Origin of the sequence: Rhizobium acidisoli (assembly GCF_002531755.2) — a bacterium.
Lineage (GTDB): Bacteria > Pseudomonadota > Alphaproteobacteria > Rhizobiales > Rhizobiaceae > Rhizobium > Rhizobium acidisoli.
In genome coordinates this window covers 3518823-3575860 of record NZ_CP034998.1, presented here as the reverse complement: position 1 = coordinate 3575860, position 57038 = coordinate 3518823, and the positions used below count along the sequence as shown (strand labels likewise).

Here is a 57038-nt window from a genome sequence, read left to right as displayed (position 1 = left end):
ATGCCAAGTCGGCCGTACTGCTGGCCCGTGCGCTTGTCGCGGGCGGTCTGAAGGCGATCGAGATCACCATGCGCACGCCGGCGGCACTCGATGCCGTGCGCGCCGTCGCCGCCGAGGTCGAGGGCGCCGAAGTCGGCGCCGGCACGATCCTGAACGCCGCCCATTGGGAAGCCGCCGTCGAGGCCGGCTCGAAATTCATCGTCAGCCCGGGCACGACGCAGGAACTGCTCGATGCCGCTGCCGATTCCGATGTGCCGCTGCTTCCCGGTGCTGCGACCGCCAGCGAGGTCATGGCTTTGCGCGAAGAAGGCTATCAGGTGCTGAAGTTCTTCCCGGCAGAGCAGGCTGGCGGCGCCGCTCTGCTCAAGGCGCTTTCCTCGCCGCTGGCAGGCACGCTGTTCTGCCCGACTGGCGGCATTTCGCTGAAGAACGCCAATGATTATCTGTCGCTGCCGAACGTCATCTGCGTCGGCGGCTCCTGGGTGGCGCCGAAGGAACTGGTCGCAGCCGGCGACTGGGCGGGGATCACCAGGCTCGCAGCAGAGGCCGCGGCGCTGAAGGCCTGAGTTTGGGGAGGGGATGAGCCTCACGGCACAATTCCCGCTCCTCTGTTTGTATTCGAGCTGTCGCAAACCTATGTAGTCCTCCAGCTAACAGGGAGACGACGAGGAATGTTCGACGCGAAGAAGCTTCTCGACCAGTTCTTGGGTTCGCAGGTTCCGGGCCTTGGCGGCTCGGTCCGCGACAGGGCGGGCGACGCCGTGCAGACGGCCAGGAACAATCCTCTGGCGACAGGTGCGATCGCCGCCGCGCTTCTCGGCACGAAGACCGGCCGGGGTATTGCCGGCAATGCACTGGCGATCGGCGGTCTTGCCGCCATCGCCGGCCTCGGTTACCAGGCCTACAAAAATTACCAGGCAGGGCAGGCGCCGGCAGCCCCTTCGGATGCACCCTCGGCCAACAATCCGGTTCTCCTGCCACCGCCTGTCGAATCCGGCTTCGGGCCGGCCTCGCCGGCCGGCAGCAACGAGTTCGTGCTGGTGCTGATCCGCGCGATGATCGCCGCCGCCAAGGCCGACGGCCATATCGACGATGCCGAACGGGCCCTCATCATGGACAAGGTCAAGGCTGCCGATGTCAGCGGCGAGGCTGCGGCCTTCATCGAGCGCGAACTCGCTTCGCCGACCGATCTCGATGCGCTGGTCGCTGCCGCGACGACGGAGGAACAGCGCGTCGAACTCTACACCGCCTCTCGGCTCACCATCGAGCCGGATTCGCGCGCCGAGCGTGGTTATCTCGATCTGCTTGCCGGCAGGCTCGGCCTTGCCGACCAGCTGGTCGACCATATCGAGGCGACGGTGTCCTCCGCAAAAGTTACCTTGTCCCAGTGATTGGGTCACAGTAACATCCAGGCCGGTTGCCTTTGTCGGGCGGCTGGCCTATCCACTCCACTCCTGGGACAAGGGGAGTGAACATGCGCGATCTAACAAATTTCAAGGGCTGCCCGGCGCCGAAACCGGTGACGCTGAAGGGCCGTTTCGTCACCGTCGAACCCTATCGGCGAGCAGAGCATATCGAGGCGCTGTGGGACGGGCTTGGCGGCATGGGCATCAACCCGCTGCTTCTCTATTTCGCGCAGGACGATTTCTCCGGGATCGAGGATTTCGCCAACTGGCTGGAAAACGTCTACACCAAATCCGGCTGGCTCACCCATATCTTCCGTGACAACGCCACCGGCAAGATTGTCGGGATGGCGAACTACATGCGCGCCGACCCGGCAAACGGCGTCGTCGAGATCGGCGGGGTGGCGCATGGTGCGGAGATGAAGCGTTCGCCGCTTTCGACTGAAGCGCATTACCTGATGGCCAAGCACGTCTTCGAGGAGCTTGGCTACCGCCGCTACGAATGGAAATGCGACAATAAGAACGAGGCGAGCAAGACGACGGCGGCGCGGTACGGCTTCAGCTTCGAAGGGGTCTTCCGCCAGCACATGATCGCCAAGCACCGCAACCGCGATACCGCCTGGTTCTCGATGATCGATGCCGAATGGCCGCTGCTCAACGATGCCTTCGAGGCCTGGCTTTCGCCGGAGAATTTCGATGCCGCCGGCAATCAGATCCGCCGGCTGCAGGAAATTCGCGCCGATCTGGAAAAGGAAAGGCTCGCGTGAGCCCCGAGAGCCGCTCGCAGGCAATCGCCGCCGCCATCATCCTGCTCGGCGCCGGCCTCGTCCTCTATTTCCTGCCGACCATCGTTTTGTGGATCGGCAATTTCTCGCCGGTGCTGGGGATCGCCGTCGGCGTCTGCCTGATCATGGCGTTTTTCGCGGTCTTCTGGCTGCGGGCGCGCTATCAGCGCAGCAAAGGGAAGTAGACCTATCCCTGCAGCGATGCCCCGAGCAGCAGGGCTCCCATCACGATAACCAGCACGGCGCCGAGGATTTCAATGGCGTTGCCGATCCAGACCGAGGCGGTTGAGCCGCGCCCGGAGAGGCGGACGGCGGCACTCTTGGCGGTGACGGCAAGGGTGGCCAGCAGGGAAACGGTGATTGCCGTGCCGAGCGACATGGCGGCAACCGACAGCACGCCGCCGAGATAGAGCCCGTTCAGCAGCGAGAAGGTCATGACCAGCAATGCGCCAGAGCAGGGGCGAAGGCCGACGGCGACGATCGCCGACCAGGCCTCGCGGGCGCTGAACCTGTCGCCGGCAAGCAGGGCGGGATCCGGCACATGAGCATTGCCGCAGGTCTCGCAGGCCATGCCGGGAACAAAGGTATGGCCGGACTCCACAGCCTGCGCCTTGCCGTTGAAGGCATAGACCTGGCGTTCGGCGGCATTGTCCTTCCAGTCGAGCATCATGCTGACCGGACCGGCTGACGTCGCCATCAGCCGCCGGCGCGGCATGTTGCCCACCATCGAGCGCAGTTTGCGGAACAGCAGCCAGCCGCCGAACAGGATGACCATGACGAAGCTTGCGATCTCCATCGCATGGGTCGCCGCCGTCAGGGTGATGCCGGTGCCGCGCAGCACCAGCCAGGCGCCGCCGACCAGCACCACCGCCACCACGCCCTGGATGAAGGCCGAGATGAAGGAAATCACCACGCCGCGCTTCAACTCGATCTCGTTGGCGATCATGTAGGAGGAGATGACCGCCTTGCCGTGACCGGGGCCTGCGGCATGGAAGACGCCATAGGCGAAGGAGAGGCCGATCAGCGAGGCCAACTGCCACGGGTCCTGGCGCATCGCCTTCAAGGCATCCGTCAGCGCCCGGTAGAAGGCCTGCTGCTCGTAATTCACATACAGCAAAAGCGGCGCGAGCGGCCCGCCGGTCGGCTGGAAGCTCGGCTCCGCCGTGCCGATGCCGAGCGGCGATTGCGCATGGGCAAGGCTTGCCGCCGTCAGGAGCGTCATGGCGGCGGCGGAAAGGATGAGGGGCAGGCGTTTCGTCAGCATGTGACCTCCAGCCGGGTGGCGAAGAGTTTGGACATGTTGGTGCCGGTGGGATCGTTGAAGAAGGCGTCGGTCAGCGACTGCTTGTTCTGCGAGATCACCTGGTCGGCATCCGGCCGCACCACCTGATGTTTGCAGGCCTTGAAGCCGTCGCCGACGATTGCCAGTTCGTTGTCGGTGGGAAAGTCGATCGAGGTATAGAGCGTCGGGTCGTAGACGCCGAAGCTGAGCCTGCCTTTCAGCGGCATCTTCTCCACCGGCTTGACCGCGAAGAACATCAGCAGCTGGCCGTCCTTGTAGTCGACGTGAATGATGTCGGGCTTCTGAACGGTGACGTTCTTTCCGTCGATCGTCAGGTTCATGTAGTAATCATAGTCGGCAAGCGACTGCTTCACCGTTTTTCCGACCTCGGCGAGCTCGTTCGGCTCCAGCTTCAGATCGGTGTTCTTGTCGAAATCCATGACGACCGAGGAGGAGAAAACCTCGTCGAAGCGCCAGACATTGCGCAGTTCCTCGACACTGCCATCCTTGCCGGCCACGACTTCGAGGCGGGCCTCCACGAAGATGTGCGGATGGGCAAGGGCGGCGGCCGGCACCAGCGAAACGAGCGCGGCCATCAGTATCGTCGAATATCTCATTTGTTCCGCTGCCCTGTTCGGTGACCCTGACTTCTTGCCAGAAATTGGGACGGAATTGGGACCGGATTCCGCACTGGATTCAAAGAGCCGCGGGTTGGCGCGGGGCGCGATGTCGCAGCCGCAAAAGCGGCGCTACGGATGTTTCTTGAACCAGTTGTTGAGATAATCGACGAAGATCCTCACCTTGGCCGGCAAATAGCGGCGGTGCGGATAGACGGCATAGATGCCGCGGTCGGTCGGGAGATAATCGTTGAACAGCGTCAGCAGCTCGCCGCTCTCGATCGGCTTGCGGGCGATGAAATCAGGGATGAGGGCGATGCCGATGCCGGCAAGCGCCGCGCGCAAAGTCGCATGCGGACTGTTGACCTCCATCGGGCCGGAGACGGCGACGGTGAATGAGGTGTTGTCGGGATTGTGGAAGCGGATGCTCGCCTGGGTGCGCGAATTGGTGTCGACGATGAAGGGGACGTTGGAAATGTCGCTCGGATGGGCAAGATCGGGATGACGTTCGAGAAAATCGGGGGTGACGCAGAGATGGACGCGAAAATCGGAGATTTTGCGGGCGATCATGCCGGAATCTTCGAGTTTGCTGATGCGGATCGCCACGTCGAAGCCTTCCTCGATCAGATCGACAAACCGGTCGTCGGCGGCGATCTCCAGCGAAAGATCCGGGTTCTCCCTGGAGAAATCGATCAGCGATTGGCCGACATCGGCATCGACGAAAGTGCGGGGCACGGATATGCGCAGCCGTCCCTTCAGCTGCGCATTGTTTTCGCGCACGAGGTCGGCAAGGTTGTCGATCTCCTTGAGGATATCCGAGGCGCTACGGTAATAGGTGTGGCCGGCCTCGGTCATGGAGAACTGCCGGGTGGTGCGGTTGAGCAGCAGGGCGCCGAGTTCATCTTCCAATTCGCGCACATATTTGGAGAGCAGCGCCTTGGAGCGGCCGGTGCGCCTGGCTGCGGCGGAAAAGCCTTCGGCCTCGACGACATCGATGAAGGCGCGTATGCGGGTCAAGGTATCCATGGCCATCCCTTAAACTGTTTCGGAATGTTGAACAAATCGGCTCTTCCCGTTCAATTATTTTTTTGACCCGGAGATCAAAAAAACGCTTGATTATGAAGGCGAATATTCTTATTTCCACCTCAGCCCAAAGTCGCACGTGCCCATGGGTGTCCGCCGAACCCTCGAATTGGTGAGGAAATCGGTAAGGTACCTGGAATTAACCCCTCCAGTCGCTATTCCGGCCAACCGGAAAATGCGAGGACGCCTGAAGCAACGACGGTGCGGGCCTTTTTGTTCTCTCCCTGCTTTCCATCAGCGGGGGTTACTGAAGAGGCACACCATCATTGCCGGAAGTGCGGTTGGGATTCTCCCTCCAATCCATGGCAGACAAAGCCGAACTTACACCGCATCGCGGCGTTGGTTCACTATCCGCGCATCGAGCGCTTGCTATGGTTCCGGGGTCTCCACCGGCTGGTTCCAATGCGAGTTCTCGTATGCCCTTTGTCCTCCGGCTGATGCCGGAGCTTTGGAATTGGAAGAGGGAACGATATGACCACCCAGCGCATCCGCGACTTTCTCGCAACCCGACGTCCCGACGGTCCCTGCCTCGTGGTTGACCTCGACGTCATCAGAGACAATTTTCACGCCTTCCGTCACGCAATGCCGGACAGCGCCATCTACTACGCCGTCAAGGCCAACCCGGCCCCGGAAGTGCTGAAGCTGCTTGCAGGCCTCGGCTCCAATTTCGATTGCGCATCCGTTGCCGAAATCGAAATGGCGCTCGAAGCCGGTGCGACCGCCGCCCGCATCTCCTTTGGCAACACGATCAAGAAGGAACGTGACGTTGCCCGCGCGCATGCGCTCGGCGTCAGCCTCTTTGCCGTCGACAGCCACGAGGAAGTCGAGAAGATCTCGCGTGCCGCTCCCGGCGCCCGCGTCTTCTGCCGCGTGCTGACGGATGGCGAAGGCGCCGAATGGCCACTGTCGCGCAAGTTCGGCTGCGTTCCGCAGATGGCCGTCGATGTTCTCGTCTACGCCCACCAGCTCGGCCTGCAGTCCTACGGCGTCTCGTTCCATGTCGGTTCGCAGATGACCAAGGTCGATGCCTGGGATTCGGCGCTTGCCGATGCCAAGCGCGTCTTCGTCTCGCTTGCCAAGCAGGGTATCCACCTGCAGATGGTCAACATGGGCGGCGGCTTCCCGACCAAGTATCTGCGCGACGTTCCGTCCGCAGAAGCTTACGGCAAGTCGATCTACCAGGCGCTGCGCACGCATTTCGGCAACCAGATCCCGCAGACGATCATCGAGCCGGGCCGCGGCATGGTCGGCAATGCCGGCGTCATCAAGGCGGAAGTCGTGCTGATCTCGAAGAAGTCGGACAATGACGATGCGCGCTGGGTATTCCTCGACATCGGCAAGTTCGGCGGTCTCGCCGAAACGATGGACGAAGCCATCCGCTATCCGATCCGCACGGAGCACGACGGCGACGAGATGGAGCCCTGCGTCATTGCCGGCCCGACCTGCGATTCGGCCGACGTGCTCTACGAGAAGAACCTCTATCCGCTGCCGATCTCCCTTTCGATCGGCGACGAGGTGCTGATCGAAGGCACCGGCGCCTATACGACGACCTATTCGGCGGTCGCTTTCAACGGTTTCGAGCCGCTGAAAGCCTACGTCATCTGAGGTCGTTTCCGCCGGCCCCGTAACCAGCCGGGGCGGCAATTTCACAATTTTCCTTCATCGCCGCTGATAACGGTATTGGGTACGGGAGGCCAAGATGGCCGCTGTTCTTGATTCTGTCCGCGCATTCTTTGCGCCCACCACTTTCGCCATCGACGCCGAAAATCCGTCGGACGTCGTTGCCCGTGAAAACCTGCTCGACCGGGTCATGGGCGCAGGCCGCCGCAAGAAGTCGTCGGAGAAGATCCGCCGCAACCGTGTTCCGGCCGAGGGGCTGGCGCTCGTCGCGCGTGATCGCGACGGTCATGTCATCGGCTCGGTGCGGCTCTGGAACATCGAGGCCGGCGTCAATGACGAGGGCACACCGATCGATGCGCTGCTGCTTGGCCCGCTCGCCGTTGCGCCGCATCACGGCGGCAAGGGCATCGGCTCGGCGCTGATGCGCGCGGCGATCCTCGAAGCCAAGAAACGCGGGCATGGCGCCGTCCTGCTCGTCGGCGACGCCGCCTATTACGAGCGTTTCGGCTTTTTTGCCGAAAAGGCTCGCCATCTTGTCATGCCGGGCCCGTTCGAACGCTCGCGCCTTCTGGCGCTCGAGCTCACGGAAGGCTGGCTTGACGGCGCGGCCGGCATGATCGTCCCCTCGGGACGCATGCTGGCCGGCGCGCCGCTTCGCCGCGCAGCCTAGCAATCGGCCGGCCGGGGTTGAACGTCCTTACCCCGGCCGGCAATATCCGCGCCGCTTGACCATGGAGGCAGGCGGGCCTGTCGTGGTTGCGGCGCGGATTGTTTTTTCGGGTACCGCGTGGGCTCACCGGGATGCCCTACGCATTGAGCAACACAATCGCGTGAAATGTACCGCCGGCCGCAAACATGCCGGGCTGATATCCTATCTTGCGCTGCATGATCCGCGTTCTCGCCCTTCTGGTCCTCTTCAGTTTGCCGCTTGCCGCGACGATGCCGGCCGCTGCCCAGAGCACGGCCCGTACCTTCACCGGGCTTGATCCCCTTCTCGACCAGGCGGCTGATGACCCGGCGTTGTGGCCTCTCAAGGTGGTGATCGTCGCGCGCGGCGGACGGGTGCTCGCCGAACGCGGCTTCCACGGCCATTCGCCGTCGGGATCGACCAATATCAAATCCGCTTCGAAGTCGGTCATTTCGGCGCTGGTCGGCATTGCCATCGACAAGGGCCTGCTGGTGGGCCCCGATCAGAAGATCGCGCCGATCCTGAAGGCCGATCTCCCCGCGACGCCGGATCCGCGCATCAACGATATCACCATCGGTCATCTTCTCTCGATGCAGGCCGGGCTCAATCGCATGTCGGGGCCGAATTACGGCCGCTGGGTCTCCTCGCGCAACTGGGTGCGTTTTGCGCTCTCCCAGCCTTTCGTCGATCAGCCCGGCGGCGAGATGCTCTATTCCACCGCATCCACGCATCTGCTGTCGGCCATTCTCACGAAGGTGAGCCGGCGGTCGACGCTGGCGTTGGCACATGAATGGCTTGGGCCGGTCGACGGTTTCCGGATCGGCGCATGGGAGCGCGATCCGCAGGGCATCTATCTCGGCGGCAATCAGATGGCGATGAGCGCCCGGTCCCTGCTTGCTTTCGGCGAACTCTACCGCAATGGAGGGCGCACTCGGGACGGCGAGCAGGTGGTACCGGCCGACTGGATTTCCCTGTCGTGGCAGCACCGCACCAACTCGCATTTCTCCGGCGACGAATATGGCTATGGCTGGTTCACCCGGCAGATCGGCGGTGAACAGGTGCATTTCGCCTGGGGTTATGGCGGGCAGATGCTCTATATCGTGCCGTCGCTGGATCTGACTGTCGTCATGACCTCGGAGGAAGGCGGTCCCTCGGCCCGCGGATACCGGGACCTGTTGCACGCCCTGCTGGCCGATATCATCGGCACGGTGCGGGCCGCATGAACAACCGCTGATCGTTAAACTTCTACCGAAGCCCCCAATCAAACCGCAAAACGCCTCCTGTACGTTCCTCGAGAATTTCGGGAAGACGTCATGCTGCTGGATCTCAGGACGATCTATTTCATTGTTGCCGTGAGCTGCTTTGTGCTTGGTATTCTCCAGCTCGCAGCCTATGCGACCGGCCGCTTCGAGAGATGGCCGCTCTGGTGGGGCCTGAGCAACCTGCTTGTCGGCGTCGGTTCGTTCCTCGTCGCGCTGCGCAATCTCGTTCCCTATTCGGTCTCGGTCGACGGCGGCAATATCGTGACCATTGCCGGCTACATGCTGATGTTCTTCGCCGTGCGGGTCTTTGCCGGCCGGGCCCTCGACCAGCGCTATTTCTGGCTTGCCATCCTTCTCGTCAGCGTGCCTGTCGCACTTATTGTCAGCGATCCCTCGGCGGTGTCGGCGAGACTTCTCTATGTCTCCGTCATCTGCTGCCTCTGCGATCTTGCCGTCGCAAGGGAGGCAATCGATATTGCCCGGCGCGAGAAGCTGTATTCGGCAGTCCTGCTCGTCGGCCTCTATGTCTGCACTGCGATGATCTTTGCGGTGCGCAGCATTCTTGCCGCGACCGGCGAGATCGGCGGGCCGGATCCTTTCGGCGGCAATGTGGTCCATAGCTGGATGGCGGTATCGGCGGTCGCGTTCATCATGCTGCGCAGCATGGCTATGGTGCTGATGGCCGCCGAGCGCAGCCGAAATCAGCTGACCGAACTCGCCCATCACGACCCGCTGACCGGCGCGCTCAATCGCGGCGGCCTTGCCCAGCGCCTGCCGGCTCTCGGTTCCCAGCCGGTATCGCTGCTCACCATCGATATCGACCATTTCAAGCAGTTGAACGACCGGCATGGCCATGCGAGCGGCGACGATATCCTGCGGCTTTTCGCCAGTGTTTCGAGAAGCATCATGGGCTCGAACGATCTGCTCGCCCGTCAAGGCGGCGATGAGTTCCTGGTGGTGCTGAAGGATGTTTCCGGGCAGGATGCAGTGGCGATTGCCGAGCGCATCCGTCTCGCCTTCGCCGCCGCCGTCCTGCATCAGCCGGATCTGGCCGTCTTTCCGACGCTGAGCATCGGCGTTGCCACGCGTGGGGAAAGCGGCGGAGATTTTGAACAGCTGATAAAGAAGGCGGATGAGGCGCTTTATCGTTCGAAGCGCGAAGGCCGCAACCGGGTCGAAGCCTTCGGAGAAAATCAGCAGGCTGCGTAACGGACGGGGTTTGTTTTACGCAATTCCGGACGCAAAACCGCTTCACGCTTTTGCTGGAATTGCTCTAGCTCTTTGTTTTGATGCATGTCGTTATCCCGGAACCGCTGCACACTTCCGGGCGAGATGCATTAAATATTCTGGTCCATCGTCTCGGCGGGGATTTCGTCGGCGCGGTGGACGCGCACCAGCGTCGCCGGCACGCCGGCGACCGTGCAATGTTCGGGAACCGGCTTCAGCACGACGCTGCCGGCGGCAATCTTGCTGAAGGCGCCGATTTCGATATTGCCGAGAATCTTGGCGCCGGCGCCGATCATCACGCCATGGCGGATTTTCGGATGGCGGTCGCCGGTTTCCTTGCCGGTGCCGCCAAGCGTGACATTCTGCAGGATCGATACTTCATCCTCGATCACCGCCGTTTCGCCGATGACGATGCCCGAGCCGTGGTCGAGCATGATGGAAGCGCCGATCCGTGCGGCCGGATGAATATCCGGGCCGAAGACCAGCGAGGCGAGATTGGCGAGCCAGGTGGCGATTTCCCGCCGGCCGGCATTCCAGAGCGCGTGGGCGATGCGGTGCGTCTGCAGTGCATGAAACCCCTTGAGGTTCAGCAGCGCGTGAAGAAATGTCGTGCAGGCCGGGTCGCGCTGGCGCACGGCGACGAGATCGGCCTCGATCGCCCGCATGATATCGTCGTTGAGTGTGGAGTGGATGAGGTCGAACAGATCGCCCGTTTCCACCTGCGTCGCAGCAAGCCGCGCGGCGAGCACGCGGGCGATGATCTCCCTGTTGCCGGAGGTGGCCGTTATCTGAGCGGCGAGCAGGTGCTGCAGGATCGGTTCGCGCGCGGCAAGCTCGAGTGCCTCGGCGCGGATCACCGCCCAGACGAATGCATTGTCCGGGGACTGCAGCTGTTGCTCGGCCAGACCAAGGCCGGTGGATTTCGGCATTCCCGTTTCCTCTGTCGGCGACTGCGCAGTCATGCCTGCGCGGGATTGATGTTTCTCCCGGGCAAGGCATTTGGCAAGTCCGCTATCTCCGGCTTGACTCCCTTTTAGCCGCCGCTTCCGTCACGATGTCTTCCCGGCCGGCAAATGGCTCAAGCCGAAATATCGATGACGCCGCAGTCGCCGGCTTCGGAGGCGAAGGCGAGCAGCTTGCCGTTTTTGCTCCAGCTCATCGCCGTGATCGCGCCCTTGCCGGGCCGGCGCAGCAGCGCCTCCTTGCTGTCGGCGATGCGCACGGCGAGGATCATGCCGTCGATGAAGCCGATGGCGAGGATATCTTCGAGCGGATGGAATTTCACCGCGGTCGCCATGATGTTGGCGCGCGTGCCGAGCTCGAGCGGCGCCTTGCCCATCGGCCCGTCCTTGCCCTGGAACGGCCAGACGATGGCCGCAGGCGCGCCCGACGAGGCGAGCCATTTGCCCTTGACCGACCATGAGAGCGATTTCACCTTGGAGGGGTAGCCGGTCATGCGCATATGGCGGGCTTCAGCGCCGGGCTTGCTGTCGAGTTTCCAGCCGTGCAGCGCGTTTTCCTGCATCGAGGTGACGAGGAAATTGCCATCGGGCGAGAAGGTGACGCCGGTATGCGCACCCTTCCATTCGAGATCGATGGGCTTGGCGTTCATGCCGATCCAATGCAGCGACACGCCGTTATAGCGCGCGGCTGCGATGCGCAGGCCCTTCGGCGCGAAGGCAAGACCTTCGACGGTGCGCTCCTCGGCAAATTCCTTGGTCGTGCCGTCGGCAAGGCGCACGAGCGAACTCTTGCCGTAGGAATAGGCAATGGCGCCTTGCGGGCCGGCAGCAACCTGCGAGATCCACTTGCGTGGCGCAGTGGCGAGCTCGCTGACGCTGCCATCGGCTGCGATGCGCAGCACCTTGCCGTCCTCGCCGCCGGAGATCAGGCTCTCGCTATAGGGGTCGCGGATGGCGGTGAGCATGCCTTGATGGGCTTCGCAAACCCTGTCGCCGCCGTCCAGCCGGTGAAACGTGCCGCTGGCGTTTGCGAAGAAGGGGACATCACCTAAAAATTCGACGGCCAGAACGTGGCCGTCGAGATCAAGCGGTGCAACTGTCGGCATCAGGCGGCTGCCTCGCAGGCCTTGAAGGAGGCTTCGAGCTTTTCGCGGTCGAGATCACGGCCGATGAAGACGAGACGGCTCTCGTGCTTTTCGCCTTCCTTCCACGGCCGCTGATGATCGCCCTCGATGATCATGTGCACGCCCTGGACCACATAACGCTCGGGATCGTCCTTGAAAGCGATGATGCCCTTGAGGCGCAGAATGTTCGGTCCCTGCGTCTGGGTGACCTTCTGGATCCAGGGGAAGAAGCGCTCCGGGTTCATCTGACCGCCGCGCAGCGATACCGACTGCACCGTCACATCATGGATCGCCGACATGGCGCCATGGTGATGATGCTCGTGCCCGTGGTGATCATGGTCATGATCATGATGGTGGTGGTCGTGATCGCAGTCCGGGCCGCAGACATGGTCGTCATGGCCGTGCTCCAGGAAATGCGGATCGTTTTCCAGCGCGCGTTCCAGGTTGAAGGCGCCCTGATCGAGCACGCGGGCGAGGTCGACGCCGGAGCGGCTGGTCTTGTAGACGCGCGCGGCCGGGTTGATGGCGCGGACGATGTCTTCGATCACATCAAGCTCGTCCGGAGTCACCAGGTCGCTTTTGTTGATGACGACGACGTCGGCGAAGGCGATCTGGTCCTCGGCCTCGCGGCTGTCCTTCAGGCGCAGCGGCAGGTGCTTGGCGTCGACGAGCGCGATGACGGCGTCGAGTTCGGTCTTGGCGCGCACGTCGTCGTCCATGAAGAAGGTCTGGGCGACCGGCACCGGATCGGCAAGGCCCGTCGTTTCGACGATGATACCGTCGAAGCGGCCGGGACGGCGCATCAGGCCTTCGACGACGCGGATCAGGTCGCCGCGCACCGTGCAACAGACGCAGCCATTGTTCATCTCGTAGATTTCTTCGTCCGACTCGACGATCAGGTCGTTGTCGATGCCGATTTCGCCGAACTCATTGACGATGACCGCATATTTCTTGCCGTGGTTTTCGGAAAGGATGCGGTTAAGCAAAGTCGTCTTGCCGGCGCCGAGATAACCGGTGAGCACGGTGACGGGAATGGGCTTCTGCGTGGAGATCGCGTCGGTCATGAGAACCTCTAGGATTAGGCGTACGGCCGAGCGGTTTGGATCGGCTGCTTGAACGGTTGGTCTCATATAATGGCATGGGCGCGGCAGTTCAAAGGGTTTTATAATGTTATAAGATCACATCATCTGTACCGCTCAGATGCCGATCTTCACCGGAACTGCGTGATGTCGAAGGCGTCGACATCCTGCAGCAATTCCATCAGTCCCTTCACAGCATGGGCAATCAGCGCCTCGCCCTTTTCCGCCGTCGCAGCCGCGGCGTTACCCGCCGCGCCCTGCGGGTTGAGATCCGACATCTTCCAGCCGAAAGCGTGCGGCCCGTAGGCGCGAAGATGTTTGAAGCGTCCGGCAAATTCGCTCTGTCGGGAGGGGAAGTCCGTCGCCTTCACCATATCGACCTTGTCGGGATGAAGCGCCAGCATCACCGAGGTCTCGATATCGCCGCCATGGATGCCGATCGCTTTTTCCTCCGGCGCGATCACGCCATCGGGCAAACCGAAGCGGGTCCAGCTCGTCGCCACCGCCAGCATGGCGAAGCGGATTCGCGCCTCGGTGGCGACGATCGTCATCAGGGGCGAATTGCCGCCATGGGCGTTCAGCATCACCAGTTTGCGGATATCCTGCTCGGCCAACCGCTCGGCGATGCTGAGCCAGCGGTCGACGGCTTCGTCGAAGGCGAGCGTCTTCGTTCCTTCAACATCCATATGCTCTATGGAATAGCCGACAGATTCGGCGGGCAGGAAGGTGACCGGCAGGCCGGCTGATAAGACCGCCTTCAATCGTCCGGCGATGCCTTCGGCAATCAGGGTGTCGGTTTCGAAGGGCAGGTGCGGGCCGTGTTGTTCGTGAGCGCCGAGCGGCAGCACGGCGATCGGACGGCGCCCGCCGCGGGTAGAGACCGGGTCGCTGTCGTCGAAGCGGGGCGAAGGCGTCATCATCCGGTCGTTGCCTCTTGTTTATGACGAGATCCTGGGCAATGTCATATCGCAGCGGCGCCGGCGCTTAAAGATCAAAGGGATGGCTATGGGAAAGAAGCATAAGGACGGCAAGAAGAACAAGTCCAAGAAGAAGGATCAGACCGAGTATACGCTGGTCGACCTCTCGCCGGCGCTGACCCAGGCGGCTCGTTCCATGCGGACGGTGCTCTCGCGCAACCTGCTCGAAAGCGGCCTCTATGCTGGCCAGGACGGCGTCATCCTCTCGCTTGCCGAGAGCGACGGCATGACGGCCGGCGGGCTTGCCCAGAAGCTCGGCGTCAAGGCGCCGACGATGACGCGCACGATCGGCCGCATGGAGGCGCAGGGTTTTCTCGAGCGTAAGCCCGATGCCGAGGATGCGCGTCTCACCAAGGTTTATCTCACTGAGCTCGGGCGCGGCAGCGTGCAGGGGATAGAAATGGCGGCCTCGGCCTGCGACAGGCTGGCGACACAGGCATTTTCCGAAAAGGAAATCCGCAATCTCGTCCGCCTGCTGAAGGCGATCGACGGCAATCTGCAGGCCGAAGCCCTGCACATCGAAGAACCGGACGAAGACTGAATTTTCCCTGAAAGACGAATTGCTTCCGCCGGTTAAATCTTTTAATTAAACATTTTAAGGGGACCGCGCCGGTTAGCCGGCGTGGTCTTGCTGTCTTGCGTGCTGCCTGGAGGAGGACACGTGGTCCAGAAGATCAAGCTTTCGACAATTGCCGAAACACTCGGCATTTCAACGGCGACGGTATCGCTTGCCTTACGCGACAGCCCGCTCGTCGCCGGCAATACCCGGGAAAAGATCAAGGAACAGGCGCGCGCGCTCGGTTACATCTACAATCGCCGCGCCGCCAGCCTTCGCACCTCGCGCTCCGGCATCATCGGCGTCGTCGTGCACGACATCATGAACCCGTTCTACGGGGAAATCCTGAAGGCGATCGAAAGCGAGCTCGATCGCAGCCGCCACACCTTCATCCTTTCCAATCATTACGACAATGTCGAAAAGCAGCGCACCTTCATCGAGACGCTTCTGCAGCTCGGCGGCGACGGCGTCATCATGTCGCCGGCGATCGGCACGCCGCCTGAGGACGTGCAGCTGGCGGAAGAAAACGGCATGCCGGCGATCCTGGTTGCCCGCTCGATGGAAGGCCAGGATCTGCCGACCTATCGCGGCGACGACAGCTACGGCATCTCGCTCGCCACCAACCACCTGATCGGCCTCGGCCACCGCTCGATCGCCATGATCGGCGGCACGGACCAGACATCGACCGGCCGCGACCGCTACCAGGGTTATGTCAATGCGCTGCGCAAGGCCGGCATCGAGGTCGATCCGAACCTGCGCATTCCCGGCCCGCGCTCGAAACAGGGCGGCTTCGAGGCGGCGGTGCATTTCCTGTCGCTGCCGCAGAAGCCGACCGCGGCCGTCTGCTGGAACGATCTCGTGGCGATCGGGTTGATGAACGGGATTGCCCGTGCCGGCCTGGTGCCGGGACGCGATATTTCCGTCACCGGTTACGACGATCTCGAGGAGGCGTCGATCGCCACGCCGGCGCTGACGACCGTCTGGAACGGCCAGACAGAGGTCGGGCGCCTAGCGGCCCGGGCGCTGCTCGATCGCCTTGCCGGCAGTCACGAGCCTGACGGCATGCATCTGATCAAGCCGGAAATGCGCATTCGCCAGTCCACCAGTCCCCATCGGCCCCGCGCCTGAACCAAGACCGCCATCCAAGAGGAAAAGCCATGTCTCGCATCGCCATTCTCGTTCCAGGGAAGATACACGAGCGCGTTCTCGAAAGGCTGAAGGATCGCTTCGAGATTATCGCCGTGGCGCGCGAGGAAAGGCTTGCGCTCGACGCCGAAACGGCCGGCCGCATTCGCGGCGTCGCCGTCTCCGGCGCTTTCCCGGGTGTTTGGATGGATCAGCTGCCGCATGCAGAGGTGATTGCCAGTTTCGGCGTCGGTTATGACGGCATGGATGTGAAGCGCGCCGCCGAAAAGGGCATCGTCGTCACCAATACGCCTGAGGTTCTGAACGACGAAGTCGCCGATACGGCGATCGGTCTGCTCCTGAACACGATCCGCGAATTGCCGCGGGCCGAGGCCTGGCTGCGCGCCGGCAACTGGAAGCCGGGCGCGACCTATCCGCTGTCGCGCTTCTCGCTCAAGGGTCGCCATATCGGGCTCTACGGCCTTGGCCGCATCGGGCTCGAAATCGCCAAGCGGCTGGAGCCGTTCAAGGTGAAGATCAGCTATCACACGCGCTCGCGTCATGCCGATGCACCCTATGATTATCACCCGACGCTGAAGGGGCTGGCGGAAGCGGTGGATACGTTGATCGCCATCGTTCCCAAGACGCCGCAGACGCATAAGACGATCGATGCCGATATTCTGGCAGCCCTTGGTCCTGACGGTATTCTCGTCAATGTCGGCCGCGGCTGGACGGTGGACGAGGAGGCGCTGAGTGCAGCACTGACCTCCGGTGCGCTCGGCGCGGCCGGTCTCGATGTCTTCTATGACGAGCCGACCGTGCCGGCCGGCCTGCTGGAACCGGTCAATGCGGTGCTCCTGCCGCACGTCGCCTCCGCCTCGGTGCCGACCCGCAACGCCATGGCCGATCTCGTCGCCGACAATCTCATTGCCTGGTTCGAAAAGGGGACCGCGCTGACGCCGGTGCCGGAGACACCGCAAAAGAGCTAGGCGCGCCGCATAGAAGTTGATTTTTGCGAAATGCGCCAGGTCCCCGGCCTCTATGCCGGCGCTGTCAATCGACTGTTGTTCCTGGACGATATGTTGCCCAGCGCAATTCCTTCGGTTACATTCTCGCCGATTTCGCAACCAAGATTCTCAACCTTCCCGTGCGCTTTGGAATCGCGCCGGCAGGCAGCAGAACAAAGGGCCGAACAAAGGGGGATTGACGGCATGTCGGAGCCAAATGCGTCGGAGACCAAGACCCTCGAAACGAGCCCGGGTCTGATACCCGCGCTTTCCACCGGCGGCCTGCCGGCCGTCGTCACGGTCGTTCTTCCGCCTGCAAAAGCCGGCGAGGTCGTCGATCTCGCAGAACGGTACAGGCTGGCAACGGTCGAGCCGCAAAATCTCATCACCTTCGGCCAGGAAGCCATCGGCGGTTTTGGCGCCAAGCTCGACGCCATCCTTTCTCAGATCACCAATGCGCAGTCGCCGGTGCTGTTCGAATTGTTCCGGACGATCCGGGACGGCATCAATGACGCCGATCTCAAAGGGCTCGAAGCAAGCATCCGCGAGAAGCTGAAGGGCAATTTCCTCGAACGCCTGTTGATGGCCGTCGGCCTCGGCGACCCCGCCAGGCGTCTCAAGACGGTGACCGACGAGGCTCGCGGCATGCTGCAGAGCAAGGCCAAATCGCTCGGCGATCTCGTCAGGCCGATGGAGGCTGAGATCGCGGAGGAGAGCGGCAAGCTCATCCTTGAAGTGTCGCGCATGAGCACGCTGGCGGAGGGATACCGCGATACGATCGTGTCTCTCGGTGTTTTCGTCGAAGCCGGAAGACGCATCCTTGCCGATGCCGGCCGCGAGCTCGACCGGTTGGCGCAAGAGGCTGCCTCCGGCGATCCGCTCAAGGTTCAGGAAGCCCGTGACTTCTCGCAGAAGCTCGATATCTTCCAGAACCGGGTTCTCGTTCTCGAAACCGCCTATGCCAAGGCGCCGGCCGATCTCGATTCGATCGGCATTGCCCGGGGTGCAGCGCTTGCGACCCTTGCGGATACGGTCACTTCGGCCAATGCCGAATTCAACGACATCAAATCGATCCTGATCCGGCTGCACGCGCTCTTCCAGATGCAGTCGATCCAGCAGATGAACGCCATGCGGCGTGAACTGCGCGCGTCGCTGCAGCAATATGGGTCTCAGGTGTTGGAGGATGTTTCGGTCAACTCGGTCAAGGCAGCCGGCGAGACCCGCCTTGCCGATGCCGATCTGGTGCTCGGCACGGCGCAGCGGCTGCGCGATATCGCCGACAAGGTGGTCGCCGAAGGCGAGCGAAACAAGGAACGTTATGCCGCTGCCCGCACCAAGCTCGAACAAGCCCGACAAATTGTGACCGATCGCCCAATCTGAGACTTCAGGAGAAAGACAGCGCATGGCAACCTTCAAGCTCAACAAGGGGCAGTCATTCCAGATCCAGAAGGAGATCCAGCTCGTCCATTCGGGACTTGTCTGGGATCCGCCTGAAGGCTCGGGACCGGCCTTCGATCTCGACGTGCATTGTTTTGCGCTGGTTCATCCCGGTGGCGATGCGAACCGCGCGCGGCTCTACAATGAAGGCTCGCATGCGCTCTGCTATGCTTTCGTGCGCAGTTCCAGCAATCCGGAAGGATCCCTGAGCAAGAATGCCGACGGTTCCTTCCAGACAGATGACGGCTCGATGTGGCACGAACGCGACGACCGGACCGGGCGCGGCGGCCTGGTGAAAAGGCCGGAAGCCGACGAGGACGGCGACGACGACGATCATGGCGGCGGCCACCATGACGAGGGTTTTCGCGAGGAGTTCAAGATCGTGCTGGCGAAGCTGCCGGACGAGGTTTCCGAGCTTGCCGTGTGGGCGACGATCCATGATGCCGAGCGCAAGAGACAGGACTTTGGCAAGGTCAAAAACGCCTATATCGAGGTTTGCGACGCGATGGATGACGAGCTTTGCCGCTATCAGCTCACCGCCGAATTTGCCGGCAAGACGACGATCCAGGTGGCTTCCTTCCTGAAACAGCCGGATGGATCCTGGCGGTTCCATGCGGTCGGTGCAGGCTCGAATGCCGGGCTTGGTGACGTCATCCAAGCCTATTTCGGCTGAACCGGAGCCTCGCTCGATGAACGGCAAGGCAGATGGACCGCCTGACAAGGAGCCAGGGCGGTTGCCCAAGGTGCTTTTTCCCGAAGACGCCTCGCCTGACGCCGCCGAGCCTTCCCGGCAGTTCACCCAGCCGAAAGTCCTGTTCGGTTCGCCGCGCCCGCCGACGCCCAAGGGCGACAAACCGCGGGTTCTCGGCGCCGGGGAAGTTCGTCGGCGTATTCCCTGCAGCGTGGAGACGCTGCGGAAGATCGATGCCGGCGCTGCCGTACCGGTCGCGGCGGCGGCGCTGCGCATCGTCGACGGCACCAATCTCGACGATCACTATTTCGACGATGTCGTGCGTTTCGGCGCCCGCCTGCAGACAGAGCATGGCAGGCTTGCCGAAAGCGAACTCGCGCTTGCCGACAATGAAGCGCTGGCAAGGGGAAGGCGTCTTGGCGCCGAGCTGCTCCAGCGTCTCGTCGATCTCGATCCGGACCGTGTATTTGCCGTTCGCGGCGGGGTCTTGAAGGCAATCAAGGCGCTGGCGGCTCCGCGCGATCCCGACAGCCTCTTTCTGCAGCTTTATCCCGACGTGCAGGCCCTGGCGAAGGAACTCGATGCGCTTGCGCCCGAAATCGTTGCGGTTGCAAAACGGCTTCGCGCCGTCGGCAAGGCCTATACGGCGCTCGACCGTGATCTCGCCGCACACATCCTGGCGGCGCGCTTCCTGGTCGATCATGTCGGCGGAATTCAGTTTTCCGATCGCGAACGGCAGGCGCATTACACCTCGCAAGCCGAAGCGATCGAGACGAGGATTGCCAGCCTGTCGGCGACGAAGGCCACGATCGAGATGAGCATGCATACCGTTGCCGGGCTCGCGCGGCACGTGGACGCGCTCGGACACGCTGGCGATGGCCTGTTGCGCGAGGAACTGCCTGCCTGGCATGCAGCCTATTCCGCAGCGTTGACGGCGGCCCGAAGCGCGCAATCGTCAGCGCAGGCTGGCACCAGATCACTGCTTCGCGACATTCATGCGCGCATTCTTGGAAAACTCAGATCGGAGGAATGACAATGACGACATTCAAGCTGCACAAGCCCGAGGAAGAAGTTCGACGCGTCGGCTTCGTCCTTCAGAAACAGGGCATTCACGAGCGCATTCCTGCCCAAGTCGGAATCAACATCGATGTCTCGGGCTCGATGACCGATCTTTTCAAATCTGGTGCGGTCCAGGCGGCGCTCGAGCGTATTCTTCCCGTCGCTCTTTATTTCGATGACGACGGGCGTATCGATACCTGGGTGTTTTCCAATCAGGAGAGGATGGCATCGATCGCGCCGGCCACCGCCAAAAATTACGAGGGTTACGTCGAGCGTGAAATCATCGGCAACAATGCGCTGAAAGCCGTACTTTGGGGCGGCACGGATTACGGACCGGTCATCCGCTCGAACCTGATGACGTACGGCTTGATGGAAGAGGAGGCGGCTGGCGGCCTGCTCGGCATGATCTTCGGCATGAGTCGCGATACATTCGGCGAGGAGACACGGTCGGGGATTCCGGCGATCAACTACTTCCTCACCGATGGCGAGAATGCCGACAGAGACGCGGCCTGGGCTCTGCTGCAGAAGGCCGAGCATGCCGAATCGCAGATCTACTATGTCATGGTCGGTGTCGGTGACGAGCGTTTCGACTTCTTGCGCAGCGCGGCCGAGCAATTTCCGAATGTCGGCTTTGTCAGCGTCAAGGATCTTGGGGAGTTCGTTGGCAGCGACGATGCCTATGAGAAACTGCTACCGGCGGAGCTCTGCACCTGGCTCAAGCACGAGCATGACGACGAGGACGACGATCACCATTGATGGTGCTGTTCAACGCTTGGCGGGCTGATAGCGCGCCGGTGCCGCACCGTCAGGCGATCGCCTGCGCGGGGGTGACTGGCAGCTTGCTGGCGGCATAGGTGCGGACGGCGTCGCCGAAAGCTTGAAATAGCTGGTTCGAAGGCTTGTCGGTTTCGGCCCAATATTCCGGATGCCATTGCACGCCGACGGCGAAGGCCCTGGCGTCGATGACGGAGACGGCTTCCACCGTGCCGTCTTCGGCGATCGCTTCCACCTGCAGGCGCGGGGCGGTCCTGGCGATCGCCTGCCGATGCAGCGAATTCACACGAATTTCGCCGGGGCCGAGAATGCTTGCGATGCAGGAGCCTTCCTTGACGTGGACGCTTTGGCGAATCGCATACATGCCGTCGCGGTCGACGCCGTCCGGCCGGCGATGGTCCCAAATGCCGGGCTGCTCCTGGATCTCGCTTGCCAGCGAACCGCCGAGCGCGACGTTCAGCTCCTGGATGCCGCGGCAGATGGCGAGCAGCGGGATGGCGCGGTCGAGGGCGCGGCGGATCAGCGGCAGGCTGGTGGCGTCGCGGGCGGGGTCGAAGGGGCCGTCCTTGTCATTGGCCTCGGCACCGTAGAGCGAGGGGTGCACGTTGCTGGCCGAGCCGGAAACCAGGAGGCCGTCGACGCGGTCGAGGATCGCGTCGGTATCGTAGCCTGCCTCGAAAGCCGGGATGATGAAGGCCATGACGCCGGCCGCATTCAAGGCGGCACGCAGATATTGATGCTGCACGGCATGCCAGGTTGCGCCGTCAAAGCTGCGGATATCGGCAGGAATGGCAACGATCGGTTTCGTCATATCAACCCCGGTAAAAATCTTTCTGCACAGCGTTTCTGGCGCCAGAACGGCCCTTAAGTCAACGCTTGGCTGTGTCAGGTGGCCAAAATACGGCCGAAGCGGCCCCGTGGCTCCGGCTTTGCTGCTAAGCCGCTGATTTTGATGGGTGCACTCGCATTCCCTTGTTGCCGGTTTGATGCCAAAGGCTAATAGACTAAAGCTTGAATCGCGGCCCCTGCCATGCTTAGGTTTGCGCCGGCTGCGGGTGGGGTGAAGATTGGCCGCGCAGTGCCATCCATACGGGAGGTTTTTGATGGATCGTCGTTCGTTTTTCAAGAAGGCGGGGACCGCCAGCGCCGGCGCGGTCGCCGCAACGGCATTGGCAGCGCCTGCGATCGCGCAGGAGAATCCGAAGATCGCGTGGCGCATGACGTCGTCGTTTCCGAAGAGCTTGGATACGATCTATGGCGGCGCCGAGGACATCGCCAAGCATGTCGCCGCTGCGACAGACGGCAATTTCACGATCCAGCCTTTTGCGGCCGGTGAAATCGTGCCTGGCCTGCAGGCCGTTGATGCGGTGGCCGCCGGCACGGTCGAGGCCGCCCACACGACCTCCTATTATTTCGTCGGCAAGGACCCGACCTACGCCATCGGAACGGCCATTCCGTTTGGCCTCAACAGCCGCCTGACCAATGCCTGGTTTTACGAGGGCAACGGCAACAAGCTGATGAATGAATTTTATGCCACACAGGGCATGTATGCGCTGCCTGCCGGCAATACCGGTGCGCAGATGGGCGGCTGGTTCCGCAAGGAAATCAATACGCTCGATGACCTCAAGGGCGTCAAGATGCGCATTGCCGGTCTTGCCGGCCGCGTTATGGAGAAGGTCGGCGTCATCCCGCAGCAGATTGCCGGCGGCGACATCTATCCGGCGCTGGAAAAAGGCACGATCGATGCGGCGGAATTCGTCGGCCCCTATGACGACCTGAAGCTCGGCTTCCACAAGGTGGCGAAGTACTACTACTATCCGGGCTGGTGGGAAGGCGGCCCGACCGTGCATGGTTTCTTCAACCTTGAAAAATGGAGCAGCCTGCCGAAGCATTATCAGGCCGCACTCACCGATGCCTGCGCCTTCGCCAACACCAACATGCTGGCAAAGTACGACTCCAAGAATCCGACGGCGCTGAAGCAGCTCGTTGCAGAAGGTGCGACGCTGCGCCCCTTCAGCCAGGAAATCATGGAAGCCTGCTTCCAGGCGGCGACCGGCATCTACAGCGAAATCTCCGGCACCAACCAGTATTTCAAGAAGATCTACGACGACCAGACCGCCTTCAAGCGGGACGCCTATCTCTGGATGCAGCTTTCGGAATACACTTTCGATACGTTCATGATGATCCAGCAGCGGGCCGGAAAGCTCTGAAGGCTTCCATCGGCACACGACGCCAACGCATAACAAAACCCCGGATCGTTTGATCCGGGGTTTTGTTTTGCCCTGTTATTGGCGGGGTTATTTGGCCGGTGGCGGCGGCGCTCCCGGCAAGCCGAGTGGGGGCAGGGTCAGGCCGGGGATCTGCGGCGAGCCGTTGCCGCCGCCGCCAATCGGGGGAAGGCCGAGCTGGCCGCCGAAGCCGGGGACTTCGATCTTGATCGAGTTCGGATCGACCTTCGGGCCGTGATCCAGCCAATAGGTCACCGATTGCGGCCAGAAGATCACGATCGCCACCAGGATCAGCTGCATGCCGACCCAGGGGAGAGCGCCCATGTAGATATCCGAGGTCTTGACGTCCTTGCTGGCGATCGAGCGCAGGTAGAACAGCGCGAAGCCGAAGGGCGGGTGCATGAAGCTCGTCTGCATGTTGACGCAGATCAGGACGCCGAACCAGATGAGGTCGATGCCGAGATGCGAGGCGACGGGGGCGAGCATCGGGATGACGATGAAAGCGATCTCGAAGAAGTCGAGGAAGAAGGCGAGCACGAAGATGAAGATATTGACGAAGATCAGGAAGCCGACCGTGCCGCCGGGAATGCCCGACAGCATGTGCTCGATCCAGCGCGAGCCGTCCATGCCCTGGAAGACCAGACTGAAACAGGTGGAGCCGATCAGGATCATCACCACCATGGATGTGATGTGAGTGGTCGATGTCATCGCCTCGCGGATCAGCGGCCAGGTCAGGCGGCGATTCATGGCGGCGAGCGCCATGGCGCCGACGACACCAAGCGCACCGGCTTCCGTCGGCGTTGCAAGGCCCATGAAGATCGTGCCGAGCACCAGGAAAATCAGCACGATCGAGGGCACCATGCCCATCAGCACTCTGGCGAGAAGCGCCCAGTTGAAGTCGCCGCGCACTTCCTTCGGCAGCGGCGGCATCGATTTCGGCCGGATGATCGACAACACCAGGATGAAGAGCACGAAGATCGACACCTGCAGGATCGAGGGGCCGATCGCGCCGAGATACATGTCGCCGACCGACCTGCCGAGCTGGTCGGCAAGAACGACGAGCACGAGAGAAGGCGGGATCACCTGGGTGATGGTGCCGGAGGCGGCGATGACGCCGGTGGCAAGGCGCGGGCTATAGCCGTAGCGCAGCATGATCGGCAGCGAGATCACGCCCATGGTGATGACGGACGCGGCCACCGTGCCGGTGATGGCGCCGAGGACCGCGCCGACGAGGATGACGGCGTAGGCGAGGCCGCCGGGTATGCCGCCGAAGAGTTTGCCGGTGCCTTCGAGCAGGTCCTCGGCCAGCCCGCAGCGCTCCAGCACCGCCCCCATGAAGGTGAAGAAGGGGATGGCGAGCAGCAGGTCGTTGGAAAGGATGCCGAAGAAGCGCAGCGGCAGCGCCTGCAGGAAGACTTCGCCGAAATGGCCGGTGATGATGCCGATGACGCCGAAAAACAGGCCGACCGCGGCCAGCGAGAAGGCGACCGGAAAGCCGTAGAGCATGAAGATGATCATGCCCAGGAACATCGCCGGCGGGATGATGCCGAAATCAAACAACTGTATTCTCCCTGCCCGCGTTACTGCAGCGGCTTTTCATATGTCATGTCGATCTTGAGGTGGCCGGTCAGGGCGGCGATCCGCTTGATCAGCTCGGAAACGCCCTGAAGGGAGAGCAATGCGAAACCGGCGACGAGGATCAGCTTGACGGGCCAGCGGATCAGCCCGCCGGCATTGCCCGATATTTCTCCCTGCTGATAGGACAGCGTGAAGAAGGGCCAGCAGAGCCAAGTGAGGAAGATGCAAACCGGGATCAGAAAGACGATGAGGCCGAAGATGTCGATCCAGATCTTCGCTTTGTCGGAAACCGCACCATAGATCAGATCGACGCGGACATGCTCGTTGTTGCGCAATGCATGCGAGGCGCCGAGCATGACGACGAAGGCGAAGAGATACCATTGGATCTCGAGCCAGCCGTTCGAACTGTAATTGAAGGCGTAGCGGACGATGGCGTTTCCGGCGCTGATCAGACAGCAGAACAGCACCATATATTCGGAAAGTTTGCCCATGATCCGACTGACCGAATCGATCAGCCGGCTTGCCGCCAGAAGTCCCGACATTCGTTTCCCTTGTTCTTGTCCTGCCGTTTTCCCGGCAGCTTTCCCTCTTGCAATCGATGTAGACCACGGCCTTGGAAATTGGAAGGATAAATGCCTCGCCTTGGAGTATAGTCTTAGATGCGCGGACCGAGCCGTGTGACCATATAATAATTATACAACCCTGGCGTGGATAAAAAATTTCAATAATCTCGCCAAGAGGCTGCATTGACGCGTGTAAGCTGTAGGGTTCATCCTCTGGTTTTAGAAAATTTGACCAAATGTTTGATTCCATTGAAATCAATTTTTAAAAGGTTGGGCTTAGAATTCCCGCGCACAGGGAAAGTGTGGATGAAGCCAGATAACCCGAACAGGGTCCCTTTAGATGTGTATCTGTCGTTTGTGAGTTCCCTTTCCGGGAACCGCATGACGCTTTTTGTTGGCGTGATCGTGCATATCGCGACGTGCCTTGCCGTGGCCGCCAAAACGCAATCCGCCGTCTATATTCCGCTGTCGATTGCCTTCCTTCTGGTTTTCAGCATTCGCATGGCCATCTTCCGGCGGTTCGATCAGGTCGACAAGGAGAGCTTGTCGCATGCCGGAATCGAGCGTTGGGAGCGGATTATGGTTGCCAGTGGGGCCTGCACCACCGCCCTGCTTGGCTTTGCCAGCGGCTACGCCATCTTCGTCGTCCACGATTCCTTTGCCGAACTTGCCTGCATTTCCGTCACCATGGCGACCATGGTTTCGGTCGTCGGCCGCAACTACGGCTCGCGCTTCGCAGTCGATCTCCAGACGTTCTTCTGCTGCCTGCCGATGATCGTCTGCAGCCTGCTGGCGATGGATTTATATCGCGGCCTGCTGTCGATCTTCCTCATCCCCTTCTGGCTGACGACGCGGGCGATGGCGAACGGCGTGCGCGAGTTCCTTTATGAGAATGTCATCGCGCGCCGGGAAATCACCATCATAGCCGACCGTTTCGATACGGCGCTGAACAACATGCCGCATGGCCTGGTCATGGTCGATGCCGAAAACCGGATCCAGGTCGTCAATCGCAAGGCCTGCGAGCTTTTGAAGATCGGCGCGCCGGAGCGGCTGAAGGACCGCGACCTCGGCGCCGTCCTGCGTTACGGCGCGCGCTACAGCTTCATGGACGCCTCGCAGCCGGAGCTCATCCTGCGCCAGCTCACCCAGGTCGCCGAAGGCAACCTGTCGCGCACGCTCGTTCATTTTCCCGAGGGCCTGTCTCTGGAATTCTCCGCCAGCCGAAGGGCCGACGGCGGCGCCGTACTGATCTTCGAGGACGTCTCGAGCCGCGTGAAGGCGGAGCAGAAGATCATGCACATGGTCCGCTTCGATGCGCTGACCGGCCTGCCGAACCGGGAATATTTCGGGCAGCTGGTGCAGGACTATCTCGCCAAACATCAGAGAAAGTTCGGGCCGCTCGGCTTCATGGTTCTCGATATCGACGAGTTCAAACATGTCAACGACATGCGCGGCCATGTCACCGGCGACCATTTGCTCTGCGCTATCGCCGCCCGCATCAAGCAGGCTTCCGGCAATGCCATTCTCGGCCGGCTGATGGGCGACCAGTTCATCTTGTTCTTCCCGCACGCGAAGGAGCCCGCCTCGCTCGACATTGAGATCCGCCGCGTGCATGCCGCGATCCAGGGTCACTACGAGGTCGATGAGCTGACCTTCCTCGTTTCGCTCAGCGCCGGCTACGCCATCCTCGAAAGCACTGCCTTCGCGATGGACGAATGGAGCGTCAAGGCGGATCTTGCCCTGTTCGAAAGCAAGTCGCGCTTCAAGGGCGGCATATCAGGCTTCGAACGGGAGATGGACGGCCGCTACATCGAGCAGCAGAAGCTGAAGGCGGATCTGCGCGAGGCGGTTTCGGCCCAGGCGCTGCATCTGGTCTTCCAGCCGATGTTCCGGGCCGATGGTTCCCGCATCGAATGCGCCGAGGCGTTGGCGCGCTGGGTGCATCCGGAGAAGGGCTCGATCCCGCCCGATGTCTTCATCCGGCTCGCCGAAGATATGGGCATCATCTCCGACATCACCCGCTTCGTCCTGTTCAAGGCCTGCAGCGAATGCATGAACTGGCCGGACCATATCGCCGTCTCGGTCAACCTCTCGGCGCGGGACCTCAGGGATGCCGACATCCTTAAGGTGGTCGCCGACGCGCTTGCCCATTCCGGCCTCGACGCGGCGCGGCTGCATCTCGAAGTCACAGAAAGCTGCCTGATCGACGAGCCGGCAGCCGTGCGCGCCATCCTGGCAGAACTCAGGGCCCGCGGCATCACCATCGCCATCGACGACTTCGGGACCGGCTTTTCCAGTCTCAGCTATCTCGACACGCTGCCGCTTGATATCGTCAAGATCGACCGTTCCTTTGTCCGCAATATCGTCGAGGATACCCGCCGCCTCAAGCTGTTGCGCGGCACGGTCCATCTCGCCCGCGAACTGGGGCTGAAGATCGTCATCGAGGGTGTCGAGACCGAAGAGCAGCTCGCCCTGCTCAACAAACACCGCAGTACCGATCTGGTGCAAGGCTATGTTTTCTCTCAGCCGGTGCCTTCCCAGAATATCCCGCTCTTGCAGCAGGGCATCGGCCGCCGACCCGTTCAACGCCGACGCAACAAGGTCGCCTGAGCGCTCCGCTACGGCCGCTTTTCCGCTGACAATTCCTCCACGCCGTTAACCTTAATACTTTATAAACGGCCCGAATTATCGGATTTCCTTGCCTAAATCTCACCGGCATATGATTAATGATCCGTTAACGAGCGGATCGAGAGAATGTCAGAGACACTGTTCAAGCGTAGCGATTTCGGCGCGAAAATTTTGGAAGTTTTGGACCATGTCGAGTATCGCCGCGTCGAAAGCAGCGAAGACATGGAGCAGGTAGAACGCCTGCGCTACAAGGCCTACAAGGCCCACGACGCACTGTCGCTTGCCCCGGGAGGCTTACTGGACGATGTCGATTTCGACAGCCATGCCTATATCTTCGGCCTGTATTATTATGGTGAACTGATCAGTACGATCCGAATTCACTATGTGACGCCGGAGCATCGTATAAGCCGGTCCGGAGAGGCCTTTCCCGAGGAGATGGATGAGCTTTTGGATGCCGGGCTGACCTTGATCGACCCCGCGCGTTTCGCGGCCGATCCAGAGCTCACCGCCGATCTGCCCTGGGTTCCCTATCTGACGTTGCGGCCGACCATCGTTGCGGCAGCGTATTTCAGGGCGGACCGCGTTCTTCAGTCCGTCCGGCCCCCACATGCCGCCTTCTACAAGCGGGTTTTCTATGCCGATACCATTGTGCCCGGCCGACTGGTGGAGAGTTACGGGGTTGACGTGACGCTGATGGCGACGAATGTGATCGAGGTCGGACGCAAGCTGCTGACGCGCTATCCCTTCTTCATCTCCAGCGCCAGCGAGCAGCGCATGATGTTTTCACGCAATCCCAACGACACATTGCCGCCGCTGACCATCATTCCGACGGCACGCTTCGTGCCTCAAGGCGAACTCGGCACCGACCTGCCGCTCTGATTTCTGTTCTCTCAGAAAGAGAGCATCAAAGTGAAAACAAATGAGGGGCGGCGACACTATCCGCAGTCGTCGCCCCTCATGCTTTTTTCGCCTGGGAATAGCTGGTTTTGAAGCCTAAAGCGCGTCACATCAAATCCGATTCATGCGACGCGCTTTAGCCCTTTGTTTTATGCATGTCGTTCTCCCGGAACCGCTGCACACGTCCGGGCGACATGCATTGGCTGCGGCATTCTCATGGATTGCGCTTTCGCCTGTCATTGTGTAATTCCTGCAAGCAGGGATTTCCCTCGCCAGCCGAGGGAATCAAGCAGCGCAGAGGCATTTCAGGGAGACGATATTTATGGCTGAACATCATACCGGACCGGTCGAGACCGGCGCGCCGATGGATTACAAAGAACATGAAAAGACCTACGACATGTTCATCACCGCCACCAAATACGGCTCGATGCTTCTCATCGTCCTCCTGCTTGCGATGACCGCTGGTTTCTTCGGCGGTGCTGGTCTTCTTGGCGGTCTCCTCGTCTTCATCATTCTACTCGCTGTCGGCGTCTTCCTGTTCCGCTGAGCGCGGCACAGGGGAGGGCTTCGCCGAAGCTTTGTGACTGAAGCGCGTCGCGATCTTTCAGATTGGCTCTTCGCGCTTCAGGTCTTTATTTTCTCGCATATCGTTATCGCAGGACTGCCGGACAGTTTTGCGCGACATGCTTTAGGTGCTTGGCCTGCGCAGGGAAGCCTGCGGCGGTCTGGCTGACCCGGAGGAGGGGGCAGTTGGGCAATATCGTTTTCGTTGCAAGGGAAATTGCGGGCGAGGAGACGCGTGTCGCGGCCTCCGCCGAGACCGTGAAAAAAATGAAAAGTTTCGGCTTTGACGTCGTCGTCGAAGCCGGTGCCGGTGCGGCGTCGCGCCTTCCGGACAGAGAGTTCGAGGCCGCCGGCGCCAGGATCGGTACTTCTGCCGATGCAGCCTCCGCCGACGTGGTGCTGAAGGTGCGCCGCCCGAGCGAACAGGAAATCGCAGGCTATAAAAGCGGCGCCGTGGTCATCGCCATCATGGATCCCTACGGCAATGACGAAGCGATCGCGGCTCTTGCCAGCGCCGGTCTTTCGGCTTTCGCGATGGAACTGATGCCGCGCATTACCCGCGCCCAGTCCATGGACGTGCTTTCGTCCCAGGCCAATCTTGCCGGCTATCAGGCTGTCATCGAGGCGGCGGCGGTTTATGACCGCGCCATGCCGATGATGATGACGGCTGCCGGCACCGTGCCGGCCGCCAAGGTCTTCGTCATGGGCGCCGGCGTCGCCGGTCTCCAGGCGATCGCCACGGCGCGGCGCCTGGGTGCTGCGGTTTCGGCCACCGATGTGCGCCCGGCCGCCAAGGAGCAGGTCGCCTCGCTCGGCGCCAAGTTCATCGCCGTCGAGGACGAGGAGTTCAAGGCGGCGGAAACGGCCGGCGGTTACGCCAAGGAAATGTCCGCTGACTATCAGGCAAAGCAAGCCGCTCTGGTGGCCGAGCATATCGCCAAGCAGGATATCGTCATCACCACGGCGCTGATCCCCGGCCGCGCCGCACCGCGGCTCGTTTCGCGCGCCATGCTCGCCGCGATGAAGCCGGGTGCGGTCGCGGTCGATCTCGCGGTCGAGCGCGGCGGCAATATCGAGGGCGTCGTTGCCGGCGAGATCACCGATGTCGATGGCGTCAAGGTGATCGGTTTTGCCAACATGGCGGGCCGGGTCGCTGCCAGCGCCTCGGCGCTCTACGCCAAGAACCTCGTCACCTTCCTCGAGACCATGGTCAACAAGGAGAGCCGGAGCGTCGTCGTCAACCTCGACGACGAACTCGTCAAGGCGACGATGCTGACCTATGCCGGCGACGTGGTGCATCCCGCCTTCGGCGGCGCGAAGAAGGGAGATCTCTGATGGCCAGTGAAGCAATGGACAAAGCGCTGGAGCAGCTCGACCAGGCGGTCACCGCCGTCGTCACGGCAGCGGCCCATGCGCCGGAAGCGGCCAGTGCTGCGACAGGCGGGGCGATCGATCCCTTCGTCTTCCAGCTGGCGATCTTCGTCCTGTCGATCTTCGTCGGTTATTACGTCGTGTGGTCGGTGACGCCGGCGCTGCATACGCCGCTGATGGCCGTCACCAATGCGATCTCCTCCGTTATCGTCGTCGGCGCGCTTCTGGCAGTCGGCATCTCGACAAGCGGGCTTGCGACCGGCTTCGGCTTCGTCGCCCTCGTGCTCGTCTCGGTGAACATTTTCGGCGGCTTCCTCGTGACGCAGCGAATGCTCTCGATGTACCGCAAGAAAGACCGGTGAGGAACCGATGACCAATATCGCAGCCTTCCTCTACCTCGTCTCCGGCGTTCTCTTCATCCTGGCGCTGCGGGGTCTCTCGCATCCTGCCACCAGCCGCAAGGGCAATCTCTACGGCATGATCGGCATGGGGATCGCCATCCTGACGACGCTGGTGCTGGCGACGCCGAATTTCGGCGGTTTCGTGCTGATCATCCTCGGCCTTGCCATCGGCGGCAGCGTCGGCGCCTATGTCGCCCGCACCATCGCCATGACCTCGATGCCGCAGCTCGTTGCCGGTTTCCATTCGCTGGTCGGCCTTGCCGCCGTCTTGGTCGCGGCCTCGGCGCTCTATACCCCCGCCTCCTTCGGCATCGGCGAGATCGGCCAGATCCACACCGAGGCGCGGGTCGAAATGGCGCTCGGCGTGGCCATCGGTGCGCTGACCTTCACCGGTTCGATCATCGCCTTCCTGAAACTTGACGGGCGCATGTCCGGCAAGCCGATCATGCTGCCTTACCGGCATCTGATCAATGCGGCGCTGCTGGTGCTGATCGTGCTGTTCATCATCGGGCTTGCCGCCACCGAAAGTCATTTCGATTTCTGGGCCGTGGTGGCGCTGTCGCTGGCGCTCGGCGTTCTGCTGATCGTGCCGATCGGCGGCGCCGATATGCCCGTCGTCGTCTCGATGCTGAATTCCTACTCCGGCTGGGCTGCCGCCGGTATCGGCTTCACGCTCGGCAATCTGGCGCTGATCATTACCGGCGCGCTTGTCGGTTCGTCCGGCGCGATCCTCTCCTACATCATGTGCAAGGGCATGAACCGTTCCTTCGTCTCCGTCATCCTCGGCGGTTTCGGCGGCGAGACGGCGTCCAGCGGGCCCGACACCTCAGACAAGACGGTCAAGCTCGGCTCGGCCGAGGATGCGGCCTATCTGATGGCCAATGCATCGAAGGTCATCATCGTGCCGGGATACGGCATGGCGGTCGCCCAGGCCCAGCATGCTCTGCGCGAACTCGCCGACAATCTGAAGAAGAACGGCGTCGAAGTGAAATATGCGATCCACCCGGTCGCAGGCCGCATGCCCGGCCATATGAACGTGCTGCTCGCCGAAGCCAATGTTCCCTATGACGAGGTCTTCGAGCTCGAGGACATCAATTCGGAATTTGCCCAGGCCGACGTCGCCTATGTCATCGGCGCCAACGACGTCACCAATCCGGCGGCGCGCGACGACAAGACCTCGCCGATCTACGGCATGCCGATCCTCGACGTCGACCGGGCAAAGACCTGCCTCTTCGTCAAGCGCTCGCTCGGCTCCGGTTATGCCGGCATCGACAATACGCTGTTCTATAAGGACGGCACGATGATGCTGCTCGGTGACGCGAAGAAGATGACCGAGGATATCAACAAGGCGATTTCGCATTGATCGACCGCTAAACAGCCGCCCTCGGGCGGCTGTTCGGTTCAGCTCGGAGCCGCTTTGCTCAGGTCTCCCCCGGCACCAGCGTCATCTTCTCGACGCCGATGGCGAGATTCAGCCCTTCCTGGGCCTGGACGTTCAGCGGCTGCAGCATGAAAGCCTTGTTGGTGCCGCCGGCGATCACCTTGGCCCCGGCGCCTGCACCGATGCTCGCATCTGCGCCGACGCCGTAATATTCGCCGGCCAGCGCGAATTGCGGTATATCCGTGCCGGTTTTCGCCAGCACCTCCCAGATCATCACGCTTTTGCCGGTCTGGCCGATGTCGAGACCGAACTTCTCGATCTTGCCGGCATAGACCGCCTTGGCGCCGCCTGACGCCGGCGTATAGGTGCAGATCAGGTTCTTCTGCGAGGTGATGATCAGACCCTGGCCACCATCCGATCCGCAGACCAGGCGGCCAAGCGTGACATAACTTTCCGCGCCCGCCGGATTTGCCCAGGCAGCGGCTGTCAGAGCCGCGGCGGCGATCATGGTTTGCTTGAACATGGTCTTTCTCCTTGGGAACGACCTGTTCGAAACGGGTAGGGGTGGCGATTGTTCCTGACTTGGATGTTTAGTCCCGCTCGAGCGTGGCGCGCTGCGCCGTCAGCACCCACAACAGGCCTTCGGGCCGGAAATCGACCTGCACCGTACCGCGAAAGGCCGAGGCGGCATGGGCCTTGATGACGGTCGTACCGAAACCCGAGCGGGTCGGCTCTGCCACAGGCGGGCCGCCGCGTTCCTCCCAGGTGAAGCGGAGCAGGGCATCCGGCTTGTCTTCCTCCCTGACATCGCGCCATTCGAAGCGGACACGGCCTTGCGGGACAGAGAGCGCACCATATTTCACCGAATTTGTGGCGAGTTCATGCAGGGCAAGGCCGAGATTCTGCACCGCATCCGGCTTCAGCACGAAATCTTCGCCGGTGATTTCGATCTGTTCGCGCGATTGCGGGAAGGCCTGCAGGTGGATGTCGACGACCCGCCGCAGCGACACGCCTCCCCATTGCTCGCTGGTCAGCAGTTCGATCGAACGCCCCAGCCCCTCGAGGCGGTCGGCGACGGCGGCCTGGAAGGTCTCGACGCTGTCGGTCTGTTTGGCGAGCTGGCGCATCATCGCCTGGGCAAGCGTCAGAAGGTTTTTGGTGCGGTGCACGAGTTCGTGCATGACGAAGCGCAGCCGGTCCTCGGTCTGGCTGCGATCGAAAGAGGCGTTCGAGAGCGCGATCGCCACCTGGTTCGCCTCGATGACACTGGTCTCGACCGGCGAGACGATATGGCCTTCGCCCATGCGGTTGGCCATTTCGGCAATATCGCGGATGGTGGTGCGTACCTGCCTTGCGACGGCATAGGCGCCGAGCACGGCGACGAGCACCAGGGCTACCCCGCCAATGATGAGGAAACGCCAGGTGCTGAGGATCGAAGCCTGGGCGATCGGTCCCCATATCACCGTTTTCCACGACCAGCCGGGAATCCTGGCATAACCGAGCAGCATGTGCGGCAGGATCTTCTCGTCCTGGAAGACGCCGCGTGACGCGGTGAACGCCGGCAGGATGCGCGGATCAAAGGGCGTGCCGGGTTCGAGATTTGTGGGGCCGGTGGAGGCGATGACGTGGCCGCTCTGATCGATGACGGCGGCAGACCAGCCGGGAGCAAGGCCCTCGGTTGTCACGAGTTTGCCGAGATCCTTGGCGTCCTGGGTAATGATCAGGGCTGCGACGGGATCATTCTTCCGCGGCAGGGTGACGTTATAGACCCAGTCGCCGCTGGTCCGGCCGCGAAAGACGTCGGAGGCCTCGATGCGACCGGAGGCCATGACTTCCTGGAGGGCCGGGATGTTCGCTATCTCGCCGAGCGGAGTGCCGAACGCCCGGCGCGTATTCAACAGTTGCTGGCCGGCGCCGTCGACGGCGATGACGAACAGCGTATTGTCTCTGAGGGCCGTTTCCGTGCGTTCGTGGAAGGCGGCGAGATTGCCGTTCTCGAGTTCCGGCGAGCTCGAAAGCAGCCGCAGCGTCGTTGCCATATCCTGAAGCTGGCGGTCGATGATGCGCGAAAGCGCAAGCGCATCCTGGGCCGTCTCGCGCCGCAGCGTCGAACGCTGGTTGTCCTCCAGCTGCAGCAGAAGCAGCGTTACAAAGGCGAAGATCGGCAGCGCGATCGCCACCGCCATGGCGACGAGATAGGTGCCGATCGAGGCCTTGGGAAAAAACAGCGCGACGATCTTCATCTGTTTCGCCACGTCCCATGCGCTGGCCGGCAAGGGTTTTTGCGAGCGGTCAGGAAAGCAAAGATCCGCATCTCTCGCAAGCCGCCCTCAAACTGTTTCGAACACCTGATAGCAAGCTATCGAAGCAGCGGCATGTTAGGGGGAGCAAGAGCAGGTTGCAACATACTATAGTATGTCATCGAGGATGACATACCGTGCGGCGGCCGATATTTCGGCCGCCCGACGGATGTCCCTAGAATAGGATTCAGATTTTAGGCCCGATTGGCCTAAAATCTGAATCCTATTCTAAATTAAAGAGTTAGAGCATGATGTCGTCCGAAAACCGCTGACACTTTTCGGCATCATGCTCTAGCCGGCCGAGGCGCCGCCGACGCGGGCAAGGCCGTCGCGAGCCGGCTGGTATTTGGGATCGAGGCCGACGGCGTGGCGATAGGACCGGGCGGCCTTCGCCTTGTCGCCGCGCCGCTCGTAGACCAGCGCCTGGTTGGCCCAGGATTCGGCGATGTTGCCGTTAAGTTCGATCGCATGGTTGAAATCAGCAAAGGCGTTGTCGTTGTCATTCAGAGCGATATAGGAAATGCCGCGGCCATTATAGGGCTCGGGCGAATTCGGCGCGAGCGAGATCGCCTTCGAGAAATCGTCGATCGCCTTGTCCTGCTGATTGCGCTTCTGATAGATCAGGCCACGATTGTGATAGGCGCGGCCATCGGTGGTGCCGAGCTGGATCGCCTTGTCGAAATCGTTGAAGGCCTGATCATCCTGGCCGGCCATGCGATAGACATTGCCGCGGCCGATATAGGCGACGTCGTAGCTCGGATTGATCTGCAGGGCGGCATTGTAATCGCTGATCGCCTGGGCCTGCTGGCCCATGTTGCGATAGACTAGGGCGCGGTTGGCATAAGCCTGGAAAAACCGCGGATTGATCTGCAATGCTGTATTGAAATCGTTCAGCGCCTGGCGGAACTGGCCGCCGCGGCCATAGGCGGAACCGCGGACGTTGTAGCCTTCCGGATCCTTGGGATTGGCGTTGATGACCGCCGTCAGCGAAGCGATATTCTCTTCCGAGCCTTGCGCCTTGTCGATGCTGATCACGGCATCCGTTGTGTTTGTCGTCTCACAGCCGGCAAGGCCGAACATTGCCGCCAGCGCCAAAGCGGGCAGGAATGCGGTTTTCTGCAGGCGCCAGGCGCGGGACGGATTGAAGGTGTTGACAGCCATTCGGGCTCGCTTTCCCCATGCGGCATACCCGATACTGGGATATGCGATCTTCAGCGGCAAACTAAAAAAGGCGGTGGCGAACCCATCGCCCCCGCCACAATGCATCTGAAAACGTCGAAAAAACGACGGCAACGCTCAGCGTGCGACCAGACCTTCGCGCTGGGCGCGCTTGCGGGCCAGCTTGCGAACACGACGAACAGCTTCGGCCTTTTCGCGAGCACGCTTCTGCGACGGCTTCTCGTAGTAGTCGCGCATCTTCATTTCGCGGAAAATGCCTTCGCGCTGCATCTTCTTCTTGAGAGCGCGGAGAGCCTGATCGACATTGTTATCGCGGACAAGTACCTGCACGAGAATCACGTTCCTTTGGTTGGTTGATGCCTGCGGCGGCGCAGCGCCAGGGGCAAAAATATAACGTTCGCGCGGCCGCAGCCTTGCGATTGGTGATGCGGGATAGCAGATCGGGTATAGGAAGTCCAGATGCATATGGAAAGCGGGTGGAAAAATCACGCTTGCCCCTGTCCGGTCACCGGCCGGCTGCTTCCGGCGCGCTTTCATCAAGCGCGGCGATCGCCTCCTTGAGAGCCGCCCTGACCCGGAGGCGATCGGCCGGTTCCAGCCGGCTCATGTCCAGATGCAGGTCGAGGCCGGCGAGGTGTTCGCTGAGCACGCGGCTCTTGTGATCCGCACCGAGTGTCAGCCCATCCACCGCATAGGGAACGATCTCGCGCTGGATGCCCTTCATGGTGATCGGCGGCAGCGGGTGGGCGTCGACGATCTCGTTCACCAGCGCATAGGTTTCGTAGCTGATGACGATTTCTCCTCCCTGGGCGATCGATTGCAGCCGGGCTGCAAGATTGGCCTCCGCTCCGATGATCGTATAGTCCATGCGGTCGCTGCTGCCGAAATTGCCGACGTTGCAGTAGCCGCTGTTGATCCCCATCCGGACGACGAAAGGCTCTTCGGTGCCGTTTCTGCGCCATCTGTCCTTGAGTTCACCGAGACGGCGCTGCATGTCGACGGCCATGCGCAGACAGGCTTTGGCGTCTTCCTCCGGACCTCTGGTTTCCGGGTCACCGAAAAACACCAGCATGGCGTCACCGATGAACTTGTCCACCGTGCCGCCATGTTCCAGGGCAATGTTCGACATCTCAGTCAGATATTCGTTGAGCATCGCCGTCAGCGCTTCCGGCTGCAGGCGTTCGGTGGTGGCGGTGAAATCCTTGATGTCGGAGAAGAAGATCGTCAGGCGCTTGCGCTCGGTATGGACGACGACATCCTTCTGCCCGCTGAAGATGCTTTTGTAGATCTGCGGCGAGAGATAGCGCGAAATCTTCAGGGAAACGCTGGCGAGGAACTCGTTTGCCGTTTCCAGATCCTGGTTGGCGCTATGGATCGCGCGCGCCTGCTGCCGCTGGAGGAGAATGAAGCTGATGCCGATGATGGCAACGAACAGAAAATAGCAGAGCAGGTATTTGAAGGCGAAGACGTTGCTCGCATAGGGCTGCCGGATGATGACTTCCTGAATGCCGCGCACATCGCCCACTTTCCAATTGGTCTTCGGGCTTTCGGGATGGGTATTGTGGCAGGCAACACAAGCCTGGCCCATGACGACGGGGGTGATGAAGCGCAAGGTATCGGTCAATCCGACCCGGGTGAGATCGTTCAGCGTCTGCTGCGGATTGGCGCGCAGCGCGGCGAGTGCCTTGCTCTCGAATTCGTCGAGCTCGTGGGAGGCACGGCTTTTGAACGGCAGGTCGGAGACGAAGCGGTAGGTGATGTTGGCCTGCTGCTCCTTAATGACATCGCCGAGCTCCAGGGAAAGCGTCGCCGGCAGCGGGATGGCGCCAGGAATATTCGCGTAGTTGTGGGAGACGACCGTGCCTTCGGTCAGGCCGCTGGCATGCGCGGCCAGGACGCGCCCGACGACATTGGCGGAATAATAGGAACGGATGCTCGATATCAATGAACTCATGTCGCGTGCTTGACGCCGCAGGGTATTTCCCGAGAGATCGCTGATATCGAGCCAGACGGCCAGCGGCAGTCCTGCGAGCATTGCCAGCACGACGACAATCAGCCAGTAGCCGCTCCGACGTGCGGCGGTTTCGGAAATCACGGCGACCCCTCGTTCTTCTCTGGAAGGCATTCGATTTTCGATCGCTACAAGAACATTTCGCCGGCTGCCCGGCAAGATCGAAGCTGCCTGTCACCCCTGTCATCCAGGCAAAAGCCCGGCTTAAACCGGAAGCGTAGTGCGGCCCATCGAAAGAGAGGATCCGAACGGCATGTGCGAATGGCGTTTGGACCGAAAGCGGCGTAGCCTGCCGGCAGGTGCGGGCCGTTTATGCGGGCCGTGGAGGGACACCGGTGAGATCATGACGCGCGTCCAGCAAATCGGTGTCGTTATCGGCCTGGCGATCGTGGCTCTGCTCACGATCCTGCGGGCCGATGATCCCGGGATTTTCAAGCTGATCCGCGGCGTGACTTTCGATGAATATCAGCGGCTCGTTCCAAGGACCTTCGAGCCGATGCCGGTTCGCGTGATCGACATCGACGAGGCATCCTTACGCGAATTCGGCCAATGGCCCTGGCCGCGGGACCGGATGGCGCTGCTGGTGGATCGGCTTTCGGCGATGGGCGCTTCGGCCATCGCCTTCGATATTCTGTTCGCCGAGCCGGACCGGCTGTCGCCGCGCAACGTTGTCGCCGAGGTCGCAGGCGTCGATCCTTCGCTGGCCGAGAAACTGCCTGACAATGACGAGATATTCGCCCGCGCGATTGCCGAGAAGCCCGTCGTGCTCGGCTTCGGCCTTTCCAATGTGGGCAATTACCGGCCGCCTGTGAAGGCGGGTTTCGCCTTCACAGGCGAAAGCCCCATTTCCGCGCCGCCCTATCTCGGCGCCTCGACGCCGCTCAGGCCGCAATTGGAGGCGAATGCGGCGGGGCTCGGCCATATCAGCCTCAACCCCGGCAACCCTTCGCCGGTGGTGCGGGCGGTGCCGCTGTTTTTGACCGACGGCGAGCAGCTCTATCCCAATCTCGCCATTGAGGCGCTGCGCGTTGCGCAGGGGGCGTCGACCTATGTGCTGTCAGGCGCGCCCGATCGCGCCGGCATCATGACATCGGCGAAAATCGGCGATTTTGTTGTGCCGCTGACGGCGGCGGGCGAACTCTGGCTCTATGTCAGCCCTGATCGGGCCGAGCGGTACATATCCGCTCGGCAGGTGCTTGCGGCCGGAGGGGCCTCTCCCGAGGTCGCGGCCGCCATTGACGGCAGCATCGTCTTCGTCGGCACATCGGCTGCCGGCCTGCAGGACATCCGCGTCACGGCGCTCGGCGAGAACGTTCCCGGCGTGTCGCTGCATGCCCAGGCGGTCGAGCAGATCCTGTCCGGCCATTTCCTGTCGCGGCCCGACTGGGCCGACGGGCTGGAAATCCTGACCATTGCCGTGCTCGGATGCCTGCTCGTCGTGGTGACGACCTTCGTCAGTCCCGCCGTCGCGCTGATCTGCGGCCTGCTGATCACGGCGATGGCGCTCGTAGCCTCCTGGTCGTCGTTTCTGTATGCCGGGCTTCTTTTCGATCCGCTGGCGCCGATCGTCAGCGGATCGATCATCCATTTTGCCGCAACCTCGTTCAAAATCCTGGTGATCGACCGGGAGCGGCGGGCGGTGCGGCGTGCCTTCGGGCATTATCTTTCGCCATCGCTGCTCCATCGTATCGAGCATACCCGCGATCCATTGCGCCTCGGCGGCGACGACCGCGAACTGACGGTCATGTTCGTCGATGTCCGAAACTTCACCGAGATCAGCGAGCGGTTGGCGCCGACCGATGTCGTCGCCTTCCTGAACACGCTGCTCGATGCGCTGAGCCGCCACGTGGTGGCCAATGAAGGCACGCTCGACAAGTTCATCGGCGATTCCATCATGGCGTTCTGGAATGCGCCCGTCGATGTGGCCGATCATGAAACCAAGGCGGTTCGCGCAGCGCTTGCCATGCGCGAGACGCTCGCCGAATTGAACGCCGGCGACGCTTTCGGCTTTGGACCGGGACAACAGGTCGGGATCGGCATCGGCATCCATACCGGCCTTGCCTGCGTCGGCAACATGGGCGCCAAGACGCGCTTCAACTATTCGGCGGTCGGCGATGCCGTCAATGTCGCGGCACGTCTGGAATCATGCTGCAAGGAAGTCGGCTTCGATATTCTGATATCCGACAGCACGGCAAGGTCGGTGCGGGGTATGGCGCTGCTCGAGGCCGGCGCCATTCCGCTCAAAGGAAAGAGCAGCCGAACGCAGATCCTTGCTGTCGTCGGCGACGAACGCGTTGCCGCATCGGCTGAATTTTCAGCCCTTGTCGTCACCCACCAGCAGCTGATGCAGGCCCTGCTTGCGCATTCGAAGAACACCCGCAAGCTTATCGGCGCGGCAAAGCTCAGGGCGGCGGGAGTGATCGACGGCCTGGCGGAATTCTATCAACGGGTATCCGGCAGGACCGATCATTTTCGCGAGGCGAATGATCGATTCGAGAAGAGCGCGGCCGACTGAACGGGTCAGCGGTTGTGATTGAAACTGCCGCCCCTGTTGTGGTGCCGATCCCTGTCGTGATCACGATCGCCATCGTGGTCGCGATCGTGTCCTTGATGATCCTGGTCATTTCCGTGATGCTGGTCGTGGTGTCCGGGCCGGTCGTGATCATCATGCCCGTCATGCTTGTCGGGACGATCGGGCCGATCATGATGCGGCCTGTCGTGATCTGGTTTGTCGTGATCTGGCCTGTCGTGATGGGGCCTGTCGTGATGCGGGTTGGCGTGATGCGGCATGTCGGGTTTGTTCGGCCGCTCCTTCTGCGGCTCGGCCCGCCTCTGCGGCGGATCCTGCCTTTGCGGAACAGGTGCAATCGCCGGAGGTGGGGGTTTTCTGTCTTTTCTTTCCGGCGCGGCCGACGCCATATTGCAGCCGCCGATCATGCCGATGCCGCCTGAAAGCCGCTGATTGCCGGAAAGGAACGGCAGCGCGCGGGGATTTCCGAGCGTATCGAGAATGCTGGGATCGACCCGGCGTGCCGCAGACATATTGCCGTTCGGCTTGGCGACCACGCAATCGCAGCGCTGCTGCAATTGCCTGCAGCCGCCCGGGCCGCAAAACCGGGCCGCGCCATTCAACAGGACGACGGCGGTCGTGCCATCGGGGCCGACGTAGAAATCGAAAGCGGTGCCGCGCACGCCGATCGTGCCGGCGGGCGTCAGGATCTGGTAAGCGGAGGAGTTGGAGCTGCCGCTCACCCAGCGGAACGTGCCCTTTGCCGCTCTGATGGTCAGTTTCTTGACCGATTGGGAATCATCGAAGACATATTTGTCGATCACGACCGACGAGCCCCAGCCCACCGCGAGCTTCGTGCCGTCACGAAACAGGAATTGGCCAAGCCCCGATGGGGATGTCTTGATGCGCTCGTTGCGATGGACGCTGCTGTCGACTTCGATTGGGCCGCTCTGTCCCGTCACCTCCGTCTTAATGACGACGGCTTGGCCGACTGGCTCGGCGGCGAGAGCCGGCTGCGCGATGGCAACCACAATGCAAAGTGCTTGGAGTAATGAACGCCGACCCCACATGATACACGGACCCCGGAAACACGGGGAGAATTAACATTTTAGTAACTGCTTGTCTTCTCGCCCACTTGGGCTACGACCGCGCGGCGGCCCCTAGGAAAGGCCGATTTTGCCTCGTCCTGCCGAACGGCCTTGGAAGCAGCGGACGATGCCGCGCGAAACTGCGCAGTTTTCGGCATCATGTCGCTGAGTGTCAAAAGCAAAGCGCTAGACTGTCGCAAAAGAACCGTTGTGCCGCATTTGGATTTGCGATTTGTATGGGCGCGGAGAACAGCCCTTTCCCATAGGAGAACAAGGCGGATGCGGAAATATTCGGTTTTTGCCGTGGCGAGGGAGGCCCTTCGGGGCCATAAGGGCTGGGAGAAGCAATGGACTTCGCCTGAGCCGCGCGCCGAATACGACGTCGTCATCATCGGCGCCGGTGGTCATGGGCTGGGTGCAGCCTATTACCTCGCCAAGGAGCACGGCATCACCAATGTGGCGGTGATCGAGAAGGGTTGGCTTGGCGGCGGCAATACCGGCCGCAACACCACCATCATCCGCTCGAATTATCTCTACGAAGAGAGCATGCAGATCTACGAGCATTCGATGAAGCTCTGGGAAGGGCTTTCGCAGGAGCTCAACTATAATGTGATGTATTCGCCGCGCGGCGTGATGATGCTCTCGCACAATATTCACGACCAGCAGTCGTTCAAGCGGCATATCCATGCCAACCGGCTCTACGGTATCGACAATGAATGGCTGACGCCGGAGCAAGCCAAGGCTTATTGCCCGCCGCTCGACATTTCGGCCAGTGCCCGCTACCCGATCAACGGTGCGGCGCTGCAGCGGCGCGGCGGCACGGCGCGGCACGATGCGGTTGCCTGGGGTTATGCGCGTGCGGCCTCGGACCGCGGCGTGCACATCATCCAGAATTGCGAAGTGACCGGTATCCGCCGCGGCCCCGATGGACGCGTGACCGGAGTCGAGACCTCGCGCGGCTTCATCGGCGCCAAAAAGGTCGCTGTGTCGGCCGCCGGCCATACGACGACGATCATGAAGATGGCCGATGTGCGCGTGCCGCTGCAATCGAGCCCGCTGCAGGCGCTGGTCTCCGAGCCGCTGAAGCCGATCTTCCCGTGCGTCGTCATGTCGAACACGGTGCATGCCTATATCTCCCAGTCCGACAAGGGAGAGCTCGTCATCGGCGCCGGCACCGACCAGTACAATTCCTACTCCCAGACCGGCGGACTGCAGATCATCACGCACACGCTCGACGCCATCTGCGAACTCTTCCCGATGTTCCGGCGCGTCAAGATGATGCGGCAATGGGGCGGCATCGTCGACAATACGCCGGACCGTTCGGCGATCCAGTCGAAGACGCCGGTTCCCGGCCTCTACGTCAATTGCGGCTGGGGCACCGGCGGCTTCAAGGCGACGCCGGGTTCGGCCAATCTCTTCGCGCATCTGATTGCCCGCGACGAGCCGCACAAGTTCAATGCCGGGCTGACGCTGGAGCGTTTCCGCAGTGGTCGGCTGATTGACGAGGCGGCGGCTGCAGCGGTGGCGCACTGATGATGAATGCTATCTGGACGTTCGCTCCTTTCGTCGCTCACCCCCTCATCCGCCTTTCAGGCACCTTCTCCCCAATGGGGAGAAGGGAAGGAGAAGGAAATCACACATGCTGCTGATCCATTGCCCCTACTGTCAGGAAGAGCGCTCGGAGCTTGAATTCCGCGGCGCCGGTGACGCGCATATCGTGCGGCCTGCCGATATCGCCTCGGTCTCGGATGAAGAATTCGAAGCCTATTTCTTTCTGCGTGACAATCCGAAGGGCCTGATCTTCGAACGCTGGCGGCATATTCACGGCTGCGGACGCTTCTTCAACGCGGCGCGCGATACGGTGAGCGACAAGTTCATCGTGACTTACAAGGCGGGTGAGCCGAAGCCTCAGATCGGTGCTGCGGCCGAGAAGCATGCGCCTGTCGAGACCTATGAAGCCCTGGAAGGAGAGGCGCAATGAGCGGCGCGAACCGTATTGTCGGCAAGGGCCGTCTGACGCCGGCCAGAACCGCGCGTTTCAGCTTCGACGGCAAGAGCTATACGGCGCTCGAAGGCGATACCGTCGCCTCGGCGCTGATCGCCCACGGCGTGCATCTTCTGGGACGTTCGTTCAAATACCACCGGGCCCGCGGCATTCTGTCGGCTGGGGCCGAGGAGCCGAATGCGCTGATCGACGTCGCCCGCGACAAGGCCCGCAAGCAGCCGAACGTGCGCGCCACCGTGCAGGAAGTCTTCGACGGCATGATCGTCAACTCGCAGAACCGTTGGCCGTCGCTTGCCTTCGATGTCGGCGCGGTCAACAATCTGATGTCGCCGTTCTTTGCCGCCGGTTTCTACTACAAGACGTTCATGTGGCCGCGTGCCGCCTGGAAAAGCGTCTACGAACCGATCATCCGTCGTGCCGCCGGCCTCGGTGTCGCGCCGACGGAGGAGGATCCCGATCATTATGCCAGCCGTTACGCCCATTGCGACGTGCTGGTGGTCGGCGCCGGCCTTGCCGGGCTTTCGGCAGCGCTGGCTGCGGCCGAGAACGGTGCCCGGGTCATCCTGTGCGACGAGCAGGCGGAAGCGGGCGGGGCATTGCGTTACGATACCGGCGTAAAGGTCGACGGACAGGACGGCAATAGCTGGGCGCAGAAGGCCGTGGCGCGGTTGAAGGCGATGGACAATGTCGAAGTCCTCGTCCGCACGACCGCCTTCGGTTACTACAACCACAATTTCGTCGCTCTTGCCGAGCGCGTTACCGATCATATCGCCAGGCCTTCCAGCGATCTGCCGCGCGAGCGGCTCTGGCAGGTTCGGGCCAAGAGGGTGATCCTTGCCACCGGCGCGATCGAGCGGCACATGGTATTTCCGAACAACGACCGGCCGGGCATCATGCTGGCCTCGGCGGGGCGGATGTATCTCAATCACTACGGCGTCGCCGTCGGGACCAAGGTCGGCATCTACACGGCGCATGACTCGGCCTATGAGGCGGCTTTCGATCTGAAACGAGCCGGTGTTTCAATCGCCGCCATCGTCGACAGCAGGCAGGCGCCAGGAGCGGCGGTGTTGGAAGAGGCGCGTGCGCTCGGCATCGATGTTCTGGCCGGCCAGTCGGTCGTCAATACGGCGGGGCGGCTGCGCATCTCGTCGATGACGGTAGCGCGCAACGGCGGCGGTTCGCCGCGCAAGATCGCGGTCGATGCATTGCTGGTTTCGGCCGGCTGGACGCCGTCCGTGCATCTCTTCTCCCAGTCGCGCGGCAAAGTGGCCTTTGACGCCGAAAGCCAGCGCTTTCTGCCCGGCTCCTATGCACAGGACTGCCTCTCGGTCGGCGCCTGCAACGGCACCGACGATCTGCAGCGGACGATCGAGGAATCGCTTGCCGCCGGCGAGCTGATGGCGCAGGCCACCGGCGGAAGCGGTGGCGACAAGATCGTCATTTCGGCCGAGCAGGCCTATGACTGGACGGGCGGCATGATCGGCGCTGCCGAAGGCGCCGGTCCGAAGACCAACGCCAAGGCCTTCATCGATTTCCAGCACGACGTCTGCGCCAAGGATATCCGCCTTGCCGTGCGCGAGGGCATGCATTCGATCGAGCACATTAAGCGCTTCACGACCAACGGCATGGCCTCGGACCAGGGCAAGCTTTCCAACATGCACGGCCTGGCGATCGCCGCCGAGATGCTCGGCAAGGAAATCCCGCAGGTCGGTCTCACCACCTTCCGCGCGCCCTATACGCCGGTTACCTACGGCACGCTGATCGGCCATTCGCGCGGGGAGTTGTTCGATCCGACACGCAAGACGCCGCTGCATCACTGGGAAGAAGCGCATGGCGCGGTCTTCGAGGATGTCGGCAACTGGAAGCGTGCCTGGTTCTATCCGCGGGCGGGCGAGACCATGCATGAGGCGGTCGCCCGCGAATGCCGGACGGCACGCGAGTCAGCGGGCATCTTCGATGCTTCGACGCTTGGCAAGATCGAGGTGGTGGGGCCGGATGCGGCAAAATTCCTTAATCTCATCTACACCAATGCCTGGGACACGCTGAAGCCGGGTAAGGCCCGCTACGGCATCATGACCCGCGAGGACGGCTTCGTTTATGACGACGGCGTCGTCGGGCGCCTGGCGGACGACCGTTTCCATGTGACGACGACGACCGGCGGCGCGCCGCGCGTTCTCCATCACATGGAAGATTACTTGCAGACGGAATTCCCGGATCTGCAGGTATGGCTGACCTCGGTGACCGAGCAATGGGCTGTCATTGCCGTGCAGGGGCCGAAGGCGCGCGAGATCGTCGCGCCGCTGGTCGAAGGGCTCGACCTCTCGAACGAAGCTTTCCCGCATATGAGCGTTGCCGAGTGCACGGTCTGCGGCGTGCCGGCGCGGCTCTTCCGTGTCTCCTTCACCGGTGAAACCGGCTTCGAAATCAACGTGCCGGCCGATTACGGCCAGTCGGTGCTCGAAGCGGTCTGGGCCAATGCCGAGCCGCTCGGCGCCTGCGTCTACGGCACCGAGACGATGCACGTTCTCCGCGCCGAGAAGGGCTACATCATCGTCGGCCAGGATACCGACGGTACCGTGACCCCCGATGACGCGGGTGTTGCCTGGGCCGTTTCGAAGAAAAAGAAGGACTTCGTCGGTATTCGCGGGCTGCAGCGGCCTGATCTCATCAAGGAAGGGCGCAAGCAGCTCGTCGGCCTCGTCACCAAGGATCCGAAGCTGGTGCTCGAAGAAGGCGCGCAGATCGTCGCCAATCCGAACGAGCCGAAGCCGATGACCATGCTCGGCCACGTCACATCGGCTTATTGGTCGGAAAATTGCGGCCGGTCGATCGCCTTCGCGCTTGTCGCCGGCGGTCGGGCGAGGATGGGCGAAACGCTCTACGTGCCGATGGCGGACCGGACGATCGCCGTCGAGGTGACGGATCTGGTATTCTTTGACAAGGAAGGAGGCCGCATCCATGGCTGATGTCGCAATTCGCAAACCGGCGCTTGCCGGCCGTCTCGGCGGCTCCGCAACAGTACGGCTGACGACGGCGCCGGCAGCGAGCCGTGTGGCGCTGCGCGCGCCAGCGGAATCGCTTGCAGCACTTTCCTCCGCGCTTGGTCTCCCCGTGCCGACCGCCCCGAAAACATCGGGCCGGGCCGGCGCCCGGTCGGTGCTCTGGATCGGGCCGGACGAATGGCTGGTGATCGACGAGGACGGCGCCGATCTGATGACGGTGCTTTCGAGCGTGGGCGCCGTGCATTCGGCGACCGACGTTTCTCACCGCAATCTGGCGATCATCGTCTCGGGACCGGGTGCGGAAAAGACGCTTGCCGCCGGCTGCCCGCAGGATCTGTCCTTGTCTTCGTTTCCGGTCGGAGCAGCGTCGCGCACGATCCTCGGCAAGGCCGAGATCGTGCTTTTGCGCACCGATAAAGACACGTTCCGGGTGGAGTGCTGGCGATCGTTTTCCGATTACGTCTTCGGGCTGCTGGCGGAAGCGGCAGAAGATGCGGGACATTAAGGCCGGATCAATCCCGCTGCGGAAGTCTCATACAAGGGATAGGTGAATGCTGCATCATGCCTCCCTCGGCGTTTCCGATATCGAACGATCGGCGGCATTTTACGATGCCGCCCTTGCCGCGCTCGGTTATGTCAGGGTTTGGGATGACCTCCGGCCGGGGCAGACGGGTCAGGCAGTCGGCTACGGCCTTCCCGGTGGCGGGGACAAGCTGGCGATCAAACATCGACCGGAGGGCCAGCGCCCGGCCGGTCCGGGTTTTCACCTGGCTCTCGCCGCCCCGAGCCGCCAGGCGGTCGATCGGTTCCATGCCGCGGCAATCGCCCATGGCGGCGGTGACAATGGTGGTCCAGGCTTACGCCCCCACTACGGCGAACATTATTATGCGGCGTTCGTGATGGATCCTGACGGACACGCACTCGAAGCCGTCTTCAATTCGGTTATCTAAGCAAAAGCGCCGTTCCGTCTACTTGTCCTCGGGACGATCCTTCGGATCGAACTGGATGATGGTGATCCATTTTGCCGTGAGCGCCGGCTTCTTCTCGTTTTCGATCTCGATCGAGACGTCATAGGTGGTCATCAGCATGCCGCCGCCGCGGAAGCGGGCGTCGGAGAGCAGGAAGCGGCCGCGGACGCGGGCGCCGCTTTTCACCGGCGTCATGAAGCGGACGCGATCGAAACCGTAATTGATGCCCATGGTCTGCTCGCGCACTTTCGGCAAGCAGTTGTAGTTCATCGTCGACAGCAGAGACAGCGTCAGGAAGCCATGGGCGATGGTGCCGCCGAAGGGGCTTTCGGCCGCGCGCTGGGGGTCGACATGAATGAACTGATGGTCGTCGGTCGCTCCTGCGAAGGCGTCGATCATCGTCTGGTCGACGGTGATCCAGTCCGAAAGGCCTGTTTCCATGCCGATCAGTCCCCGGACGTCGGAGAGTGAAATTTCCGTGACCATGAATTCCTCGTGAGATGGGCCGCCAGCCAAAGCCTTATCGTGCATTTATGACGATTGCGACAAGGATTTGCGCAAGCGAGGGGAGGCGGTCACTTTTCTACGAAAAAGGCGACGGAGCGTGGCTCGACGGTGACGCGGGCGGCGGTTTTCCTGGCTCCATCCGGTGTCAATTGACGCCAGCCCGGTTCGATTTCGGACGGGAGCGTGAAAAACTGGCGGTCGCCCGAACGGTTGAAGAGCACGGCAAGCCGGGTCTGCCTGCCGCGCGCGGAGCGGTCACCTGTGGAAAGCAGCATGCCGAGGGTGGAAAGCGACGGTGTCTCCCATTCGGAAACGGTCATCGGCTCGCCGGAGAGCGAAATCCATTCGACATCGCCGTTGCCCGCCAGGAAGCCTGTTTCGGAAAAGACCGTGAAGCGGCGGCGCAGCCCGGCGACGAAGGCTGTATGGGCGATGAGATCCTCGTTCAGCGCCTTCCAGTCCAGCCAGGTGATCTCATTGTCCTGGCAATAGGCGTTGTTGTTGCCATGCTGACTGCGGCCGCCCTCGTCGCCCGCGGTCAGCATGATGCTGCCGCGGGTGGCAAAGAGTGTCGATATCAGCGCCATCACATCCTCACGGCGACGCTTGCGGATCGAGGGATAGACCGTCTCCCCCTCGACGCCGTTGTTCCAGGAGTGGTTCTCGTTATGGCCGTCACGATTGTGCTCGCCATTGGCGTCATTGTGCTTGCCGGCATAGGAGACGAGATCGGTCAGCGTGAAACCGTCATGGGCAGCGAGGAAATTGACGCTGCGCGTCTCTTTGCCGTCGTTGCGGGAGAAGATGTCGGAGGAGCCGGCGAGTGCGGTGGCGAGCGCCCCGGTCTTCCAATCGTCGCCGCGCCAGTAGCAGCGCAGATCGTCACGAAGCCGGTCGTTCCATTCGAGGAAAGACGGCGGGAAATTGCCGAGCTGATAACCGCCCGGGCCGATATCCCAAGGTTCGGCAATCATGATCCGGTCGGCAAGCACATTATCGGCGAGGATCGCGGCAAGCGTTCCGCCGTCGCGCTCGAAGCCCGTCTCGGTGCGGCCGAGCACCGGGGCGAGATCGAAGCGAAAACCGTCGATGCCTGAATTGAGCACGAAATGGCGCAGGCTGTCGATGACGAGACGGCGCACCTCGGGATGATCGCAGGCGAGCGTGTTGCCGGTGCCGGTGTCGTTGACAAGTTCGCCCGGCATATTCCGGGCGTGGCGATAATAATGCAGGTTGTCGAGGCCGCGCAGCGACAGCGTCGTCCCGTAACGGTCGCTCTCGCCGGTATGATTGAAGACAAGATCGAGGATGACGGCGATGCCTTCGGCATGGAGGGCGGCGACCGTCTGGCGCAGCTCCGCCATGCCGCCCGGCGCCAGCCGCGGATCGAGCGCCATGAAGGCGACCGGATTGTAGCCCCAGCCGTTGGTGAGGCCGAGCGGCGGCAGGTGGCGCTCGTCGATCCAGGCGGTGATCGGCATCAGTTCGACGGCGTCGACACCGATGCGCTTCAGATGCGCGATGACGGAGGGATGGGCAAGGGCGGCGATCGTGCCGCGCTGAGCCTCCGGCACGTCGGGATGGAGGATGGTGAAGGGCCGGACAGCCACTTCGTAAATGAAGCCGCCCGGCTGGAAGAGCGGCTTGCCGATTTCGGCATGCGTGTCGGTGGTGACGATCGCCTTCGGCATCAGATCCTGGCTGTCCTCGCCATAGATGCCGAGGCGGGGATCGTAGCGGAACGGCCTATCGATCTCCTTGGCGTAGGGATCGATCAGCAGTTTGGAGGGATCATACCAGAGGCCGTTGTCAGGGGCGTAGATGCCGTCGGCGCGATAGCCGTAGCGGGCGCCGGCCTTCAGACCGTCGACAAACAGACGGTGGACGTGATTGCTGTCGCGTGCCATCGGCAGGCGCGCGAATTCCCTGTTGCCGTCATCCTCGAAGAGGCAGAGTTCGATCTGTGCGGCGTGATGCGACCACACGGCAAATTCGACGCCGGTCTCGAAGACGATCGCGCCGCTTTGCGCCGAACTCTCTCCCCGCATGTTCCCCCCGGATCAGGTGATCACGGTTGGCGCGTCGCGTCCCGTGCGTTCACGAATGCTGGCAATGCTTTCGGCGGCGGCGATCAGATCGGCGAGCGCTTCCTGCGTTTCGATATTGTGGCGAGTCGAATCCGGCTCGTAGCGCTCGATATAGACACGCAAGGTTGCGCCAGACGTGCCGGTGCCGGACAGGCGGAAGACGACGCGGGAGCCGCCCGCAAAGAGCACGCGGACACCCTGATGCTCGCTCACCGATTTGTCGATCGGGTCATGATAGGCGAAGTCGTCGGCCTTTTCGACCTTCAGGCTGCCGAAGCTCTTGCCGGGCAGGGTGGAAAGCTGGCTGCGGAGATTGTCGACCAGGCCGTTCGCCGCATCGGTGTCGAGGCCTTCATAGTCATGGCGCGAATAATAGTTGCGGCCATAGGTCTGCCAGTGCTGGGTGACGATATCGGCAACGCTTTCGCCGCGCACGGCAAGGATGTTCAGCCAGAGCAGCACCGCCCAGAGGCCGTCCTTTTCGCGGACGTGACTGGAGCCGGTGCCGGAGCTTTCCTCACCGCAGATCGTCGCCATGCCGGCGTCGAGTAGATTGCCGAAGAATTTCCAGCCGGTCGGCGTTTCGTACATGCCGATGCCGCGCTTTTCGGCGACGCGGTCGGCGGCACCCGATGTCGGCATCGAGCGGGCGATGCCGGCCAGGCCGCCGGAATAACCGGGAGCAAGATTGGCGTTGGCGGCAAGGATTGCCAGGCTGTCGGAAGGGGTGACGAAAATGCCGCGGCCGATGATCAGATTGCGGTCGCCGTCGCCGTCGGAAGCAGCACCGAAATCGGGCGCGTCATCGCCCATCATCTCATCGAAGAGTTCCTTGCAGTGAACCGGATTCGGGTCCGGGTGATGACCGCCGAAATCCGGCAGCGGCATGAAATTGCGCACCGAACCCAGGGGAGCGCCGAGGCGATTTTCGAAGATTTCCTTGGCATATGGGCCGGTGACGGCGCTCATCCCGTCGAAGGCAATGCGGAAGCCGAGGCTGATCAGGTTGCGGATGGCGCCGAAATCGAACAGCTCTTCCATCAGCGCGGCATAGTCCTCGACCGGGTCGATGACCGAGAGGATCATGCCGCCCGGCAGTTCGTCCTTGCCGATGCGGTCGAGATTGACGTCGGCGAAATCGGCGATCTTGTAGCTGTCGATCGTCTTCGAGCGCGCATACATCGCGTCGGTGATCTTTTCCGGCGCCGGGCCGCCATTGTTGATGTTGTATTTGATGCCGAAGTCTTCGGTCGGGCCGCCGGGATTGTGGCTGGCGGAGAGAATGATGCCGCCGAAAGCCTTGTACTTGCGGATGATGTGGGATGCGGCCGGCGTCGACAGGATGCCGCCCTTGCCGACCATGACCTTGCCGAAGCCGTTGGCGGCGGCCATCTTGATCGCCTTCTGGATGACTTCGCGATTGTAGTAGCGTCCGTCGCCGCCGATGACGAGGCACTTGCCCTGATAGCCTTCCAGCGAATCGAAGATCGACTGGATGAAGTTCTCGGCATAATTCGGCTGCTGGAAGACCGGAACCTTCTTGCGCAGACCCGACGTGCCGGGTTTCTGGTCCAGATAGGGCGTGGTGGGTACGGACTTGTTCATTTTAGTTCACATGCCTTTCGAGACGAGGCTTGAATAGAGGGCAGCGTAGCGTTCGGCGCTCTTCTCCCAGGAGACATCCGATTTCATGCCTTGCTTTTGCAATTGGGTCCAGAGTTTTCGGTCCGCGTAAAAATGCATCGCACGGCGGATTGCCTGTAGCATGCCCGTTTCCGTCACGGGTGAGAATTGTATGCCGGTTGCCACTTTCGCCGCAAGTGCGGCGTGATTGGCGTCGATCACCGTGTCGTTCAGCCCGCCGGTGCGGGCGACGATCGGCACGCAGCCGTAACGCAGGCCGTAAAGCTGGGTCAGGCCGCAGGGTTCGAAACGCGACGGGATGATGATGGCATCGCAGCCGGCCTGCATCAGGTGCGACATCGGCTCGTTATAGCCGATCGACACGCCGATGCGGCCGGGATGGCGGCTGGCGGAGGCAAGCAATGCGCCTTCAAGTGCGGCTTCGCCGGAGCCGAGCACGACGAGCTTGCCGCCCATGGCGACGATTTCGTCGGCGATGTTGGCGACGATATCCATGCCCTTCTGCCAGGTGAGTCGGCTGATGACGCAGAAGATCGGGGCGTCGTCATTGTCGAGATGGAAGAATTCGGCGATCGAACGGCGGTTCTCCTCGCGGTTCTTCAGGGTCGTCGGGCCATAATGGGTGTGGACGACGGGATCGGTTGCCGGGTTCCAGATATCAGTGTCGATGCCGTTGACGATGCCGTGCAGATTGTCGATGTGGCTGGCGATGACGCCCTCGAGCCCCATGCCGAATTCCGGGGTCAGGATCTCGTCGGCATAGGTCGGGCTGACCGTGGTGATCGCGTGGGCGGTCTGCAGGCCGCCCTTGAGGTAGCCGACCGTGCCGTAATATTCGATGCTGTCGGTGGCGAAGGCATGGGCGGGCAGGCGCAGGCCGGGAAAGATCTCGGGGCCGAACTGGCCTTGGAAAGCGATGTTGTGGATGGTCAGCACGCTCGGCAGTTCCGGCGTCGGATAGTAGCGCATATAGACCGAGGTCAGCGCCGCCTGCCAGTCGTGGGTGTGGACGAGATCCGGCCGCCAGCCGGGCAGCAGGCCGGCGGCGATCTCGGAGGCGGCGAGCGACAGCGCGGCGAAACGCCGCCAATTATCGGGATAGTCCTTGCCGAGCGGATCGACATAGGGGCCGCCCGGCCTGTCGTAATAGGCCGGCGCATCGAGGATGAGCAGATCGAGGCCCTCATGCTGGACCTCAAGCACAGCAGCCGGCTCGCCGAGCAGGTCAGGGAATTCGAGCCTGACGACGGGGTCGCGAATGACCTTCATGACGGCGGGATAGCCGGGCAGAAGGGTCTTGGTTTCGACCCCGAAGGCTTTAAGAGCAATGGGCAGGGCGCCTGACACATCGGCCAGGCCCCCTGTCTTGATCAAAGGGAAGACTTCGGACGAAACCGAAAGAACTTTCATAAGTCAGATATCCAGCTTGTCGATCATCGGTTGGGTGATCAGGCAGATGCCGCTTTCCGTCCGCCGGAAGCGCTTGGCGTCGAGTTTGGGATCCTCGCCGACAACAAGGCCTTCCGGAATGACGACACCATGGTCGATCACCACATTCTTGAGCTGCGCCCGCCGGCCGATCTTGACGTTCGGCAGGATGACCGCGCCTTCCAGTTTGGAGAAGGAGTTGGCCCTGACGCCGGTAAAGAGCAGGCTGTTGTTGAGGCTGGCGCCGGAGATGATGCAATCGCCGGAAACAACGGAGGAGGTGGCCGAGCCGCGGCGATCCTCGTCGTCATGGACGAATTTCGCCGGCGGGGTGATCTCCGCATAGGTCCAGATCGGCCAGGACTTGTCATAGATATCGAGCTCCGGAACGATCGCCGTCAGGTCGATATTGGCCTGCCAATAGGCATCGATCGTGCCGACGTCACGCCAGTAGGGCTCGTGCTCGAAATCGGAGCGGACGCAGGACTTGGCGAAGCGGTGGGCGACCGCCTTACCGTTCTTGACGATATAGGGGATGATGTCCTTGCCGAAGTCGCGGCTGGAGTTCGGGTCGGCAGCGTCGCGGCGCAGCGCATCGAGCAGGAACTTGGTGTGGAAGACGTAGATGCCCATCGAGGCGAGCGCGAAATCCGGCTTGTCGGGAATGGGCGGCGGATCGGCCGGCTTCTCGACGAAGGCGATGATCTCGTCCTTCTCGTTCACATGCATGACGCCGAAGCCCACCGCTTCCATGCGCGGCACTTCCAGGCAGCCGATGGTGACGTCGGCGCCGGAATCGACGTGCTGCTGCAGCATCCACTCATAGTCCATCTTGTAGACGTGGTCGCCGGCGAGAATGACCATGTATTCGACACCGTAATCCTCGATGATGTCGATGTTCTGATAGACGGCGTCGGCGGTGCCTTCATACCACTGCGTTTCCGAGACGCGCTGGCTGGCCGGCAGGATGTCGAAGCTCTCGTTGCGCTCAGGGCGGAAGAAGTTCCAGCCGCGCTGCATGTGGCGGATCAGCGAATGCGCCTTGTATTGCGTGGCAACGCCGATGCGGCGGATGCCGGAGTTCAGGGCGTTCGACAGGGCGAAATCGATGATGCGGGCCTTGCCGCCGAAATAGACGGCAGGCTTGGCACGCCGGTCGGTGAGTTCCTTGAGGCGGCTCCCCCTGCCGCCGGCCAGAACATAAGCCATTGCATCGCGGGCAAGTGGCTGAACACGCTTTTCTACCATTTTCTCCTCCCACCAGTCACTAATTTTCAGGTTCAAGCATGATTGTCGCCAAGGGCGGCAAGGTGATCGAGCAGGTGATGTCGCCGCCGGCATCGACGGCCTGCACGCGCCCGCCATTGCCCTTGCCGCTGCCGCCGTAGATGTCGGCATCGGTGTTCAGGATTTCCCGCCAGCGGCCTGCGGACGGCAGGCGGATCGTATAGTTCTCGCGATAGACGGGGGTGAAATTGGTGATGACGGCGACCGGCTTCTGGCCCGGCGCCTTGCGCAGCCAGGCAAAGACGGAATTCTGGTGGTCGTCGGCGACCAGCCATTCAAAACCTTCGCCCTCGCAGTCACGCTCGTGCAGCGCCGGCTTGCTGCGATAGGTGAAGTTGAGGTCGCGCACCAGGCGCCGTATGCCCTCATGCATGCGATACTGAAGCAAGTTCCAGTCGAGCGATTTCGCCTCGCTCCACTCGCTCCACTGGGCGAATTCCTGGCCCATGAACAACAGCTTCTTGCCGGGATAGCCCCACATATAGGCGTAGTAGGCGCGCAGATTGGCAAATTTCTGCCAGTCGTCGCCGGGCATCTTGGCGATCAGCGAGCCTTTGCCATGGACGACCTCGTCATGCGAGAGCGGCAGGACGAAATTTTCCGAATAGGCGTAGAGCAGGCCGAAGGTGAGTTCGTTGTGATGGTGTCCGCGGTATATCGGATCGCGGCTCATGTAGCTCAGCGTGTCGTGCATGAAGCCCATGTTCCACTTGAAGCCGAAGCCGAGGCCACCTTCATGCACGGGCTGGGAGACCTTCGGCCAGGAGGTCGATTCCTCGGCGATCGTCATGACGTTGGAATGATTGCCGTAGATGCGGGTGTTGAGATCCTGCAGGAAGCGGACGGCTTCGAGGTTCTCGTTGCCGCCATATTCGTTCGGGATCCATTCGCCGTGCTTGCGGGAATAATCGAGGTAGAGCATCGAGGCGACGGCGTCGACGCGCAAACCGTCGAGATGGAATTTCTCGGCCCAGTAAAGCGCGTTGTTGACGAGGTAGGAAACGACCTCGGTCCGGCCGAAATTATAGATCGCCGTGCTCCAGTCGGGGTGGAAGCCCTTGCGCGGATCTTCATGCTCGTAGAGCGCCGTGCCGTCGAACCAGCCGAGGCCGTGTTCGTCGGTCGGGAAATGCGCCGGTACCCAGTCGAGGATGACGCCGATGCCGACCTTGTGGCAGCCGTTGACGAAACGGGCGAAACCTTCCGGCTCGCCGAACCGGGCGGTCGGTGCGTAGAGGCCTGTCGTCTGGTAGCCCCAGGAGGGGTCATAGGGGTATTCGGTGATCGGCAGGAACTCGATATGGGTGAAGCCCATGTCGGCGCAATAGGGGATGAGGCTGGAGGCGAGCTCGTCCCAGGACAGCATCGTGCCATCGTCCCGGCGCCGCCATGAGGCGGCATGCACCTCGTAGATCGAGATCGGCTGGCGGCGTTTGTCGGCTTCGCGCCAGTGCTTCAGATGGGCTTCGTCTTCCCACTCCTGTTCCAGATCGGCGGCGGCGATCGAGGCGGTTTTTGGCCGGAGCTCGCTGCGGCGGGCGAAGGGATCGGCCTTCAGCGGCAGCAGCACGCCATCCTGACCGCGGATCTCGAATTTGTAGGCAACGCCGATCGGCACGTCAGGGGCAAAGATCTCCCAGATGCCGCTATCGGAGCGGAAGCGCATGACGTGGCGGCGTCCGTCCCAATTGTTGAAATCGCCGACCACGGAAACGCGCTGCGCATTCGGGGCCCAGACGGCGAAGTGGATGCCCTGGGCGCCGTCATGCTTGATGAGGTGGGCGCCCATCTTGTCGAACAGGCGCAGATGCGAGCCCTGGCGGGCGAAATAATCGTCCATCGGCCCGAGCACCGGACCGAAGCTGTAGGGGTCGGTGACGGCCCATTCCGCATCGCCTCGCCGGGCGCGGTAACGCACCGGCTGGAGCTTGGTCAGGGAAACCGGGCCGGCGAAAAAGCCGTCGCCATGGAGTTGCTTCAGTTCGCCGATGACGCTGCCGTCGAGCGTCATGGTGGTGACTTCCTCCGCGCCCGGGATGAAACAGCGGGCGACGAAGGCGTCGCCTGCCTGGTGCACCCCTAGGACGGCAAAGGGATTGGAATGCGAGCCGGCAAGGATCGCCGCGATTTCATCTGCCGAAATTTCCCAGGAAAGCTTTACTTCAGGGACGTTTTTCGGCGTTTTCATCCGGCTCTCCAGATTTCGTCTGCATATTGCCTGATCGTGCGGTCGGACGAGAACCAGCCCATCCGCGCCGTGTTGTTGATCGTCTTGGTGTACCAGTCGGACTGATTGGTCCAGATCTGATCGACTTCGCGCTGGGCCTGGGCGTAGGCGTCGAAGTCGGCCGCGACCATGAACCAGTCGTGCGAATAGATGCCGTCGATCAGCGAGGTGTAACGGTTGCGGTCATCGGGCGAAAAGACGCCGGAGCCGATGGCGGCGAGCGCCTGGGCGAGTTCGCGCGATCCCTCGATGATGGCGCGGGGATTGTGGCCATCGCTGCGGACCTTGGAGACCTCGTCGGCCTTGAGGCCGAAGATGACGATGTTGTCTTCGCCGACATTGTCGCGCATCTCGACATTGGCGCCGTCAAGCGTGCCGATGGTCAGCGCACCGTTGAGGCCGAACTTCATGTTGCCGGTACCGGATG

The 57038-nt window shown here is 62.0% G+C and carries 51 protein-coding genes (2 of these 51 cut by a window edge); 28 read left to right on the top strand and 23 right to left on the bottom strand.

The genetic code is table 11. The features are described from left to right. The 4 genes from CO657_RS17470 to CO657_RS17455 form a co-directional block, all read left to right on the top strand. On the top strand, positions 1–566 hold the 3' portion of the coding sequence (locus CO657_RS17470; RefSeq protein WP_054184188.1) for a 2-dehydro-3-deoxy-phosphogluconate aldolase. The gene continues 73 nt to the left of window position 1, outside the view; the window shows 566 of its 639 coding nt (coding positions 74–639); the start codon falls outside the window, past its left edge; its stop codon occupies positions 564–566. Between the two features lie 105 nt (positions 567–671). After that, the gene (locus tag CO657_RS17465) at positions 672–1391 is read left to right on the top strand and encodes a tellurite resistance TerB family protein (protein WP_003590222.1); all 720 of its coding nucleotides are present in this window, start codon (positions 672–674) and stop codon (positions 1389–1391) included. An 83-nt stretch (positions 1392–1474) separates the two neighbouring features. Continuing rightward, on the top strand, positions 1475–2170 hold the full coding sequence (locus CO657_RS17460) for a GNAT family N-acetyltransferase (protein WP_054184189.1): 696 nt from the start codon (positions 1475–1477) through the stop codon (positions 2168–2170). Beyond that, positions 2167–2373, top strand: a complete 207-nt coding sequence (locus tag CO657_RS17455; RefSeq protein ID WP_003590224.1) for a hypothetical protein — start codon at positions 2167–2169, stop codon at positions 2371–2373. Before CO657_RS17460 ends, CO657_RS17455 begins: the two co-directional genes overlap by 4 nt. Before the next feature lie 2 nt (positions 2374–2375). Here CO657_RS17455 and CO657_RS17450 read toward each other — a convergent pair whose 3' ends face one another. From CO657_RS17450 to CO657_RS17440, 3 genes are all read right to left on the bottom strand, one after another. Continuing rightward, a complete protein-coding gene (locus tag CO657_RS17450; RefSeq protein WP_054184190.1) occupies positions 2376–3452 on the bottom strand; it encodes a nickel/cobalt transporter in 1077 nt (358 codons plus the stop codon). Beyond that, entirely contained in the window at positions 3446–4087 is a 642-nt protein-coding gene (locus CO657_RS17445) for a DUF1007 family protein (RefSeq protein WP_003590226.1), read from the bottom strand. The genes CO657_RS17450 and CO657_RS17445 overlap by 7 nt, the downstream gene beginning before the upstream one ends. Positions 4088–4219: 132 nt before the next feature. Then, entirely contained in the window at positions 4220–5113 is an 894-nt protein-coding gene (locus CO657_RS17440) for a LysR family transcriptional regulator (RefSeq protein ID WP_054184224.1), read from the bottom strand. Between the two features lie 528 nt (positions 5114–5641). Here CO657_RS17440 and odc2 point away from each other — a divergent pair. From odc2 to CO657_RS17420, 4 genes are all read left to right on the top strand, one after another. After that, positions 5642–6775, top strand: coding sequence for an ornithine/lysine decarboxylase (odc2, locus tag CO657_RS17435; RefSeq protein WP_054184191.1), 1134 nt, complete (start codon positions 5642–5644; stop codon positions 6773–6775). Positions 6776–6869: 94 nt separating this feature from the next. Beyond that, positions 6870–7460 carry a GNAT family N-acetyltransferase gene (locus CO657_RS17430; protein ID WP_054184192.1) on the top strand — a complete coding sequence of 197 codons (591 nt, stop codon included), beginning with the start codon at positions 6870–6872 and terminating at the stop codon, positions 7458–7460. A 215-nt stretch (positions 7461–7675) separates the two neighbouring features. Then, positions 7676–8701: a serine hydrolase domain-containing protein gene (locus CO657_RS17425; protein WP_054184193.1), complete on the top strand. Its 1026-nt coding sequence runs from the start codon at positions 7676–7678 to the stop codon at positions 8699–8701. Positions 8702–8791: 90 nt separating this feature from the next. Beyond that, a complete protein-coding gene (locus CO657_RS17420; RefSeq protein ID WP_054184194.1) occupies positions 8792–9949 on the top strand; it encodes a GGDEF domain-containing protein in 1158 nt (385 codons plus the stop codon). Between the two features lie 128 nt (positions 9950–10077). Here the strand turns inward: CO657_RS17420 and cysE are convergent, their stop codons facing one another. From cysE to CO657_RS17400, 4 genes are all read right to left on the bottom strand, one after another. Next, on the bottom strand, positions 10078–10896 hold the full coding sequence (gene cysE, locus CO657_RS17415) for a serine O-acetyltransferase (protein ID WP_054184195.1): 819 nt from the start codon (positions 10894–10896) through the stop codon (positions 10078–10080). A 149-nt stretch (positions 10897–11045) separates the two neighbouring features. Beyond that, on the bottom strand, positions 11046–12035 hold the full coding sequence (locus CO657_RS17410; protein ID WP_003590234.1) for a WD40 repeat domain-containing protein: 990 nt from the start codon (positions 12033–12035) through the stop codon (positions 11046–11048). Continuing rightward, positions 12035–13117 (bottom strand): CobW family GTP-binding protein, encoded by a 1083-nt coding sequence (locus CO657_RS17405; RefSeq protein ID WP_054184196.1) that lies wholly within the window; start codon positions 13115–13117, stop codon positions 12035–12037. Before CO657_RS17405 ends, CO657_RS17410 begins: the two co-directional genes overlap by 1 nt. A gap of 146 nt (positions 13118–13263) precedes the next feature. Further along, positions 13264–14052 carry a creatininase family protein gene (locus CO657_RS17400; protein ID WP_054184197.1) on the bottom strand — a complete coding sequence of 263 codons (789 nt, stop codon included), beginning with the start codon at positions 14050–14052 and terminating at the stop codon, positions 13264–13266. Positions 14053–14137: 85 nt separating this feature from the next. On the opposite strand from CO657_RS17400, the gene CO657_RS17395 reads away from it, so the two are divergent. The 7 genes from CO657_RS17395 to CO657_RS17365 all read left to right on the top strand — a co-directional run bounded on the left by CO657_RS17395 (position 14138) and on the right by CO657_RS17365 (position 20740). Next, positions 14138–14650, top strand: a complete 513-nt coding sequence (locus CO657_RS17395; protein ID WP_003590237.1) for a MarR family winged helix-turn-helix transcriptional regulator — start codon at positions 14138–14140, stop codon at positions 14648–14650. A gap of 120 nt (positions 14651–14770) precedes the next feature. Continuing rightward, positions 14771–15793 (top strand): LacI family DNA-binding transcriptional regulator, encoded by a 1023-nt coding sequence (locus CO657_RS17390; RefSeq protein WP_003590238.1) that lies wholly within the window; start codon positions 14771–14773, stop codon positions 15791–15793. A 29-nt stretch (positions 15794–15822) separates the two neighbouring features. Next, positions 15823–16779, top strand: a complete 957-nt coding sequence (locus CO657_RS17385; protein WP_054184198.1) for a 2-hydroxyacid dehydrogenase — start codon at positions 15823–15825, stop codon at positions 16777–16779. 222 nt (positions 16780–17001) lie between these two features. Beyond that, a complete protein-coding gene (locus CO657_RS17380; protein ID WP_054184199.1) occupies positions 17002–18177 on the top strand; it encodes a Toxic anion resistance protein (TelA) in 1176 nt (391 codons plus the stop codon). Positions 18178–18199: 22 nt separating this feature from the next. Continuing rightward, entirely contained in the window at positions 18200–18907 is a 708-nt protein-coding gene (locus CO657_RS17375; protein ID WP_054184200.1) for a TerD family protein, read from the top strand. A 16-nt stretch (positions 18908–18923) separates the two neighbouring features. Beyond that, positions 18924–19958: a hypothetical protein gene (locus tag CO657_RS17370; RefSeq protein WP_054184201.1), complete on the top strand. Its 1035-nt coding sequence runs from the start codon at positions 18924–18926 to the stop codon at positions 19956–19958. Between the two features lie 2 nt (positions 19959–19960). Continuing rightward, a complete protein-coding gene (locus tag CO657_RS17365; RefSeq protein ID WP_012558970.1) occupies positions 19961–20740 on the top strand; it encodes a VWA domain-containing protein in 780 nt (259 codons plus the stop codon). 49 nt (positions 20741–20789) lie between these two features. On the opposite strand, the gene CO657_RS17360 is transcribed toward CO657_RS17365, so the two are convergent. Further along, positions 20790–21569, bottom strand: coding sequence for a gamma-glutamyl-gamma-aminobutyrate hydrolase family protein (locus tag CO657_RS17360; protein ID WP_054184202.1), 780 nt, complete (start codon positions 21567–21569; stop codon positions 20790–20792). Between the two features lie 292 nt (positions 21570–21861). On the opposite strand from CO657_RS17360, the gene CO657_RS17355 reads away from it, so the two are divergent. After that, a complete protein-coding gene (locus tag CO657_RS17355; protein WP_003590245.1) occupies positions 21862–22968 on the top strand; it encodes a TRAP transporter substrate-binding protein in 1107 nt (368 codons plus the stop codon). Positions 22969–23055: 87 nt separating this feature from the next. Here the strand turns inward: CO657_RS17355 and CO657_RS17350 are convergent, their stop codons facing one another. Both CO657_RS17350 and CO657_RS17345 read right to left on the bottom strand, forming a co-directional pair. Then, a complete protein-coding gene (locus CO657_RS17350; protein ID WP_054184203.1) occupies positions 23056–24546 on the bottom strand; it encodes a TRAP transporter large permease in 1491 nt (496 codons plus the stop codon). A 20-nt stretch (positions 24547–24566) separates the two neighbouring features. Next, positions 24567–25106 (bottom strand): TRAP transporter small permease subunit, encoded by a 540-nt coding sequence (locus CO657_RS17345; protein ID WP_003590247.1) that lies wholly within the window; start codon positions 25104–25106, stop codon positions 24567–24569. Positions 25107–25433: 327 nt separating this feature from the next. On the opposite strand from CO657_RS17345, the gene CO657_RS17340 reads away from it, so the two are divergent. From CO657_RS17340 to CO657_RS17315, 6 genes are all read left to right on the top strand, one after another. After that, positions 25434–27737 carry a putative bifunctional diguanylate cyclase/phosphodiesterase gene (locus CO657_RS17340; protein WP_054184204.1) on the top strand — a complete coding sequence of 768 codons (2304 nt, stop codon included), beginning with the start codon at positions 25434–25436 and terminating at the stop codon, positions 27735–27737. A 144-nt stretch (positions 27738–27881) separates the two neighbouring features. Further along, positions 27882–28634, top strand: a complete 753-nt coding sequence (locus tag CO657_RS17335) for an N-acyl amino acid synthase FeeM domain-containing protein (RefSeq protein ID WP_012558965.1) — start codon at positions 27882–27884, stop codon at positions 28632–28634. A gap of 340 nt (positions 28635–28974) precedes the next feature. Next, positions 28975–29199: an aa3-type cytochrome c oxidase subunit IV gene (locus tag CO657_RS17330; protein ID WP_003590250.1), complete on the top strand. Its 225-nt coding sequence runs from the start codon at positions 28975–28977 to the stop codon at positions 29197–29199. Between the two features lie 203 nt (positions 29200–29402). After that, positions 29403–30551 (top strand): Re/Si-specific NAD(P)(+) transhydrogenase subunit alpha, encoded by a 1149-nt coding sequence (locus tag CO657_RS17325; RefSeq protein ID WP_012558963.1) that lies wholly within the window; start codon positions 29403–29405, stop codon positions 30549–30551. Further along, entirely contained in the window at positions 30551–30949 is a 399-nt protein-coding gene (locus CO657_RS17320) for a proton-translocating transhydrogenase family protein (protein WP_003590253.1), read from the top strand. Before CO657_RS17325 ends, CO657_RS17320 begins: the two co-directional genes overlap by 1 nt. 7 nt (positions 30950–30956) lie before the next feature. Then, positions 30957–32351 carry an NAD(P)(+) transhydrogenase (Re/Si-specific) subunit beta gene (locus tag CO657_RS17315; RefSeq protein WP_012558962.1) on the top strand — a complete coding sequence of 465 codons (1395 nt, stop codon included), beginning with the start codon at positions 30957–30959 and terminating at the stop codon, positions 32349–32351. A gap of 58 nt (positions 32352–32409) precedes the next feature. Here the strand turns inward: CO657_RS17315 and CO657_RS17310 are convergent, their stop codons facing one another. The 5 genes from CO657_RS17310 to CO657_RS17290 all read right to left on the bottom strand — a co-directional run bounded on the left by CO657_RS17310 (position 32410) and on the right by CO657_RS17290 (position 37973). Continuing rightward, positions 32410–32892, bottom strand: coding sequence for a DUF992 domain-containing protein (locus tag CO657_RS17310; protein ID WP_012558961.1), 483 nt, complete (start codon positions 32890–32892; stop codon positions 32410–32412). Between the two features lie 67 nt (positions 32893–32959). Further along, entirely contained in the window at positions 32960–34612 is a 1653-nt protein-coding gene (locus tag CO657_RS17305) for a sensor histidine kinase (protein WP_012558960.1), read from the bottom strand. Between the two features lie 348 nt (positions 34613–34960). Beyond that, positions 34961–35830: a tetratricopeptide repeat protein gene (locus tag CO657_RS17300; protein ID WP_012558959.1), complete on the bottom strand. Its 870-nt coding sequence runs from the start codon at positions 35828–35830 to the stop codon at positions 34961–34963. Between the two features lie 135 nt (positions 35831–35965). Further along, positions 35966–36178, bottom strand: coding sequence for a 30S ribosomal protein S21 (gene rpsU, locus CO657_RS17295; protein WP_003585885.1), 213 nt, complete (start codon positions 36176–36178; stop codon positions 35966–35968). A gap of 175 nt (positions 36179–36353) precedes the next feature. Beyond that, positions 36354–37973 (bottom strand): adenylate/guanylate cyclase domain-containing protein, encoded by a 1620-nt coding sequence (locus CO657_RS17290; RefSeq protein WP_041671535.1) that lies wholly within the window; start codon positions 37971–37973, stop codon positions 36354–36356. A gap of 229 nt (positions 37974–38202) precedes the next feature. Between CO657_RS17290 and CO657_RS17285 the strand changes: the two genes are divergently transcribed. Next, positions 38203–40374 carry a CHASE2 domain-containing protein gene (locus CO657_RS17285; RefSeq protein WP_054184205.1) on the top strand — a complete coding sequence of 724 codons (2172 nt, stop codon included), beginning with the start codon at positions 38203–38205 and terminating at the stop codon, positions 40372–40374. Between the two features lie 5 nt (positions 40375–40379). On the opposite strand, the gene CO657_RS17280 is transcribed toward CO657_RS17285, so the two are convergent. Further along, positions 40380–41438 (bottom strand): FecR family protein, encoded by a 1059-nt coding sequence (locus tag CO657_RS17280; RefSeq protein WP_054184206.1) that lies wholly within the window; start codon positions 41436–41438, stop codon positions 40380–40382. A gap of 297 nt (positions 41439–41735) precedes the next feature. Here CO657_RS17280 and CO657_RS17275 point away from each other — a divergent pair, with 297 nt between their 5' ends. From CO657_RS17275 to CO657_RS17255, 5 genes are all read left to right on the top strand, one after another. After that, positions 41736–42989: a sarcosine oxidase subunit beta family protein gene (locus CO657_RS17275; RefSeq protein WP_003585874.1), complete on the top strand. Its 1254-nt coding sequence runs from the start codon at positions 41736–41738 to the stop codon at positions 42987–42989. A gap of 106 nt (positions 42990–43095) precedes the next feature. Next, on the top strand, positions 43096–43437 hold the full coding sequence (locus tag CO657_RS17270; RefSeq protein ID WP_003585872.1) for a sarcosine oxidase subunit delta: 342 nt from the start codon (positions 43096–43098) through the stop codon (positions 43435–43437). Beyond that, positions 43434–46427, top strand: a complete 2994-nt coding sequence (locus CO657_RS17265) for a sarcosine oxidase subunit alpha (protein ID WP_054184207.1) — start codon at positions 43434–43436, stop codon at positions 46425–46427. The genes CO657_RS17270 and CO657_RS17265 overlap by 4 nt, the downstream gene beginning before the upstream one ends. After that, positions 46420–46968, top strand: coding sequence for a sarcosine oxidase subunit gamma (locus CO657_RS17260; protein ID WP_054184208.1), 549 nt, complete (start codon positions 46420–46422; stop codon positions 46966–46968). Before CO657_RS17265 ends, CO657_RS17260 begins: the two co-directional genes overlap by 8 nt. Before the next feature lie 46 nt (positions 46969–47014). After that, entirely contained in the window at positions 47015–47413 is a 399-nt protein-coding gene (locus CO657_RS17255; RefSeq protein ID WP_012558953.1) for a VOC family protein, read from the top strand. Between the two features lie 18 nt (positions 47414–47431). On the opposite strand, the gene CO657_RS17250 is transcribed toward CO657_RS17255, so the two are convergent. From CO657_RS17250 to CO657_RS17220, 7 genes are all read right to left on the bottom strand, one after another. After that, positions 47432–47917, bottom strand: coding sequence for a MaoC family dehydratase (locus CO657_RS17250; RefSeq protein ID WP_012558952.1), 486 nt, complete (start codon positions 47915–47917; stop codon positions 47432–47434). 89 nt (positions 47918–48006) lie between these two features. Further along, positions 48007–49986, bottom strand: a complete 1980-nt coding sequence (glgX, locus tag CO657_RS17245; RefSeq protein ID WP_054184209.1) for a glycogen debranching protein GlgX — start codon at positions 49984–49986, stop codon at positions 48007–48009. A gap of 12 nt (positions 49987–49998) precedes the next feature. Further along, the gene (locus tag CO657_RS17240) at positions 49999–51630 is read right to left on the bottom strand and encodes an alpha-D-glucose phosphate-specific phosphoglucomutase (RefSeq protein ID WP_003585862.1); all 1632 of its coding nucleotides are present in this window, start codon (positions 51628–51630) and stop codon (positions 49999–50001) included. Positions 51631–51636: 6 nt separating this feature from the next. Next, positions 51637–53079: a glycogen synthase GlgA gene (gene glgA, locus CO657_RS17235; RefSeq protein ID WP_012558950.1), complete on the bottom strand. Its 1443-nt coding sequence runs from the start codon at positions 53077–53079 to the stop codon at positions 51637–51639. Between the two features lie 3 nt (positions 53080–53082). Beyond that, positions 53083–54345 (bottom strand): glucose-1-phosphate adenylyltransferase, encoded by a 1263-nt coding sequence (gene glgC, locus CO657_RS17230; RefSeq protein WP_003585857.1) that lies wholly within the window; start codon positions 54343–54345, stop codon positions 53083–53085. A 19-nt stretch (positions 54346–54364) separates the two neighbouring features. Beyond that, the gene (gene glgB, locus CO657_RS17225) at positions 54365–56572 is read right to left on the bottom strand and encodes a 1,4-alpha-glucan branching protein GlgB (RefSeq protein WP_054184210.1); all 2208 of its coding nucleotides are present in this window, start codon (positions 56570–56572) and stop codon (positions 54365–54367) included. Then, positions 56569–57038, bottom strand: partial view of a glycogen/starch/alpha-glucan phosphorylase gene (locus CO657_RS17220; RefSeq protein ID WP_054184211.1) — the 3' portion only. The gene runs 1993 nt beyond the window's last position; the window shows 470 of its 2463 coding nt (coding positions 1994–2463); its start codon lies beyond the right edge, outside the window — the gene reads right to left on this strand; its stop codon occupies positions 56569–56571. Before CO657_RS17220 ends, glgB begins: the two co-directional genes overlap by 4 nt.

Excerpts from the sequence above, each read along its gene's own strand:
- CO657_RS17465 (WP_003590222.1), top strand. The coding sequence starts at position 672 with ATGTTCGACGCGAAGAAGCTTCTCGACCAGTTCTTGGGTTCGCAGGTT.
- CO657_RS17460 (WP_054184189.1), top strand. The coding sequence starts at position 1,475 with ATGCGCGATCTAACAAATTTCAAGGGCTGCCCGGCGCCGAAACCGGTG.
- CO657_RS17450 (WP_054184190.1), bottom strand. The coding sequence starts at position 3,452 with ATGCTGACGAAACGCCTGCCCCTCATCCTTTCCGCCGCCGCCATGACG.
- CO657_RS17445 (WP_003590226.1), bottom strand. The coding sequence starts at position 4,087 with ATGAGATATTCGACGATACTGATGGCCGCGCTCGTTTCGCTGGTGCCG.
- CO657_RS17440 (WP_054184224.1), bottom strand. The coding sequence starts at position 5,113 with ATGGATACCTTGACCCGCATACGCGCCTTCATCGATGTCGTCGAGGCC.
- odc2 (WP_054184191.1), top strand. The coding sequence starts at position 5,642 with ATGACCACCCAGCGCATCCGCGACTTTCTCGCAACCCGACGTCCCGAC.
- CO657_RS17430 (WP_054184192.1), top strand. The coding sequence starts at position 6,870 with ATGGCCGCTGTTCTTGATTCTGTCCGCGCATTCTTTGCGCCCACCACT.
- CO657_RS17425 (WP_054184193.1), top strand. The coding sequence starts at position 7,676 with ATGATCCGCGTTCTCGCCCTTCTGGTCCTCTTCAGTTTGCCGCTTGCC.
- CO657_RS17420 (WP_054184194.1), top strand. The coding sequence starts at position 8,792 with ATGCTGCTGGATCTCAGGACGATCTATTTCATTGTTGCCGTGAGCTGC.
- cysE (WP_054184195.1), bottom strand. The coding sequence starts at position 10,896 with ATGCCGAAATCCACCGGCCTTGGTCTGGCCGAGCAACAGCTGCAGTCC.
- CO657_RS17410 (WP_003590234.1), bottom strand. The coding sequence starts at position 12,035 with ATGCCGACAGTTGCACCGCTTGATCTCGACGGCCACGTTCTGGCCGTC.
- CO657_RS17405 (WP_054184196.1), bottom strand. The coding sequence starts at position 13,117 with ATGACCGACGCGATCTCCACGCAGAAGCCCATTCCCGTCACCGTGCTC.
- CO657_RS17400 (WP_054184197.1), bottom strand. The coding sequence starts at position 14,052 with ATGATGACGCCTTCGCCCCGCTTCGACGACAGCGACCCGGTCTCTACC.
- CO657_RS17395 (WP_003590237.1), top strand. The coding sequence starts at position 14,138 with ATGGGAAAGAAGCATAAGGACGGCAAGAAGAACAAGTCCAAGAAGAAG.
- CO657_RS17385 (WP_054184198.1), top strand. The coding sequence starts at position 15,823 with ATGTCTCGCATCGCCATTCTCGTTCCAGGGAAGATACACGAGCGCGTT.
- CO657_RS17380 (WP_054184199.1), top strand. The coding sequence starts at position 17,002 with ATGTCGGAGCCAAATGCGTCGGAGACCAAGACCCTCGAAACGAGCCCG.
- CO657_RS17375 (WP_054184200.1), top strand. The coding sequence starts at position 18,200 with ATGGCAACCTTCAAGCTCAACAAGGGGCAGTCATTCCAGATCCAGAAG.
- CO657_RS17370 (WP_054184201.1), top strand. The coding sequence starts at position 18,924 with ATGAACGGCAAGGCAGATGGACCGCCTGACAAGGAGCCAGGGCGGTTG.
- CO657_RS17365 (WP_012558970.1), top strand. The coding sequence starts at position 19,961 with ATGACGACATTCAAGCTGCACAAGCCCGAGGAAGAAGTTCGACGCGTC.
- CO657_RS17360 (WP_054184202.1), bottom strand. The coding sequence starts at position 21,569 with ATGACGAAACCGATCGTTGCCATTCCTGCCGATATCCGCAGCTTTGAC.
- CO657_RS17355 (WP_003590245.1), top strand. The coding sequence starts at position 21,862 with ATGGATCGTCGTTCGTTTTTCAAGAAGGCGGGGACCGCCAGCGCCGGC.
- CO657_RS17345 (WP_003590247.1), bottom strand. The coding sequence starts at position 25,106 with ATGTCGGGACTTCTGGCGGCAAGCCGGCTGATCGATTCGGTCAGTCGG.
- CO657_RS17340 (WP_054184204.1), top strand. The coding sequence starts at position 25,434 with ATGAAGCCAGATAACCCGAACAGGGTCCCTTTAGATGTGTATCTGTCG.
- CO657_RS17335 (WP_012558965.1), top strand. The coding sequence starts at position 27,882 with ATGTCAGAGACACTGTTCAAGCGTAGCGATTTCGGCGCGAAAATTTTG.
- CO657_RS17330 (WP_003590250.1), top strand. The coding sequence starts at position 28,975 with ATGGCTGAACATCATACCGGACCGGTCGAGACCGGCGCGCCGATGGAT.
- CO657_RS17320 (WP_003590253.1), top strand. The coding sequence starts at position 30,551 with ATGGCCAGTGAAGCAATGGACAAAGCGCTGGAGCAGCTCGACCAGGCG.
- CO657_RS17315 (WP_012558962.1), top strand. The coding sequence starts at position 30,957 with ATGACCAATATCGCAGCCTTCCTCTACCTCGTCTCCGGCGTTCTCTTC.
- CO657_RS17310 (WP_012558961.1), bottom strand. The coding sequence starts at position 32,892 with ATGTTCAAGCAAACCATGATCGCCGCCGCGGCTCTGACAGCCGCTGCC.
- CO657_RS17305 (WP_012558960.1), bottom strand. The coding sequence starts at position 34,612 with ATGAAGATCGTCGCGCTGTTTTTTCCCAAGGCCTCGATCGGCACCTAT.
- CO657_RS17300 (WP_012558959.1), bottom strand. The coding sequence starts at position 35,830 with ATGGCTGTCAACACCTTCAATCCGTCCCGCGCCTGGCGCCTGCAGAAA.
- CO657_RS17290 (WP_041671535.1), bottom strand. The coding sequence starts at position 37,973 with ATGCCTTCCAGAGAAGAACGAGGGGTCGCCGTGATTTCCGAAACCGCC.
- CO657_RS17285 (WP_054184205.1), top strand. The coding sequence starts at position 38,203 with ATGACGCGCGTCCAGCAAATCGGTGTCGTTATCGGCCTGGCGATCGTG.
- CO657_RS17280 (WP_054184206.1), bottom strand. The coding sequence starts at position 41,438 with ATGTGGGGTCGGCGTTCATTACTCCAAGCACTTTGCATTGTGGTTGCC.
- CO657_RS17275 (WP_003585874.1), top strand. The coding sequence starts at position 41,736 with ATGCGGAAATATTCGGTTTTTGCCGTGGCGAGGGAGGCCCTTCGGGGC.
- CO657_RS17270 (WP_003585872.1), top strand. The coding sequence starts at position 43,096 with ATGCTGCTGATCCATTGCCCCTACTGTCAGGAAGAGCGCTCGGAGCTT.
- CO657_RS17265 (WP_054184207.1), top strand. The coding sequence starts at position 43,434 with ATGAGCGGCGCGAACCGTATTGTCGGCAAGGGCCGTCTGACGCCGGCC.
- CO657_RS17260 (WP_054184208.1), top strand. The coding sequence starts at position 46,420 with ATGGCTGATGTCGCAATTCGCAAACCGGCGCTTGCCGGCCGTCTCGGC.
- CO657_RS17255 (WP_012558953.1), top strand. The coding sequence starts at position 47,015 with ATGCTGCATCATGCCTCCCTCGGCGTTTCCGATATCGAACGATCGGCG.
- CO657_RS17250 (WP_012558952.1), bottom strand. The coding sequence starts at position 47,917 with ATGGTCACGGAAATTTCACTCTCCGACGTCCGGGGACTGATCGGCATG.
- glgX (WP_054184209.1), bottom strand. The coding sequence starts at position 49,986 with ATGCGGGGAGAGAGTTCGGCGCAAAGCGGCGCGATCGTCTTCGAGACC.
- CO657_RS17240 (WP_003585862.1), bottom strand. The coding sequence starts at position 51,630 with ATGAACAAGTCCGTACCCACCACGCCCTATCTGGACCAGAAACCCGGC.
- glgA (WP_012558950.1), bottom strand. The coding sequence starts at position 53,079 with ATGAAAGTTCTTTCGGTTTCGTCCGAAGTCTTCCCTTTGATCAAGACA.
- glgC (WP_003585857.1), bottom strand. The coding sequence starts at position 54,345 with ATGGTAGAAAAGCGTGTTCAGCCACTTGCCCGCGATGCAATGGCTTAT.
- glgB (WP_054184210.1), bottom strand. The coding sequence starts at position 56,572 with ATGAAAACGCCGAAAAACGTCCCTGAAGTAAAGCTTTCCTGGGAAATT.